Source organism: Spirosoma profusum (assembly GCF_014699005.1).
Taxonomy (GTDB): domain Bacteria; phylum Bacteroidota; class Bacteroidia; order Cytophagales; family Spirosomataceae; genus Spirosoma; species Spirosoma profusum.
Map to the genome: position 1 here is coordinate 115,343 of NZ_JACWZY010000009.1, position 57,671 is coordinate 173,013.

The window sequence follows — 57,671 nt, forward strand, 5'->3', positions numbered from 1 at the left end:
ACGATGCTGGGACACAAGCAAAGTATACTGTTCAGGGGTCAGAAGCGGTTTATAACCCCGAAGCTTTTCGGTTTCAATCTCAATCGCCAGCGTTCGTAATTTATTCTGGTTCATACCGCTTTTCTTTAACGCTTTAACCCCATCGTTATAACTGACAACTGCTTTCCTGATAACGTCTCTTGCTTTGGGTACTTGTGGGTCGGTCAGCTTGAGCCGTTTGGTATCTGCTTTCAATACCGATTTAATAATCATCCCAACAGTAGCACCATTGTTGAGAAAAACGAATTTCTCCTGCTCAACTTTATCCGTAGTGGTTGTCGCGGGTACCTGTGCCTGCGCTGAAAAGAATAAGGATGTCAGGAGAACGAAAGCTAATTGTCGAATGCTCATACGGTAGAAGGTTTCGAGTTCAAATTAGTTAATTCGGCAATGGTGTAATTACTTCCCGTAATCAGAATTAAATCATGGGTCGATGCCTCTGCCAGGGCAGCATCCAGGGCTACGTTCACATCTGGATAAGATTCTCCGAATCGGCCCATCTCGGCCGCTTCGGTCTGAAGGGTTTCAGAAGCTAAGGCCCGCGGTGTTTGTGCCTGACAAAAATAATAGACAGCCGTTGGTGGCAATACCGACAGCACCTTGCCCCGATCCTTATCAGCTACCAGCCCCAGGATAATCCGCAATGTAGCATATGGCAACGTAGCAATCGTTTCAAACAGGGCTAACAGTCCCGGTTGGTTATGGGCGGTATCGGCAATGACTTTCGGTTGGTCACCCAGAATCTGAAACCGTCCTTTCAATCCGGTCAGCAACGTAACGGCCGACAACGCCCTGGCTTCGTCCTCTTCACGTACCGGCAACTGTGAACGTAAGTTGTCCACCGTTGCTAATACTGTAGCGAGATTAGGAAGTTGATACGTTCCCAGCAAATCCAGCGACAAGTTTTGGACTCGGACGTGATTATCCTCTCCCCCATACGTAACACTCAGTTGCCGAACGCCCTCTACGATTCCCCGATCCTCTATCTGATACGTCTGGTCGGCAAACGTAATGGGTGATTTTAGCAAATGGGCAGTTTTACTAAAAATGGGTTCAGTTTCGGGATGGGTTTCTCCTATAATACCAGGTATACCGGGTTTGATGATACCCGCTTTTTCGCCCGCGATCTGTGGCAACGTATCACCCAGAATATCGGTGTGATCATAACCGATGTTGGTGATAACCGAAATCAATGGAGTTAGTACGTTCGTCGAATCCAGTCGTCCACCTAATCCTACTTCGATAATGGCTACATCGACTTGCTGGCTAGCGAAATAGTCGAATGCCATCGCCACCGTCACTTCAAAAAACGACGGTTCAATACGTTCAATGAGTGATTGGTGTTCGACAACGAACCGTGCTACGTCCTGCTCATCAATGGCCGTTCCATTAATACGGATACGTTCGGTGAAAGATTGCAGGTGGGGTGAGGTGTAAAGACCAGTCCGGTAACCAGCTGTCTGGTAAATGGCCGACAGCATATGGGAGGTACTTCCCTTTCCGTTGGTCCCTCCTACATGGATGCTGCGAAATTTCTCCTGCGGATTGCCGAGGGCTTCGCACAAGGCCAGGGTATTGCCTAAACCGGGCTTGAGCGCTTTGGATCCAATCCGGTGAAAAACTGGGAGCCGACTGTATAAATAGTCGAGGGCTTCCGAATACTGCATTAATCTTTTGCCTTAATGATAAACGTAATGGTTCCGGTAGCCGTCGGCGGAGTAGCTCCTCCCTTGGGTCTCAACCGGAGTCGTTGAACGGCCTTCCGATAGACTTCGCTCACCGATGGACTCACCGTACTCTGCAACTGACGTACCGTCATGATTTCGCCACTGCCATCCACTTTAATCTGGAAGACGATCTTACCGGTTTCGTCTGATTCATCACTGACATTCGGCTTACTCGCCAGCGACCAGCCCGATACGTCGAAGGCGACACCGGATGCCGCTCCTCCCGGCGTTCCGTAAAATTCTTTGGCGTCAATTTTCCCTTTGGGATTTCCTTTATCCCCTACACCATCGGCATCGTCGCCATTGTTGTTACCGCCCGTACCCGAAGCCTTCCCAACTGTTCCATTGGAGCCACCCCCACCCGACGATTTTTTAAAGAGCGCATCCGTATTTACCGTCTCCACTTTTTTGGGGGGAGCGGGTGGAGCCTTCTGTTCGACGGGCGCGGTATTTTTGGGCGCTTCCACCCGTTTCGGTTCAGGGCGTTCGGGCGTGGTTACCGGACTTTCGGCTTTACTGGCAATGATGGGTTTTTCGGTGGCAACCTTAGCTGGTTTTGCTTCCTCTACTTTAGGACTGGGCGTAGGACGTACCTTCTCCAGACGCGGGGTCGTATTAATCTTCGGATTCGGTTTCTTATCGGCGGCTTTTACGTCTTCCCGATTCGGCGAATCCGATGCTTTATTATAGGTCTGAATCCGTCCGCTGCCGCGATTATCCAAACCAAAATTCACTTCAACAAACTGAATCGGTGGCGGATTTGGGATCGTCTGCGACCAGTGAACCAGAAACAACAGGGCAATCATGAGCCCATAGATGACCAGGGCGCCAGTTAAGGATTTAACCCGAATTTCCTCTTCGTTTTCAAATGTAATCCGGTTCATACAGACTATGGTTTTCAGACACTATAACGTATCAATCGTCAACTTCGTTTATGCCCAGGCGTTTACAAAGCGTTGTCGCGAAAACAAAGTAACGCAAAAATCTAAAATAGACCTGAATTGACGGGTCATACACTGGATATTTACGTGTCGATTGCCGTTTGGAAAGAAAGTTAGCAAAATCATTCATAATCAGGGTTTTAAGGATATATTTCGGCCACATTCCGCCAACATTTACTATGACTACCTCACCAGTTATTTCGCCAGAAACGGGTACTACCTCTGTGGGCCAACCGTGGTCCCATCCCGTTTCCCAAATTGAGCGCATCAAGACCATCGATATCGTGCGGGGCGTAGCCCTACTGGGCATTCTGTTGATGAATATTCCGTTGTTCGGTCTTGCCCTTCAACTCGAACACGAGCCTTTATTACGCCCGGGCAGCACCGATTATAGCGTTTTTGCGGTGATGACCATCCTTTTTGAAGGCAAAATGCGGGCGTTGTTTTCCATGCTTTTCGGAGCCGGTATGCTGATTTTCACCAGTCGTAAAGAAGAAGTGAATGGGGGAAGTGCTGCCGATTTCCTCTATCGTCGATTGCTGTGGATGGTTTTGTTTGGTGTCATTCACGAATACGTTTTTTTATGGGTAGGTGACATTCTGTTCGATTACGCAATCTGTGGGCTGTTCCTATTTCCCTTCCGCAACCTGAAACCCCGGCAGTTGCTACTTTGTGCGCTGATCTGTTTGTCAATAAATGTAATCAAGCGGGAACGGCAGCAACTCGATTTCCGAAGTAAATATGAGAATTATCAGCAGGCTGTGACGTTGGAAAAAGCGCACAAAAAGCTGACCGACGAGCAGAAAAAAGATAAGGAAGCCTGGGATAAAATTGTCAAGGCCTCAAAGCCCAATAGGAAAGAAGTGGCGGAGTTCAATCAGAAAATGCGCGCTGGCTATGGTACTATTTACAAAACACTTGAGTCAGAAAACATTCGATTTCATTCCACCTACTTATATCTCGGCCTCTGGGACATGCTGTCGATGATGTTTCTGGGCATGGCATTATTCAAATGGGGCTTCTTTTCCAATAAACTCCCCAGCCGAACGTATTGGCTGACGTTGCTGGGGGGCTACGGAATTGGCCTTCCGTTAAGTGCGCTGGGTATGTATCTGATGCAGCAGCGGATGATTGACCCAGTCCAGTATACCGGCCAGTGGGTTACCCCTACGTTGGGGTATGATTTACAACGGGCACTTGTCGGGATTGGTCATACCAGTCTGCTGATTCTGATTTACCGCTCAGGTGTGGTGCCGCGGCTGATGAAAGCGTTGGAAAATGTGGGACAGATGGCATTCAGTAATTACGTCCTCCAAACGATTTGCTGCACGCTGTTTTTCAACGGGTACGGGCTGGGGTATTTCGGCAAACTGGAATTTTATCAACTCTACTACGTAGTGGCTGTAGTCTGGACTATTAACCTGGTTTTCAGTACTATATGGCTACAGATTTACCGTTTTGGTCCGCTTGAGTGGGTGTGGCGGAGTCTGACATACTGGCAACGCCAGCCCATACGCCGAACCGCAACGACGGCTTAATTGTGACACAGCGATGCTCGGAGCGAAACGGAGATGCACAGCGTTTTTTATTTTTCGCTGCGGATCTCCTTTAATCTCCGTACATCGCTGTGTCACAACGTCTGGGTGTATCGGTTATTCATTAATTTTGCCCGATGCCTGTTCTACAGCCTATTATCGATATCGCCGAATTGCTTCACCAGAAAGGTGTTTCCGAGGTCATTGTTTCTCCGGGTTCCCGCTCGGCTCCGCTGACGTTGGCTGTCGCCCGACACCCACACCTGCGTGTTCACGTAGTGGCCGACGAACGCTCCGCTGGTTTTATTGGATTGGGAATTGCCCAGCAAAGCCAGACACCGGTTGCACTTATCTGTACGTCCGGTAGTGCGGTCTATAATTTGGCTCCGGCTGTCGCCGAAGCTTTTTTTCAACAGGTTCCGCTTCTGGTATTTACCGCCGACCGGCCCCACGAATGGCTGCACCAGCAGGATGGCCAAACCATCGACCAGCCTTATATATATAGGACACACGTTAAACGGAGTTACGACCTGCCCGCCGACTATAGCCACGCCGATACCCGCTGGTTCATCGAACGGTCAATCAACGAAGCGGTTTCATTCAGTCAGCTTTCTCCGGCGGGCCCCGTTCATATTAACGTACCGCTAAGAGAGCCTTTTTACCCGGCGGATACCGATACGTTTCAGTATGGGCCAGTACGTACCATTGACGTCTGCCCCACCCAGCCGACGTTGCCTAATGATGTCTGGCATAAACTATTAACTGAGTGGGAACGTAGCGAACGAATTCTGATCGCCGTTGGTCAGGTTCCGTATACGCCGGCACTACGTACTATATTGGGTAAACTGAGCGAGGAATTTGGCATACCGGTTCTGGGCGAGATTACCAGCAACCTCCCCGGCACCAACCAATTTATCACGCACACCGATACGTTCCTGGCGGGGATTGACCCGGACGTAGCGAACACGTTACGTCCTGAACTGGTAATTACCCTTGGCAATTCATTTCTGACGCGTAATCTAAAAACGTTTTTCCGGCAGTACCCGGCTCATCGACACTGGCACATTCAGCCATCCGCCGAACGTATCGTCGATTCGTTCCAGAGCCTTACCACCCTGATTCCTGCACAGCCCGTTGCTTTTCTGGAAAAATTGTTTGCGGATTTAGACTACCAGCGCTTTCTCCAGGGCGATGATGAAGACAACGAGTCTGAAGCGGGCGAATTTCTGAACCGCTGGCAAACCGCCGATCACCAGGCCGCCCGGCACGTAGCACAAACCCTCACCGAACCAGACCAACCCCTGACCGACTTTTCGGCGACTCAGTGTGTACTCGATCAGTTACCCCAACGTAGCATTCTCCATCTGGCCAACAGTATGCCGGTACGTTACGCGAATCTGGTGGGGCTGCGGGGCGACCTTGACGTAGCGGTGTTCGCCAATCGGGGTGTTAGTGGCATTGATGGCTGTCTGAGTACGGCGGTAGGCGCTGCCCTCGCCACTGATCAGCCCGTTACGTTGCTGATTGGCGATGTGGCTTTCTTTTATGACCGGAATGCACTTTGGTCGAATCCTGTTCCGGCGAATCTACGGATTGTACTGCTTAACAACGACGGCGGGCATATTTTCCGGATGATCGACGGTCCCAGCCGACAACCGGAACTGGAAACCTATTTTGAAACCCCCCACGGATACACCGCCCAACGTACCGCCCAGGACGCCCAAATAGCCTATGCTGTTTGTGCTACGTTAGAACAACTGGCACCCCTCCTCCCCGATTTTTTTCAACCCGGACCTTCTGCCAAACTGATTGAGATCACGACCGATAAACATGCTAACCAGAAACAGTTCCAAAAGTACAAATCTAAAATGGCAGGCAACTAAAACGATAGTTATAGTTGCCTGCCTGACTATATCTTACGACTGGCAATACTATGAATACATTGGCTATTGACAACCTGAAAGAAACGTACACCAACGGGGTAAAAACCATTACATTTCGCTGGAAATGGCAATAACCCGATTCCGGAGGTATCCGGCTATTGCCTGATTGCCTGTCGACATGCAGGAATATATTGACCAATAACTGCCACCATTTGAAAAAAATGCATCATTACCAACATGAATGGTGTAACGGAGAATTTTTGGGAGATAACGTATAAGCAGAATATAGCTAAACTGATTGGTGTTTGCTATCGATATACGTACAATAGGCAAATCGCCGAAGATTTGGCCCATGATGCTTTTCTGGTAGCTATCGATAAAGCATCAAGTTTTGAAAACATAGGCCCTTTTGAAGCCTGGCTTCGGCGAATCGTCGTAAATGTAGCCTTACAGTACCTCCGTGATCAAAAAAAACAGAAGCAGCATGAAGATGCGCTTACTTACTGCATGCTTTCGAATGACTATCAGGAGGATTTTAGTAATCACGAAGAAAATACGTTCTCAGAAGTTGAGCTTTTAGAAGCCATTAACGGTTTGCCTGAACACCATAAACTTGTTTTTAATCTCTATGTATTTGATAATTACACGCACCTACAAATTGGAAACGAATTAGGTATCAGTGAAGGAACATCAAAATCACATTTGGCAAGAGCCCGAAAAAAAATAAAGGAAATTCTCAATAGTAAATTAAAAGATAAATACAAAAAAAATCGTCTATTTTTTCTGTATTTATTGCCTGATAAACTTTGGAACGTAGATACTATTTTCACAAAACGACTGGCGTTTTTCGAAATACAACCGCAAAAAATAGCGCCAATTCATACTCGTCATTTCAGTAACGCATCAGCCCTTACATATAACCAATCTTCATTTTTATCTTTGAATACTATTTTACCATTCGGTATACTAACGTGTACGTCTATTTTGCTTTTACAAGTTAATTCTCATCAAGAAATCAAAGCGCTTTCACCAGTAAAAAGACCTGATTTAAAAACGATTAACGGTCCAATTGTTCAGGCTAACAATAGCACTATAAAAAATAATTCAACGACTACGCCAACAACTGCCACCTTTTCAACTAATGCCATCATATCTATAGAAAAAACTAAACATATCGAAGAAATGAAACCTTTAAACACGTTAGGAGCGCTGCTCGTGGCCGGTTCGGCTTTCGCTTTGGATTCTGTACATCTACCGAAGTTCCCTCAACTAGCTACTACAGTTAATAATCAGAAACTAATTGAGCAGGATGAAAAGATAACATCGGAATTGACAGAAAGAAACAAACCAACGGTTAACAAAGCGTCTGCTGAAGTTTATGGCACTTTTTATGCATCAAGGTTATACTGGTCTGCAGCGGATAATAATATATATTTTAAGGGAGAACAAGTTAAGGTCAGTCTTAATTCGCAAAAATTTACGGGGAGCGGCACCTTCTCTTTTTTAAATAAAGTAAATTATTTGTTGGTCAATGGCCTCCCGGTGAAATTAGATGATACAGTAGAATTATCCGAAAAGAAATATAAGCTGGTTAAATTAAGCGAAAGCGATGCCATTAAAAAATATGGAGAAAAAGGCCGGCTCGGAGTTGTAGAAATAACCTTAGCCGAGTAAGTGAAAAGTATTATGACGTACCAAAAAACATCGGCCGGCCACATAGCCAGCCGATGTAATACAGAACACAAGAACAAAACAAAAACACTACATTTTATTACGTTTACTTTACTCCATTACCATTTCGGTATGGGCTGGCGTTGCAATTTTCTTCCCGATAAACAGGAGTAATAGCGGCACACACACCAGGAAGAAGGCGCCAATAATCAGGAATGTATCAGCATAGGTCATGACCAGGGCCTGTCTCATTACCGCTCCCTGCATCATCCCGTACGCTTTACCGGTAGCCGTCATCAGCGCATCCCCTTTTGACAGGAACAAGCCAGTAAACTGTTTGATACGTTCGACAGACTGTGGATTATAAATCGATACGTTATCGGACAGCCGGGAGGCATGAAATACGGTACGTGTTGAAATGTAGGTCGTCATGATCGCCGTTCCGAACGTACCGCCCAATTGACGGATCATACCCGTTAACGCCGAGCCCTGCGGAATCTCAATGTTTTTCAAGTCGGCCAACGTAATGGTCGTTAACGGAATGAATATCATCCCCATACCAATACCCCTGATAATCAGCGGCCAGAAGAAATAATCTGGTCCAGCGGCAAGGCTGATGGTCGACAGATCGAAACAGAAGCCGAAAAACAGCAGGAAACCAATCGCTGCGTACCAGATGGGCGAGATGTAATTTTTGCTCAATAGCCCTCCCACCACCGGCATCATCAGACCCGTCATGATGGAACCAGGCATCAGCAGTAAACCCGTCTGGCTCGCGGTGAAGCCCAGAATCGTCTGACAGAAAACCGGGATAATAAACACCGACGCAAACAGCCCGAATCCCAGAATAAAATTGAACAACGTACCGACCGCAAATCGTCGTTCACGTAACAGACTCAGATCCAGAATCGGCTGTTTTACAACCAATTGCCTCCAGATAAACCCGACAATTCCTACCCCTGCCAGTACGGACATCACCACAATGAACTCAGAGGTAAACCAGTCCTCTTCGTGGCCTTTTTCGAGCACAATCTGTAAGCCACCGATGCCCATCGTCAGGAGTATCAGCGCGAGCCAGTCCATCCTTCCGGCAACAACTTTTTCGGCAGGCTCTTTAATATATAGGTACGTTAGTATGGTGGCGGCAATTCCAAACGGGATGTTGATGTAAAACACCCAGTTCCACGACAGATTATCGGTAATGTAACCACCAAGGGTTGGTCCGATAGACGGGCCAATGATAACGCCCATCCCAAAAATGGCGTTGGCAATACCCAACTGCTCTTTGGGAAAGGTCTGAATCAGAATAGATTGTGCCGTCGTCAGGAGCCCTCCCCCACCAATTCCCTGCACAACCCGAAAGAAAACCAGTTCCCAGACGTTGGTCGACGTACCACAAAAAACAGACGCGATGGTAAACAGGACGATGGACGCAGCAAAGTAGTTTCGCCGGCCCAGTTTAGACGTCAGCCAGCCGGACATCGTGATCATGATAGCGCTGGCAGCCGCGTAACCCGTTACTACCCAGCTGATATCACCCAATGATGCGCCCAGATTACCCATCATCTGGTTGAGTGTTACGTTCACAATCGACGAGTCGATGGTTTGCAGCAGGGCGGCCGTTGTTACAGTCAACACAACCACCCATTTATCAAAACCTAAATTCATAACTCGAAATGGTTAGAATGAATACTGTAAAATGAATAATGATAAATAGCGATTAGGAAATTGGTAGTATTTACCTAGATCCCATTACTCATTCTACATTGTTAATTACTTTCCCTGTAAATCAACCGCTACGGTGGCACTCATGCCGGGACGCAGTTTTGCGTAAAGGGGGCTGTTCTTGTCCAGTTCGATACGTACTGGGATCCGTTGAACCACTTTTACATAGTTACCCGTCGCATTATCAGGAGGCAAGAGCGAGAACTTGGCACCAGTAGCGCCGGCAAACGAACCTACGTGTCCGACCAGTTTTTCGTTACCAAAGGCATCGACATCAATATCGACCGTCTGGCCCTGTTGCATCTGCTTCAACTGAGTTTCTTTGAAATTAGCTGTAACCCAGAGGTTTGAATTACCAACGACCGAACATACTGCCTGTCCAGCCTGCACCAACTGCCCAATCTGTACCGAGCGTTTCGACACGACACCCGAAATTGGGGCACGTACTATTGTATACGACAGTTGCAACTGCGCCATGTCCAGTTCAGCCTGACGCTGTTTTATAGACGCTTGTGCCACCGAAATCTGGCCTTCCGTAGCCCGGCGCTGTGAACTCGTCACACCGGTCTGTGTACCAGCTGCACTTACCTGAGATTGAGCCGTTTGCAACTGAGCCTGTGCCGCCTGTAATTGTGCCTGTGCCGCATCACGCTCGGCCTCAACGGCGTCAAATTGCTGTTGGGGAATGGTTTTTTCGGCCAATAAGCGACCGTACCGTTCAAAATCCTGATTCGTCTTACGAGCGCGCGCTTGAGCAGCCGCTACGTTGGCCTGCGCCGTAATCACCTGATTACGCGCTGTTTGCACACTCGCCTGTGAACTTTGTATGGTAGCCGATGCTACGTTCACCTGCGAACGTGATACGCCTGCTGCTGCCTGAGCACTTTGTAAAGCGGCTTCAGCCTGCATGAGCCGGATGCGGTAATCGGCATCGTCCAATACCAATAACGTATCGCCTTCTTTTACCAGCTGATTGTCTTTGAAACGAATTTCTTTTACGTATCCACCCGCTTTCGGAATTACCGGGTTCACATCGCCGTCAATCTGGGCGTCGTCGGTGGTTTCGTGTCGTTGCAGGTAGTTGAACTCGCTGTACCCAAAAAACAGGGCAACAACCAGCACGATGACGCCCGCTATTCGAAATATTGTTTTCTTTTCCATGATTGTGTCGTTTTGCTAAACCAGAATTAATTAAGATTATGCCCCGTAGCCTTCAACAGGCGCTGGTAGGCCAGTTGTGCGTCTACGGTTGCGTTGATTACATTGAGTTGAGCCTGAATCAGAAAGCTGTTTGCTTCGAGCAGATCGGTCGAGCCAACCAGCCCGTTCCGGAAGCGCGATTCGGTCAAACGGTAGTTTTCCTGTGCCTGACCAACTGCCGTCCGGATTACGTTCTGCTGTTCCAGCGCCAGTTGGTAATTATTGTAGGACGTAACGACCTCCGAACGTATCTGATCATTTTGTTGCTGACCCTGTAGCGTGGCCTGATCGATGGCCGTCTGCGCGCTGTGGAGTTTACCTTTTAGATTATACAGCGAACCGATGTTATACGTAACACCTGCCCCTACGTTCCAGGCACTGACAAACGAGTTGGCTTCCGGGATAACACGGGCCGTTGGGTTGATGTAGTTGTAACCCGTCGATACGCCCAGATGCGGGTACATCACACTTTTTGTATTACGCAGCTGCTCCTGTGCTGATTGCACACGTAGCGCATTTGCCTGTACTTCCGGGCGACTTTGTACGGCCTGATCCAGAAAATTGGCCAGTGGTTCGGCCACAGTTGCCGGATTTGTAAGGGACGTATCGAGGGTAATTGTCTCCTTATCCGGCAATCCGATGAGCAGATTGAAATTATATAAGGAAGTCTGAAGGGCTTTCTCGACCTGCAATCGACTCAGATTCAGGTTGTTTTTCTGCAACTGAATTTTCAGCACTTCATTGGCCGTTACAACACCTTCTTTCTGAAGGTTATTGGCTTCGCGCTCTTTTTCATCGAACTGCCTGATATTCTGCTCAATGACGTTGACGGAACGTATCAGTTTGACCATGTTATAATAGGCGTCCGTAACGGTGTAAGCCAGTTCCGAACGATTCCGGCGAGCATCCAGTTGACTGGCTTTAGCCAATAATTCCGCTGATTTCTCGGCTGATTTTTCGGCAAATCCGCCAAATACTTCCTTGCTGAACGTAACGCCCCCCATGGTAGCACTGAAAGCCCCGGCGGGGATGCCAAATAATGGTTTTCCATCCTCCCCTTTTCCTAACGAAAATGGGCCGGTCAGGCTATAACGGGAAAAACTCAGCGACGCATTGGCCGACGGCAAACTCCGGTCTTGGGTTTCCTGTAAGCGAGCTTCAGCAGCCTGCGTGCGTGTATCGGCCAGTTTTATTCCGGTGTTATTTTGCAGAGCCAGTTGGATGGCCTTTTCCAGTGGCATTGGGGTTGGTGTGGGCTGCGCGGTTGCCAGCATAATGCCTGACAACCAAAGTCCTATGCCTGTTAGGTACGTTTTCATAGTGAGCGATTTCTGATTTTTTCGAGAAGCGTATTCATAACTCGGGCTTCCTCGTCAGTCAGGTGACTGACGATGGATTCAAAATTTTTGAACTCCTGGGCAACTTTTTCGACAAACTGATTCGACGTTTCGGTCAAACGAAGGTTCACCCGACGACGATTCTGGGCATCCACTTCGCGTACGACCAGGTTTTTCGCCACCAGCCGATCAATCAGCCGGGTCATGTCGGAATTCATGTCGGTCATTTTCTCCTTCAGCTCACCAGCGGTGAGGCTATCTGGAAATACGTCTGAAAGCAGACGTAGCGCCTTGTACTGCTGGACCGACAAATCGAACGGGGCCATTTTCTGCTGGAAGTGATTGAAGATATACCCGTCCGTTTTATGCAGATTAATGATGAGCCGATGGTATTCGTTGCGGAATTGCATTTCTATGTTCTTGTAAGAGCGTGTCAAAGGTATGATCAATATTTGTTTAAACAAATTTCGTTCAAACAACATATTTTTGTTATAAATGTCACTTCAAAATCATCGCCCCGATTGATCCTATATCAATCCAATAAAATATTGCTATTAGAATATTACAATACTAATTTAACCTTAAAATCTTATTATAATGACTTTTACTGATCTTTTAGCGTTCAAATTTTTAAGCACATTTTAATTAAATACGTACTGATGAGCTGCACCTGTATCAGGTGAACTCTTGCCGACGAACTCAACTTTTGCCGGTGAGGCTCTGTACAGCAACGTACTGAGAACACACTGCTAACGATAGCCGAAAAGGGCTAATAAAAAAATCTTTGGGATCGATTGTTTATTGACGTTGTACCGATGCAGTTATTTACCATTGGACATTTCACCGACTCTATACGGTGTCATACAACGAATCATCGGGAAGAAAGCGGCTAACCAGAGAGCTTGTGCCTTGAGCAGAAGCGTGGTGAGCATGAAGTATTGAGTGGAATTCCGATCTGTGTACTTGGCCTCCGGGTAATCAATCATGAGCAGGGCATTTGACTGCCAGTAAGCACACACGCAACAATGTGATACTCCTTTAACGCGGTTTCCGCCAAAAAGATTATAAGTAAAGATAGTATTTATCAATCCTCAATTTTATTACGTCTATTTATTAGCCTTCTCCGCACTGAATCAGGCTTCGAGAAGTGTTTATTTTAAAATACTTTAAAAATCAATAGGATAGCCCATTTAATAAACGTATTTTTACTAAAATTTTATTAAAAGCAAGAATGCAAACAGGAACTGTTAAATTTTTCAATGAGCTCAAAGGATTTGGGTTTATTTCGCCTGAGGACTCACAAGCTGATATCTTCGTTCATGTTTCCGGTCTGATCGATCAAATCCGGGAAAATGACAAGGTAAAATTCAATGTGGTTGACGGAAAGAAGGGAGTAAATGCTGTCGATGTACAAATTATCTAATTATCCCTTTGTTATAGATAAGAAAAGAAAAAACATGCCATTGGGCATGTTTTTTCTTTTCTGGAAGATCTATTTTATCTCCCCGACCATGTCTTCCGGTTTCACCCACTCGTTAAACTCTTCGTCGGTCAGGTAACCGAGTTTAAGGGCGGTTTCGCGTAGCGTCGAGCCGTTTTTGTGGGCGGTCTGCGCAATTTCGGCGGCTTTGTAATAACCGATTTTCGTGTTGAGGGCCGTTACCAGCATCAGCGACGAATCGACGTGCTTCTTGATATTGGCTTCGATCGGTTCGATACCTTCAGCGCATTTGTCGTTGAACGATACGCAGACATCGCCAATGAGCCGGGCCGAGTGCAGGAAATTGTAAATCATGACGGGCTTGAATACGTTCAGTTCGAAGTGGCCCATCGCCCCGCCAAAATTAATTGCTACATCATTGCCCATCACCTGAGCGGCTACCATCGTCATGGCTTCGCACTGAGTGGGGTTCACTTTGCCCGGCATAATCGACGAACCTGGCTCATTATCAGGTATATGCAATTCACCAATCCCTGCCCGTGGACCTGATGACAGCATCCGAATGTCATTCCCGATTTTCATCAGGCTGGCGGCTACCGTTTTAAGGGCACCGTGCGCTTCTACAATGGCGTCGTGGGCGGCCAGTGCTTCGAACTTGTTTTCGGCTGTCACAAAAGGCAGGCTCGTCAACGTAGCGATGTGCTTTGCTACGTTCTCCGAATAATTCGGGGGGGTATTGATACCCGTTCCTACGGCTGTACCTCCCAATGCCAATTCGCTCAGGTGCGCCAATGTATTGTTGATAGCGCGCAGACCGTGGTCGAGTTGGGATACGTATCCCGAAAACTCCTGCCCTACCGTCAGGGGCGTAGCATCCATAAAGTGCGTCCGGCCGATTTTAACGATGTGCATAAACTGCTTCGCTTTAGCCGCCAACGTATCACGCAATTTCGTAATGCCCGGAATCGTTACGTCGATCAGAATTTTGTAGGCGGCAATGTGCATAGCCGTCGGGAACGTATCATTCGACGACTGCGACTTATTCACATCATCGTTCGGATGCAGAAATTTTTTCTCATCGATTAGTTGACCGCCGTGCAATACGTGTCCGCGATAGGCTACTACCTCATTAACGTTCATGTTCGACTGCGTACCCGAGCCGGTTTGCCACACCACCAGCGGAAATTGATCGTCGAGTTTTCCGTCGAGGATTTCGTCACACACCTGCCCGATCAGATCACTTTTTTCCTGCGGCAGTACACCCGCATCCAGATTCGTGAGGGCTGCGGCTTTTTTCAGATAGGCAAAGGCGCGGATGATTTCGCGCGGCATCTTGTTGATATCCTGCGCAATTTTAAAGTTTTCAATCGAGCGCTGAGTTTGTGCGCCCCAATACACATTGGCCGGTACCTGCACCTGGCCCATGGTGTCTTTTTCAATACGATATTCCATGAAGAATGAGCGGAAGAGTGAATGAGTGAACGAGCGAATGTGCAGAGTAAATGGCTAACGGGAGTTTCTTGCTCCGCTCTTTCATTCTTTCGCTCTTTCGCTCTTTTACTCTTTATTTTTCCCTACAAAGGTATACCTCGTTACCGATGGGGTAAAATGAATTCTGTGTAAATCTGAAAAAATGGTTGAATATGGGCGTCGATCCAAGCAAAGGAGCGTAGCATGTAAGACAAGCTTTTGTCCGCCCTTGTACAATTACTGTCCGCTTACGGACAGACAAAAATAACAAAAACACTCTCCATTATACCGAAATACCCATTCTGTAAGTTGGCAGACCATTTGCTATACAAATGAGGAGGATAAAACGATTAACAATGAAAGGTTCTCAGTTGGGCGAATTTGAAGAGATCGTTATGCTGACTATCGCACTGCTCTTCGATGATGCGTATAGCGTGGCCGTTATGGAAGAACTCAGTCAACGAATGGAACGCCCGATGAGTCTGGGTGCTGTTCATCGAACCATGCAGCGGCTCGAAGAAAAGGGGTTGGTACGTTCCCGCTTTGGCGAGTCGACTGCCGAACGAGGTGGCCGCCGGAAACGGCTGTTTACTGTTACACCTTTAGGTGAGCAGGAATTGCAGGAAGCGCGTCGAGTTCGCAACGAATTATGGGCCGGTATCCCAAAAGCGGCTTTTGGAGGAAGCGTAGCATGAGTTCGAAACAATCAATTCAGAATGATGCCGAGTCCGTCAGACCGCCCCGTTGGGCGCAACGCCTGATGGAACGTATCACCGCCCCGCACCTACGCGAAGAACTTCAGGGCGATCTGGATGAATTATTTCACAAACGAGCCCAGCAATACGGTTATGCCAAAGCCCGACGGCTTTATGTGTGGGATTTAGTCCGACTGATGCATCCGAGGCTCTGGCGACGAGAGCCCGCTCCTGCGTATAAACCGAAACCACGTTACAGTCCTTTCAATGATGATTCTGACCTCTCAATTTTTCACCCGAACATGCTACGTAATTATTTAACACTCGCATTCCGCAACCTGGCCAGGTACAAGGGCTATTCAGCGATCAACATTGCCGGGCTGGCCGTGGGTATGGCCGTCGCGATGCTCATTGGTATTTGGATACAGGACGAAGTATCGGCCAATAAACACCATAAAAATTATGAAACCCTTTATGAGGTAAAATTGAACCAAACCTTCGACGGCAAACGGGGTACACAGAGTGCATTACCGTTTCCAACAGGCGACGAACTACGTTCCAAATTCCCCGATTTTAAGGCTGTAGCGACGTATCAGCGGTCGGACGGTAGCCGTTCGTTGATGGTTGGTGATCAGAAATTTATTAAAAATGGCATTTTTATCGGCGAAGATGCGATTGATATGTTTGCGCTGGACATCCTGAATGGCGATAAAAATCCATTTAAAGAACCTTACTCGATTGTACTAACGGACGAAACCGCTCAGGCTATTTTCGGTAATCAGGACCCGATTGGTAAGATCGTTAGACTGGACGATAAGGCCGATTTAAAGGTAACGGCCGTGGTTGCCAAACAACCGAAGAATGCCACGCTTCAATTTGAGTATCTGCTTCCCTGGCACTTAATGGAAAGTATGTATGACTGGGTTAAAAACGCCAAAACGGATTGGCGGAATAACGACTTTGGGCTTTTTGTCCAGCTCAAAGACGGCATCGACCCTGCGCAAACCAACGCCAAAATTAAGGACGTAGTGTTAGGCCATCAGGCGAATGATGCCAATATAAGAAATCTCGTTAAACCCGAATTATTCCTGCATCCCATGTCAAAATGGCGGCTCTTTTCGGAGTTTACCGAAGGACAAAACTCGGGTGGTTTTATTAAATACGTTCGCTTATTTGGCATTTTCGGGCTATTTATTCTGGTGATTGCCTGCATCAATTTCATGAACCTCTCCACGGCTCGATCTGAAAAACGGGCAAAAGAAGTGGGCGTTCGCAAAGTGGTAGGTTCGGGACGGGAGCAACTCATCGGGCAGTTTTTAAGTGAATCAACGCTGATTGCAGGCATATCATTGATATTGGCATTAATCATTGTCCTGATCTCGCTGCCTTATTTCAATAGACTGACCGAGAAGGAGATGGCCATCGAATTCGGCAATCCCATTTACTGGGTTGTTACACTTCTTTTTACCGTATTCACGGGACTACTGGCTGGCAGTTATCCGGCGCTTTATTTGTCGTCGTTCAATCCCATAAAAATTCTTAAAGGAGGTATTCATGTTGGTCAGCGTGCTTCGTTACCTCGTAAAATTCTGGTCGTGGTTCAATTCACGTTTTCCGTGGCGCTGATGATTGGTACCATCATCATTTATCAGCAGATACAGCATGGCAAAAACCGTCCACTCGGTTTTACCAAACAAGGGCTCATTTCCGTCAATTCGTCGAAAGATTTAAAGGACCATTATGAAGCGCTTCGGGCCGAATTATTGGCTACAGGCGTAGTAGTGTCGGTTTGTAAGACCAATGCACCGCCTACACAATGGTGGAGCAGCAATAGCGGCTGGAAATGGAGGGGGGCGAGTCCCGAAGAAGAATCCGTCATTTTCACAACCATTGCAACCGGGTACGACTACACCAAAACGATGGGCATCAAGATGAAAGAAGGGCGTGATTTTTCGAAAGATTTTACGACCGACCACACGGGTGTACTTTTAAATGAAGCCGCAGTCAAACGCATGGGATTAAAACATCCCGTCGGTGAAATCCTGCGCTGGGCAAACCGGGACTGGACCGTAGTTGGCGTAATTCACGACATTGTGATTGAATGGTCAGCTTACCGTGACGTGGCCCCGATGACGATTCTTTTTGACGAGAATTGGGTCAATTTGATTAATGTTCGTATCAATCCGGCCGTGTCGCCTTCGGTCGCTATCGAAAAAATGGCCCCTATTTTTACTAAATACAATCCGACGTATCCGTTCGATTATAAGTTTGCCGATACGGAGTATGCCAAGAAATTCTACTACGAAGAACTCATTGGTAATCTTTCGGCGGTTGTTTGTCTGCTGGCCATCTTTATTTCCTGCCTGGGGTTATTTGGCCTGGCCTCGTTCCTGGCAGAACAACGTATCAAGGAAATTGGTGTTCGTAAAGTACTGGGTGCCAGCGTCGCGAGTGTGTGGGGATTATTATCGATAGACTTTGTCCAGCTCGTCATCATTGCCTGTTTAATCGCGTCGCCGATTGCCTGGTATGGCATGAATAAATGGCTGGACACCTATACGTACAAAATACGTATTGGTGTCGGCGTCTTTCTGGTCGTGATTCTTATCGCCCTGATCATCACCTTATTGACGGTTAGTTACCAGGCAATCAAAGCCGCTTTGGTAAACCCGGTGAAGAGTTTGAGGAGTGAATAATTAAAACGCTACGTGCCAGAGGATTAAACTGGGTGAATATCTTTTCCATCAGTAACCTTTCCCGTTTACCCAAGTTTCCAGGTCCAAACGTATCATTCACTACGTCCTAAAACCATGCCCCTTAAATCACTCACCTCAAAAATACAACCATCTGTAAATAACAGACTTACCTCCATTTTCTACTTACAATTTCTGGCAATCCTTTTAACTACCCTCTCAGCTAATGGCCAGAGGGAACTCGCCTTAAGTAGTGAACGTATCGAAAATAAGCTGATACATATTACCAGGTCAGGAGCCGACAGTGGAACGTATCAGACGATTTATGATCGGATGAGAGCGCTGAACGTACCGGGCGTGAGCATTGCCGTATTTGATAATGGAAAGATTAGCTGGGCCAAAGCATATGGTGTAAGCGACAAATCACAAGCGAAACCTGTTGCTACGTCAACGCTTTTTCAGGCAGCCTCTATTTCCAAGCCTGTCACCTCAGTTGCTACGTTCAGATTGATTGAGAAACAAGCTCTTACGCTAGACGAGGATGTAAATCTGAAACTCAAGCGTTGGAAAATCCCTGAGAGCCCATTTTCAGAGAAGGAGAAAGTGACCATCCGACGTATCGTCAGCCACACAGCCGGACTTTCAGTACATGGTTTTGCCGGTTATAATCACACGGTTAAACTCCCGACGGTAACTCAAATTCTGGATGGAACCCCGCCCGCCAACTCATCTCCAGTTCGTGTAAAGGAGACGCCAGGTGAAAAAGAATCGTATTCTGGAGGAGGATTTACGGTTCTTCAATTACTTCTGGAAGACGTAACGGGTAAACCGTTTGGGCCATTATTGGAAGATCTGGTACTCAAACCGGTTGGCATGAAGCAGAGTACGTTTAGCCTACCCTTACCCAGCGATCAGGTGTCAATTGCGGCAAAAGGTTACGACGAAAGGGGCAATATGGTCGATGGTGGCTATCATCTTTATCCCGAACTGGCAGCGGCTGGCCTCTGGACAACACCTGGCGATTTAGCCAAATTTATGCTGAATGTCAGCGATTCGTACCGGGCCGATAAAGGCATTCTTAAACAGGAAACAGCTCGTCAGATGCTGACAAAGATTCCGGGTGCTGGTGGTTTAGGCTTTGGCGTGGATGGCACTGGCGAAACGCTACGTTTCCGGCACAGCGGAGGTAACGCCGGTTTTTCCTGTTATGCAGTTGCCTTCGCGCAAACTGGTCGCGGTGTGGTGATTATGACCAATTCGGATAATGGTACGTCCTTAATTCATGAGCTGGTGCGGGCAATGGCTCGTGAATACCAATGGGGACCGATGTGGCCCAGAGACAACTAATAGATGCTACGTTCCAACGGACTGAATAAATGCGTTCACTACGTTGGATTTAGCAACGTAGCGCCCACTGTTACGTTCGTATTTGATACGTAACACAAAAAAGCCAGCCCATTTCTGAGCTGGCTTTCGCTTAATTTATTTTCAGGACGGCCATGAACGCTTCCTGAGGTATCTCTACGTTCCCAACCTGACGCATCCGTTTTTTCCCTTTCTTTTGTTTTTCAAGCAGTTTGCGCTTCCGCGAAATATCACCACCGTAACACTTGGCCAATACGTCCTTACGTAACGCTTTTACCGTTTCACGCGCGATGATTTTCTGTCCGATAGCCGCCTGAATGGCAATTTCAAATTGCTGGCGAGGTAATAATTCGCGAAGTTTTTCGCAGAGTTTTTTCCCCCATTCATAGGCTTTATCGCGGTGGACAATTGCCGACAGCGCATCGACCCGGTCGCCGTTGAGCATGATATCCAGCTTCACCATCGTCGATTCACGGTTGCCGATGAACTCATAATCGAGTGAAGCGTATCCTCTTGAAATCGTCTTAAGTTTATCGAAAAAGTCGAAGACAACTTCAGCCAGGGGCATTTCAAACTGGAGTTCAACCCGGTCCGTCGTGAGATAGACCTGATTCTTGAGCAGACTGCGTTTATCCATACAGAGTCCGATAATGGCACCAACGTATTCGGATTTACTGATAATCTGCGCTTTAATGAATGGTTCTTCAATCCAGCTGATAGTACTGGGATCAGGCATTTCGGCCGGTGCCGACACAACCAGGGTTTCGTCGCGGGTGGTTATCACTTCGAAGCGTACCGAAGGCACCGTTGTAATCACGGTCATATCGAATTCACGCTCCAGCCGTTCCTGCACGATTTCCATGTGCAACATCCCCAGGAAGCCACAGCGGAAACCAAATCCCAGCGCGGCCGAGGTTTCAGGCTCCCAAACCAGCGCAGCATCATTGAGTTGAAGTTTCTCCATGGCTTCCCGTAAGTCTTCAAACTCACTGGTTTCTACCGGATAGATACCAGCAAATACCATCGGTTTCACCTCCGAAAAGCCTTGAATCGCTTCTCTGGCAGGGTTATCCATCGAGGTAATGGTATCCCCTACTTTCACTTCTTTGGCCACTTTAATACCCGAAATCAGGTAGCCTACATCACCACACTCGATGACACTTTTAGGCACTTGTTCCAGCCCTAACGTACCAACCTCATCGGCAATATATTCCCGGCCGGTATTCATAAATTTAACCTTATCGCCTTTGCGGATACGGCCATTCTTGACCCGGAAAATAACCTCAATACCCCGGTAGGAGTTAAAGTGCGAATCGAAAATCAACGCCTGTAGCGCCCCATCCGGATCGCCTTTGGGAGCCGGAATACGTTCGACAATGGCCGCCAGTATTTCTGGAACGCCAATGCCTTCTTTGCCACTGGCCGGAATAATGTCGTCACGATTACAACCGAGCAGGTCTACCATTTCATCCTTCACTTCTTCGGGCATAGCACCTGGCAGGTCGATCTTATTCAGCACCGGAATAATGACCAGGTCATTGTTCATCGCCAGATAAAGATTCGAAATGGTCTGTGCCTCAGTACCCTGCGAGGCATCGACTAACAGCAATGCGCCTTCACAGGCAGCAATGGAACGTGACACTTCATAGGAAAAATCGACGTGTCCCGGCGTATCGATGAGGTTGAGCGTATATGTTTCGCCTTTGTACGTATAATTCATCTGGATGGCGTGGCTCTTGATGGTAATGCCCCGCTCGCGTTCCAGATCCATATCGTCGAGCAGTTGGGCCTGCATATCACGGGCGCCAACGGTTTTGGTAAATTCTAATAATCGGTCGGCCAGGGTACTTTTGCCGTGGTCAATATGAGCAATGATGCAAAAATTACGAATATGTTTCACGAAGGAGACAAATGGTTTACAGTCGTCAGTCAACAGTTAGTGCGTGCAACTTGTCAGTAAGGCGTCAGTTAACTGTAGACTGACGACTAGTGACTGTTGATTACCTCATTAATCTGCAAAAATACGCATAAAAAACAAACGCCGGACTCATCAGGGGAGCCGGCGTGTTTGATTACACTTCATCAACAAACTAAAATCTTCGGCCAAATAAGCTGGCCAGGCTGTAGGAGGGGGACTCGAACCGCCCACGGTGCAGTTAGCTACAGTACAACAGCTGGTGGTCAACCCCAGTCGCCACGAGGGCGGCATTATGCTGCGTTTATCCTTTATCACCACCCCCGAGACAGGAGGGCACGTCTGCCAATTTCGACATCCTACAGTGTGAGAACGCTCCGCTGTTGCGGAAAAGATCAAGAAGACCGCCGTGTGACCCCGGACGATCAACTTGACAATGCAAAGATACAGTAGACAGTCAATTCATTGCAAATTTCACATAGAAATTTCTTAAAAATTACAATCTATTTAAAATAGATGTATTTTTGTTGACACTCATCAAAAACTAAACACCAATGACCGAGAAAAATTTAGAAATTGACAATACTGATCTAAAAATATTGAATTTGCTGATGCAGGACGCCAATATGGCCTATACGGAAATAGGGAAACGCATTTTTGTATCGGGTGGTACGGTGCACGTCCGTATGAATAAATTGAAGCAAATGGGTATTGTCCGGGGGTCGCAACTGGTCATTGACCACACCAAACTCGGCTGGGATATTAGTGCTTTTCTAGGTATCTATCTGGATAAAAGCTCATTGTATGAAGAGGTCTCCAAACAACTCGAAAAAATACCAGAAGTCGTCAATATCCATTATACAACCGGAATTTACAGCATTTTTGCCAAGATCGTCTGCCGCGACACGCAGCACCTTCGCGAAGTATTACACGATAAAATCCAGAAAGTATCCGGCATCCAACGTACCGAAACCTTTATTTCGCTCGAGGAAAGCGTCAATCGGCCCATCCCATTTGCGGAGGAGCAATTTTAAAGAGGGAAAGCATGAAAGAGCGAAAACATCCGGCAGGTCTTCACTCTTTCGCTCAATAAACCCTATTGAACCCAAACCGGCTGCTGCTACGTTATATCCACCAACATTGTTAATTTCATGCAAAAGATTCATGCTACCACGGTGGTAGGCATTCGGCACGAAGGGCAGGTAGCCCTCGGTGCTGATGGGCAGGCCACTATGGGCAACACGGTTGCCAAAAGTAATGTACGTAAAGTACGCGTCCTGATGGGCGGCAAGGTATTGGCGGGATTTGCCGGTTCAACAGCCGATGCTTTTACCCTGATTGAACGTTTTGAAGAAAAACTGAATGCATATGGTGGCAATCTCAAACGGGCTGCCATCGAGCTGGCCAAAGACTGGCGTACCGACCGCTACCTGCGCAAACTCGAAGCCATGTTAATTGTGGCTTCCAAAGAAGACCTTCTCCTGGTTTCTGGCACCGGCGATGTCATTGAGCCAGACCACGACATTGCAGCCATTGGCTCAGGTGGAATGTATGCGCAATCGGCAGCGATTGCCCTGAAAAAGCACGCCAGCAACCTCTCTGCCGAAGAAATGGTACGTGAAAGTCTGCACATTGCGGCCGATGTTTGTATTTATACGAACCATAATTTAGTCGTAGAAACGTTATAACTCTAGATCGACGTAACGACTGACTAAACCGGTAACCAGCATAAAAAGAAACGTATCGGTTTACCCTTTACCCAGGACGTAGTACCCGTAATTAATGCACGACTTGGTTGAGGTTCTTTTTCTATATTTGTCACGTTCCGAAACCGACGCTATGAAAAAATTACCCCAGATTGGCTCCAGACTCATGAACCGACGTATCGCGTTGGGGTTCATTGTGGCCATGGTGCTCATTGCGTCGGGGTTTGCCTTATCGTTTTACAGCTATAATCAATACGGTGAGGATACGAAACGGGTTCGGCACACCTATGATGTAATGAGCGCTCTTGAGAACGTTCTTTCACTTGTTAAAGATATTGAAGGAGGGTCCCGAGGTTATGTGATTACTCACGATGTCGCTTTTCTGGAGCCTTATCTGATGGCAAAGCGACTATTGCCAGATAAACTAAAGCAGTTACGGGAGTTAACAACCGACAACAAAATACAGATTCACCGTCGTCAGCTGCTCGAAAAGCTTGTTCAGGAAAAGCTTACCGTCACAAAAACCCGACTTAACTTACCAATAGATAGCAAGAACGGCCTGGAAACCAGCCGGATTGGTAAGCGGCAGATGGATGCTATCCGCCGACACGTAGCGTTGATGATCGATACGGAGAAAACACTGATGGGCTCCCGGAATCGGCAAGCTGAACGCTCCTTTCGGAATACCCTCATCATCATTTTTGTCCTGTCGCTGCTTACGTTTCTGGCACTCGCCCTCTCCTACTGGCTGCTCGAACAGGAACTAGCGCGTCGGCAGGCCAACGAAGATCAGCTTCGCAGTTATGAAAATCAGTTAAAAAGTCAGATTCGGCAGTTGGAAACCTCCAATGAAGAGTTAGAGCGCTTTGCGTTTGTGGCCAGTCACGATTTACAGGAGCCACTCCGTAAAATACAATCGTTTGCCAACCTGATTACTGAGCGCTACGCCAATCTGTTCGATGCAGACAGTGCCATGTTTATGGGTAAAATCTCGCACTCGGCCGAACGTATGTCCAAGCTCATCAAGGACTTACTGAATTTTTCGAGGATATCCAGTCATCAGGAAGACTTTAAAGCGGTTGATCTGAACACCATTGTTCAACGGATTCTGGACGATCAGGAACTTCGCATCAAGGGGCTGGATGTAGAGGTTGAGGTGAGTAATTTACCCACCATTCAGGCGGTGGCCAGCCAAATGGACCATCTCTTTAACAACCTGATTTCGAACGCACTTAAGTTTACCCGAGAAGGTGTCCGACCAAAACTACGTATTTACGCGCGCCCCGTCGATGGTGATGTTTACACGGGTCTGGTTGCGGGAGGGACGTATATTGAAATCACCGTCGAAGACAATGGTATTGGCTTCGATGAAAAATACCTGGAGCACATTTTTAAAGTTTTTCAGCGATTACATGGTAAAAGTGCCTTTGAAGGTACAGGTATTGGCCTGGCTATCTGCAAACGGGTAGTAATGTATCATCAAGGGTATATCACGGCTAACAGTCAGCCCGACCATGGCGCGTCCTTTATTATTGTACTCCCGGAAAGCCAATCATTACACTATTATGACAGACCAGCAGCAGCCGAAACCCATTCATATCCTCTTGGTTGACGACGACGAAGATGATCGCTATTTGACCAAAGAAGCCTTTCAGCAGCATTATCCGGCAAGTCGGATCTCGTTTGCGGAAGACGGTGAGGATCTGATGGATTTCCTTACGTATCAGGGACGTTACGTGGACGCCAAGCATACCTTGCCGGAACTGATTCTGCTCGACCTGAATATGCCCCGTAAGGATGGCCGTGAGGCTCTGCGTGAAATTAAATCTGACAGCCAGTTTCGGCACATTCCGATTGTGGTACTAACAACCTCAGACGCCCGCGACGATGTCGAAACGTCGTACCTGAACGGGGCCAACAGCTTCATTACCAAACCCCCTACGTTCCAGCGACTTAGCGAAGTAACCAGAGCCATTGTGCAATATTGGTTTAACGTAGTGACCGTATGCGAACATCCGGAAGAGTAAATAGTGGTTAGTCAATAGTCGTCTGAAATGCCTATGTTTTTTGAAACGATTTCTGGCGACTATCGACTAATGACTATCATTCCCATTTATTCCAACCAAACTGACAAAGATTTTACTTAACGCGCCGGTTACGTCGCGGCTCTGACCGGGAGTGAACTTATTGACCAGTACACAGAAACTCATCAATTCGCCATCCCTCGCCGTAAAATACCCGGCATAGGCCCGAACACCATCGATGGAACCACTTTTGGCCCGAACGTTACCAGCCGCTAACGTACCACGTGCCAGTGTTCGCACAGTGCCTGTCTGTCCCACCACCGGAATACTTTCATAAAATACTGGAAATGTCTTCTCCCGGCCTGTAACGCTAAGTATCGACGTCATGTTATCAGCCGTTAACGCCCCAAATGCCGATAATCCACTGCCATCCCGAATCCGAAATCCGTTTATATCGACGCCTTTATTTTTCCAAAACGTAGTCAATGTCTCCAAACTGGCTTCCGTCGAACGTACCGTTTTGTTCAGCGTCAGTGCCGTAGTACGTAGCAGAGCCTCCGCATAAAGATTGATACTCTGGAAATTAGTTTGTTGAATTAACTCAGGAAGGAGGGGCGATTTGTGCTGATGGAGTACCGTCCGTTTGCCATTCTGAACTAACGTAGTAATGAGCCCCCCTCCTATTGAGACGGGCGGTCCGCTCACTGTTACGTTGTCCTGAATCAATTGATTCTGAAGGGCATAGGCCGCAAAATAAGCCGGATCGGGTAAGGCACCCTTCACACTGAATTCATTAGCGGGTTCTCCCATTGGCACTTTACCGGTCAGCCACTGCTGATTCGTGAAGGGAGTACCGTAAATATTTACCTGATCGCCCGTATTGGCCGCGTCGGTGGTTACCGTATTGCGAAAACTGATATACGGCACGGGCGGGTCGGTACGTATCACGCTGGCCGGTGCGCCGATGGTTTTACCTGGTCGGAAAAATACCCGGTACAGATTTTCATTGATGTTAAGCGCGCTCAGGCTGGCACCATAGTAGTTCCCTAAATCGCCGTAAGGCCAGCCATCGGGAGTAGTCAGATCGTCGTACAGACTCCCATCTCCCACAACCACGCCCTGAATCCGGCGGATACCCGCAGCCTGTACCGCATCTGACCACGTATCAAGCAGAGCGGCCAAATCGAAGTAGCCCGTAAATCGCCAACTCCCCAGCGAGGGATCACCCGTTCCCCGTATGTAAAGATTACCGATCAACGTACTGTCTTTGATCGTTCCATCATATTCGAGCGTTGTCGTGTAGGTATAGTTCGGTCCAAGCACCTGAAGGGCCGTAGCGGTTGTAATCAGTTTTAGAGTCGACGCCGACGGCAGGCTCTGGTAGGCGTTATACGCAAATCGTTCCTGTCCATCACGTACTCGCCTGACAGACAGGGCCACTGTACCGAAACGTACCGCCGACCCCGTCTGCAAGGCGTCTACCAATTGCCGCAGTTGCCGGGTAGCCAACGTATCGACGGATCGAACCGGCTGTGCGAGGGCCTCAGGTGAGGATTCAAAAATACCAATAACAAGCAGTAAAATAAACTGTATATAGCGCGTGAAAGCGGCAAAAAAGCGCATTGGAGAAGGGTTAGGCGATTCGGGTCGTATTTCGTACTTTTGCAAACTTACGCAATAAACACCACCCGACCTGCACCAAAACTGGTTACCAGCCATCGAACAAACGACACTGATTAGTTAACGCAGTACGCATGAAATTATCATTTCTGGGGGCGGCACGGCAGGTTACAGGAAGTATGTACCTGCTGGAACTGGAGGAAGATTACCGCATTCTGATCGACTGCGGGTCTGACCTCGAACGTTCCAACGGGCAAACAGCCCCCACCGTTACTCATCCGGGATTTTTTCCGTTTGAGGCTTCGAGTATCAATCTGGTTTTGCTTACCCATGCGCATATCGACCATTCGGGTAACCTGCCCAACCTGTACCGTGAAGGCTACGAAGGGCAGATTCTTTGCACTGAACCCACCTTTGCCCTCACCAACGTATTACTGAAAGATGCGGCCTCGCTCAATCAGAAACGTATCAACGACCTGAACGCCAGCAAAAAACAGCGCGTAAAAGACCGTCAGATTCAGATGCAGAAAGATCTGTTTCTGGATCGGCAGGTACGTGAATCGATGGAGAACGTAGTACCGATTGCGTTCAACCGGAAGTTTCGCGTGGCCGACGGCGTCGACGTAACGTTTATTCCCGCCGGTCATTTATTGGGGGCTGCGCATATACTGATTAATGTCGTCGAAAACGGGGAGCGTAAAAGCATCTGTTTCTCAGGCGATATTGGCCGCAAAAACTATCCGTTACTGGTTGATCCGGCATCGATACCGCCAGTTGATTACCTGATCTGCGAGAGCACTTACGGCAACCGACTCCACGATAGCCAGTCCACGCCGGAGGACGTACTGGCCGACGTTATTCAGCGTACCTGCATCGACACACCCGGGCGGCTCATCATTCCCTCGTTCAGTGTCGGGCGCACGCAATCCTTACTGTATACACTCAATCGATTGTATACCGAACGGAATTTTCCGCCTATCCGGGTTTTTTCCGACAGCCCCATGGCATTCGAAAGCTCGAAAATTTATACGCAGTACGTTCGGATGCTGAACCAGGAGGCTAAAGTATTTTTTGAAGATAATGAAGCGCTGTTCGATTTCGAGAATTTCCAGTTTCTGGAATCCTCACAAGCCAGTAAGGCTGTATCGAATTACAACGAGCCTTGTATTATCATTTCCTCGTCGGGTATGGTGCAGGGCGGGCGTGTCGAATACCACGTAGCAGAGAACATCAGCAATCCTTACGCCACGATTCTGATTATTGGCTACTGTGCCGAAGGAACGCTGGGCTGGCGATTGCTCAACGGGCAACAAACCCTCAGTATCAAAGGAAAAGATCATCAGGTCCGAGCCAACATTGAAAAAATAGACGTATTCAGCGGCCACGGTGATCGAAACGATCTAGTGAGCTTTGTGAGTATGCAATCGCCAGAAACCCTTAAATCAGTTTTTCTAGTACACGGCGAATATGAAAGTATGGAATCATTCCGCGATACGTTGGCTGAAGCCGGTTATCCACAGGTAGTGATTCCCAAAAAAGGCGAAAGCTTTGAACTTTAAGTGATAAGTGATGAGTGTTGAGTGATGAGCAAAATTGCCCAGCCACTTATCACTCATCACTTATCACTCATCACTTATAAAGATGAGAACGTATCTCGATTTTGAACGACCCATTGCCGATTTGGAAGCACGGCTGGAAGAAACTAAAAAACTGGCGCAGACCAGCAATGTCGACGTAAAAGAAGCGGTCGATATTCTGGAACTGAGTATCGATAAACTGCGCCGGGAGATTTTTCAGAACCTGACTCGCTGGCAGCGCGTCCAACTCTCCCGCCACCCCGACCGGCCTTATACCCTCGATTACATCTCGCTGATGTGCGACCAGTTCATCGAACTGCACGGCGACCGTACGGTACGTGACGACCCGGCGATGGTAGGTGGCTTCTGCGAACTGGGCGGTCAGACAGTCATGATCATCGGTCAACAAAAAGGACGTAACACCAAGCAGCGGCAGTACCGGAATTTTGGTATGCCCAATCCCGAAGGCTATCGAAAAGCGCTACGTCTGATGAAATTGGCCGAAAAATTCAACAAGCCAATCATCACCATGATCGATACGCCTGGTGCCTATCCGGGTCTGGAAGCCGAAGAGCGCGGTCAGGGTGAAGCCATTGCGCGGAATCTGAAAGAGATGTTTATGCTCACGGTACCGGTCATCTGCATCGTCATTGGTGAGGGAGCTTCGGGTGGAGCACTAGGCATTGCCATCGGCGACCGGGTGCTGATGCTCGAAAACACTTGGTATTCAGTTATTTCGCCTGAAAACTGCTCAACCATTCTCTGGCGGAGCTGGGATTTCAAGGAACAGGCAGCCGAAGCCATGAAGCTGACCGCCCGCGACATGCAACGTAACAAACTGGTCGATGAAATTGTGGAAGAACCCACCGGTGGCGCCCACAACGATCACCAGGCCATGGCCAATCACCTGAAAGAAGTCATTTTGAAAGCCCTCGCCGAACTCAATGCCCTCTCGCCCGAAGAACGTATCAATCAACGTATCGAAAAGTTCTGCGACATGGGGGTAGTGGTCGAGTAAAACTATTCCAGTCGAGCTGACTGGATCACTAAACTTACAACCTGAAATCCATACCTATGAAAAACCTTATTTTCGACCTTGGCGACGTTATTATTCCGATTGATTTAACGGCGCCTGTACGGAATTTCGCCATGCTGGCCAATCTGCCTGAAGATGATGTTCGGGCACTTTGGAAGCAGTACGACATCTGGAACCAATACGAAACCGGCTTAATTGACGATGAATCATTTCGGACGCACGTTCGTCAGTTGCTCAAGAATGATGCCTGGGCTGATGAAGTCATCGATACGGCCTGGAACAGCGTATTACTCGACCTGCCCGTTGAACGTATCGAACGAATAAAATCCCTCCAATCGAAATATCGGCTCTTTTTGTTGAGCAATACCAGCCCCATTCATATCCGGCGGGTCAACCACGTACTGACCAGTTTAAACCAGCCAACCCTGGAGGAACTCTTCGAGCGTGTATTTTATTCATACGATGTACGTATGGCTAAACCATCGCCGGATATCTATCAGCATGTATTGACCGAAGCTAACTTGGTAGCATCCGAAACCGCCTTTTTCGACGACAATTCGGCAAATATCAAGGCAGCTGAGGAGTTAGGTATTCAGGCCATACACGTACAACCACCGAAGACAATACTGGACTACTTAAAAGATGTATGATATATGATGTAGGATGTATGCAATTTCTCTACTTACATTCATCCTACATCATATATCATACATCTTTTCCTTCTTTATGAACAAACGCCTTAAAACGTACCTCCTCCATGGAGGTCTTTTTATAATTACGCTGATTACCACTACGTTGGCCGGTGCCGAATGGATGTATGGGCGGCTGTTTATCCCGGTAGTAGAAGGTATGAAAACGCTGGGTTGGACTGAGTTTTTAAACGGTTTTCAGTTTTCAATTCCATTTCTGGCCATCTTAACCGTCCACGAATTCGGCCATTATTTCACGGCGAAAGCCAATCGAGTTCGGGTGTCACTTCCTTACTACATTCCGCTGTGGCTGGCAATTGGACAGAGTATAGGTACGTTGGGGGCTTTCATCCGCATTCGCGATTACATCGACAGCCGTCGGAAGTATTTCGATATTGGTATTGCAGGACCGTTAGCTGGTTTTGTCTTGGCCCTGGTAGTTCTCTGGTACGGTTTTTCACATTTGCCACCCCCTGAATTTATCTTCACCATTCACCCCGAATACCAGAAATGGGGGTTGGATTATGGGAAATATGCCTTCCAGAATTTGCCGGAAGGTGGCGCTGTTGGACTGGGAGATAACTTACTGTTTACGTTTTTCAAAACGTACGTAGCAGATCCCGCTCGCGTCCCGCATCCTTACGAGATGATTCATTATCCCTACGTACTGGCGGGTTATCTGGCACTATTTTTCACCTCACTTAACCTGATTCCGATTGGTCAGTTAGATGGGGGGCACATACTTTATGCGCTGATTGGTCGACGACGTTTCCGGTGGGTAGCTCCTGCGCTTTTCATTGGTTTTGCGTTCTATGCGGGGCTGGGTTTATTTACTCCTGCTGATTTTGCCATACCGAATAACGATGCTTTTCTGGACCAACTCGGCTACTTTTTGCTTTACGTTGGTTTTCTATTTCTGGCCTTTGCACGTATCAGCGAGAATCGTATCACGGTGTTGCTCATTACGTTAAGCGTAGTAGTTGGGCAGTTCATCCTGTCCTGGCTACGTCCCGACTGGGTTGGTTATTCAGGTTTTCTGGTGTTTGTTTTTGTACTCGGTCGCTTTCTGGGTGTGTATCACCCCGAAACACCTCTTGAAGAACCACTCGACTTCAAACGCCAGGTGCTGGGATGGATAGCGTTGCTGGTATTCATTCTCTGTTTCAGCCCAAAGCCGTTTTTAGTTCCCTGAGACGTAGTGCACGTATCGAAATGGTCTAAGCTGAAGTGGGTTATATACGTACTTGAGGGAATTCTGTTAGTTCACACTATCTCTAATTCGATAAACGAACGCGACCACCAGCAAGAGCAAGGCCACACTTGCCAGCGCGATAGATAGTGAAAACTGCTGGGCGATAAAACCCAGCAGGGCCGGACCAGCAAGCAGACCTGTATAACCCATCGTCGTAATGGTCGATAAACTAACTGTCGGAGGGATAGTGGGCAAACTGCCCGCTTCGCTGAAAAGGACAGGTACAATATTGGCAACCCCCGCTCCTATTAGCACAAAGCCAATCAAGGTCAAAAACGTCCAGGGGCTTAAAAGAATAACAATCAGTCCAACGGCAGCTATCAAACTGCCACTTATGACGACTGTCTTTGCGTTTAGTCGCGCCACTAGGTTATCGCCAACTAACCGTATGACAGCCATGGCAACGGAAAAAGCTGCGTAACCCGCTCCAGCAAACTCGGGTGAAATTCCTTTTATATCCCGTAGAAAAATAGCGCCCCAGTCCAGTACGGCTCCCTCTGCCAGAAAAATAGCAAAACACATAGCACCCAGGAATAGTAAACGACCATCCAGCCATTGAAACCGTTGATTTCCCGATACGGTCTGAACAGTATCAGTAAAATGAGCCATAGTTCCACGCTCAAAATCGGCAGAAAACAGGTTTCTATACTGGGTCAGGGTAATAACGATCATCAGGGCGGCAATACTGATAATGGCCGGAACAGGATTAAGTCCCAGTTTAATCAAAAAGCCAAGACCCAGGGAACCAAACAGACCACCCACACTGAACAGGCCATGTAAGGACGACATAATTGGTCTTCCATACAGGTTTTGAACGTGTACACCGTGCGAATTCATGGCCACATCAATAGCCCCAATACCTGAACCGAATATAAATAAGGTTACTGCCATGGCGGTTGTGGACGTAAGGATCAGGAGCAGCGGTAGTGATAGAGCTATGATCAATCCCGCACACGCCATCACAATGCGGCTTCCGAAGCGACTCACGAGCATTCCCGAAATCGGCATCATCAGCAGGGCACCAGCGCCCAACAGGAGCAACAATAATCCCAGATTGCCATCGTTCAACCCCAAACGATCTTTCGCATAAGGAACCATCGGTGCCCAACTGGCCATTCCCAGACCGCAAACCAGAAAAATTAACTGGGTAGCCTGACGGGCCTTTATGACGTGCGCTGGAAGTGTCACTGTCGCTACATTCATAGTTATTGAACTCATTACAATTCAGCAAATTAACCAGAGTCAACGCTTGACTATTGACTGCTGACTATCGATTAACTTCACCCCAATCGCATTCCGTCACTCAGTTTAAAAACTTCCCGTAAACACTGGGCGGTCAGCACGGCGTCTTCCAGAGCGTTGTGAAAACCGTCTTCGCGGGCGAAACCGAAATACTGGGCAATGGCGGTCAGACTGAGTCGGTCGGGAGTTTTGCGTCCGTTGGCACGTAGCACCCGGAACGTAAAGTACACCAGCGTATGCAGGTCGAGCAGCACCCGCGAATAGGGCCATTTCTGTTTCTCGTACCGATACGCTTCTTTCAGAAAATTGATGTCGTTAATAACGCTTTGCCCGCAAATCACTACGTCGCGCAGGTAAGGCGTGCGGTCCAGTTGTCCCTTCGGCACCCGAATACCCAGTTGCTGGCAAATCCATTCTTCCATTTCGGGCAGTACGTCGTAGATCATCGGCGCGTCGTCCAGATCAGCCAGCGACAGGTTATGAATTTTTTCGGATGAGGACGAAAACGCTTCGTGATTTTCGGGATACACGTTGGTCAGGTAGCGACCTTTCTCCGTCCATTGGTCATCGAAAAGCACCGCCCCAATTTGTATAATCTCGTTGTAGTCCGGTTCGGGGCCGGTCATTTCCAGATCAAGAACTAAATAGGACATGTCGGTAAATTAGTTACTGAACTATTTTTTGATGGTAACAAAATCCCGCTTTTTGCGGTAATTTTTGAAAAATTATACGGCCAATTTTCACGCCTAATTCTAACCTGCTTCACAGTACCTTTTCCGGCAATGTATCGCGACTGCTACGTTTAGTATTTTTTCCAGATTTGATACGTTCTACCAGTTTTCCAATGTCGCTGCTGACCTGTTGAATAAACTGCAATTGCTCGTTCAGGAACGTATCGTCGGGAAGTTGATTAAGCGGTAGGACAGCTTCAGCCGGTAACACCATTGCCTCCGCTATGTTGTACATTCCTAAGCGAGTCAGGCTTTCGGTTAAGGCAAACAACGCTCGTTTTACAGGACGTAGCATCAAAACAGGCAAGGACGTAACATTGTCCGTGAGCCGGGCCGACATGATGGTGGCGATATTCGCCGACAGAATGTAATTCAGCACCACAAATTCATAAATCAGTTTTTCGTTACGTTGCTTGTGCTTCGGCTCAGAAACCATTCGCTCGAAAGCAGCACTCAGGTTGGCCGAGGTAATGTATACTTCTTTTCGCACCAGCCTGTACTCAATTACATCGATTCGGCGGCCCGACAAACTATCGAGCAGCAGTTGAACGTATCGCAGGTTGGCTTTCAGCAAGTCCTGCATGGGTTTATTCAGTTGCTCCGACTCCCATTGCGGAAAAAACAGATACCCGGCCAGCAGCGCAATGCCTCCGCCCATGAGCGTATCGAGCAATCGCTCCTGTGCCACACCCAGATAACCGACGCCCAGAAAGCTAAAGAGAATCAGCACAAACGGCGTTACGCAAATGACCATGGCAATGTAATTGATTCGTTGCGAGCTGTACGTACCGAGCATAAAGAGCACCAGAAACACAAAATGCACGGTCTTATTCGGGATAAAAGTCAGAATAAGCAGGCCCATTATCCCCCCGGCAAAGGTCCCGATGATACGTTCTACATTTCGCTGACGAGTCAGGCTAAACGCGGGTTTCAGGATAACCGAAATCGTTAACAATACCCAATAACTATAGTGCCCATACGGCAGCAACTTGGTCAGAATGAAGCCGATCAGCATGGCCAGGGCCACACGTACTGAATGCCGAAATACGGAAGAATCGGTGGTGAGGTTATTCCGAAACGATTTGAAGTCGATAATTACGTGTGACACAAACCGACCGTATTCGCGGTTTGTCCTATTCAATGGCTCGTCATCCGGTTTCAGGATATTTTTCTGAATCGTATTGAGTCGTTGGCTTACCGTTCGCAGACTCACCAGCACTTTTCGAAGCACCAGCGTACTACCTTTTTCTTCTCCGATTCCGTCGATACATCGTTTCAGGGATTCCAGATTTCCGCTGATGTCTACCGATTTGTGAAATGGCACCGGCGACTGAATGGCCAGCCCAATATGATCCAACTCAGCCGACAGTTGTCGAATCAACTGGGCAATATTTTCGAGAACTCCCGACTTTCCGAAACGCTCCCGAATATTCCGATAATCGTAATACATGGCAATAATCTGTTCGTATAGATCAACCATGTCGATAAACGTCAATAGTAATACACGCCCTGTACGGGTCGATTCCGTCACAATACGTCGACTTTTGAACAGGACTTCCCGGACAGCATCCTGTTTTTCACTCACGACGACCTGCTGGGCAATCAATCGTCGGTAGGCGTCATCGATGGGTGAAGAAATCTGATAAAAATCAGCTTTGATAGCCATCAATTTGGCCGTTTCGTGAATACATTGTCCCAGTGCCTGTTCGGCCAGTCGATACGGTTGAAGCTGAGAAGCCAGCAGACTGATACTGGTGTACCAAACCCCTCCCGCCATCACCAAACCCGCTTCCACCAGCACCTGCTGGCTATTGAGCGGCCGGTCGAGCATTAAAATCATGATGAGCAAAGCCGCCGTTCCTACCGACGTAGCGCGGTTGCCGTACATGGCAAACATCGAAAAGAAAAAGCTAAACAGCAGAATTTCAAATCCCATGACGTAGGGATTCAATCGGGCGAAACCCGTTGCCAATGTCACTAGAAACCCACACAAAACGGCTGTCAGCATCCCGTTACGTCGGTGCATCACGGGGCCGGGTGCATCGGCAATGCTCACATTGAGCGCTCCCAGCGATAAGGCCATGCCCGTTTCAAGCTGCCCTAATTCCCTGAATAACAGCGACGGCAGGAGAATTGACAACGTAATACGCACCCCATCCGAGAAATACTGGCTGGACAAGAAATAACCAACTTGTCGGGTACGTCTGTTCATGTACGAATGGCTTAGATCATGGCAGGGACACCCGTTTTTCGTTCACCAATTTGCTGCCGCCACATGGCGTAATATAAACCTTTCTGAGCAAGCAGGGCGTCATGGGCGCCCATTTCCACAATTTTCCCTTTTTCAAGCACAAAAATTGTCGTCGCGTGCATGATTGTCGAAAGACGATGCGCAATTAGTATGGTAATCTGGGATTTCAGGGCTGAAACGCTACGTACCGTATCGGTAATTTCTTCTTCGGTGAGTGAATCCAGCGCCGACGTAGCCTCATCGAAAATCAATAATCGGGGCTCCCGAACCAGTGCCCTGGCAATGGATAACCGTTGTTTTTCGCCACCCGACATTTTCAATCCGCCTTCGCCTATTGGGGTATCGAGACCTTTTTCGGAGCGGGCCAGTAGATGATCACAGGCAGCCTTGTCGAGCGCGTTGAGCATTTCCGCTTCCGTAGCATCGGGTTTCACAAAAAGCAGGTTTTCGCGGATGGTACCCGAGAATAGATGCGTATCCTGCGTTACGAAGCCGATTTGCCGACGCATTGGATTGAAACGCAGGTCTTTGGTCGAGATATCGTTGTAATAAATTTCACCGGCAACCGGCCGGTACAATCCGACCAGCAATTTCACCATCGTTGATTTTCCCGAGCCCGATGGCCCAACAAACGCAATGGTATCACCCAGCGACGCTTCGAACGTAACACCATCAATGGCGTTCTGGTTGGCCCCTTTGTGGCGAAAAACAACGTTTTCAAATCGTAAATTTTCGATGGGGCCAACTTCAATCGGCGATTCGGGGTTCCGTTCGATGGGTTTCGCCATCAACGTACCAAAACTGTTCAAACCGGCCTCGGCTTCGCGATACGCCAGAATAATATTTCCTAAATCCTGCAATGGGTTGAAGATGGAAACCGAAATAAACTGCATCGAAATGAGTTCGCCGGGACGTAGTACGTTCCGAAAAATCAGCCAGAGTAACGTAAAGAGTACCGATTGTTTCAGTACGTTCAACGTAGTACTTTGCCAGAATGTGAGCAGTCGTACCCTCTTGACTTTGGTCATTTCCAGCTCGAAAATCTTGGCGGTAAGCCCTTTCATCCGCCGAATTTCAGGAAATGTAAGTCCCAGACTTTTAATCAGTTCGATGTTACGTAGCGATTCGGTTATTACGCCTGACAGCATCGCTGTTTCGCGATTAATGTTACGTTGGGTCGTTTTGATTTCCCGGCTCAGCAAACCCGTCAGGCCGCCAAGAATTAACACCCCAATCAGAAATACCGGAATCAGGGCCCAGTGTTTGGTGATGGCGTACCAGATCAAAAACCCCATTCCGACCAGCGATGAGAACAGGACGTTGACGAACGAATTGATGAATTTTTCGGTGTCGGTACGTACCTTTTGCAGGATCGACAACGTAGCACCGCTACTTTGATCGCCAAATTCCTGATACGACAGACGTAGCGTCTGCTTCAACCCATCGTTAAATATATCGGTGCCAAATCGCTGCACCACCTGCCGTGTTACGTATTCCTGAAACGCTTTGATCAGGTTCGACAGAATGGCAACGCCAACGGCAATAGCCAGCAGTTTGAGAACCCCCGAAACTCGTTCAGGCTCGGGTTTCGGAACTGGATTCGTGGCGTATTCATCGATGATCTTACCGAATATAATCGGGTCGATCAGCGCCAGTACCTGCGCCATGCCCGCCAGTACCAGTGCCAGTAAAGCCAGTCCGCGATAAGGCTTCAGGTATTGCCACAGAATCTGCATCGACAGGGGTGATAGTGATGAACGATGAGTGATGAACGATGAGAAATGAACAGTGCGCCAGCCTACCGCAACGACAGCCCGGTTATCGTTCATCGCTCATCACTTTTAATACGTATCCAATTGCTGGATTCGGGACAGGTGGCGGCCTCCTTCAAAAGGCGTATCCAGCCAAATCTGAACCAGTTTCAGGGCCGTTTGTTCCGACATCATGCGTTCGCCGAGCGAGATGACATTAGCATCATTATGTTCGCGGCACAAACGAGCCGATTCCTCATTCCAGCAAAGTCCGCAACGTACCCCCCGAACGCGGTTAGCGGCAATTGCCTCGCCATTGCCCGAGCCACCCAGCACAACCCCCCGCTCAACTTCACCGGCCGCAACCGCTTCGGCAACCGGGCGAATATAGACAGGGTAATCAACAGAAGGAGTAGCCGCATACGTTCCTTTATCGATCACCTCGTGACCCAGGTCGATGAGCATTTTTTTGATGGCTTCCTTGTACTGGAAACCGGCGTGATCGGAGCCAATGGCAATTTTCATGATAGCAGAAATCGGGTAAAATTCGGCCCAAAAGTAGTAGAATCGGGACGTAAGACGAAACCTGGACGCTGTTTAGGGTAACGATTTAAGCCAGAAAGGTATAGTTTTTGGCCAAAGCGATTCACCAAAACAACTTCTAGCGGTGTAAACTTGTTCCGAAAGCAGGGTGGCGGTAATTTGCGCCCCTCAATACGTCAACTCATGATTCCAGCTACTAATCAGCGTCCATCAGCCACTATACTGTTTATTTTCGGTGGCAGTGGCGATCTGAATCTTCGCAAACTTACCCCTGCGCTATACAATTTATTCATCGACAATTACCTGCCCGAGCGGTTTTCAGTGGTCGGATTGGGACGTAGTGATTATTCCGACGAGTCGTTTCGGGAGCGCTTATTCGAAGGCATTGAGTCGTTTTCCCGGCGAAAAAATGGCCCGACAAATACTTGGAAGTCGTTTTCGCCCATGATTACGTACCTGCAGATGGACGCCAGCGATGCGGGCGCTTATGCAAAACTTTCCGATTTTGTCGCTAAAAAGCACAAAGAATGGGGTGAGCAGCCTGAGGTTATTTTCTACCTTGCCGTTGCTCCTCAGTTAGTTCCGGACATTGCCACCAACCTTGGCAAAATGGAACTGTGTGGCGATAAATCGCACGTGCGGATTGTGGTTGAAAAGCCGTTCGGGCATGACCTGAAAACGGCGCAGGAGTTGAATGCGTTGCTGGGCGGCCTCTTTGCTGAAGAGCAGATTTATCGCATTGACCACTACCTGGGCAAGGAAACGGTGCAGAATATTCTGGCGCTACGTTTCGCCAATTCCCTTTTTGAGCCCATCTGGAACCGCAGCTACGTAGAATATGTCCAAATCACAGCCGCTGAAACTGTGGGGCTTGAAGGGCGGGGCGGTTATTACGAAGGGTCAGGCGCGCTACGTGACATGATCCAGAATCACCTGCTTCAGGTGCTGTGCATGGTAGCGACGGAAGCGCCTATTTCGTTCGAAGCCAATGAAGTACGTAACAAAAAAGTAGACGTATTGAACGCCATTCGCCGGATTAAACCCAGCCAGGTAAAAAATATTGCCGTTCGTGGTCAGTACGGACCTGGCAAAACCAAAGGAAAAGAAGTTGGTGGGGACGATATTCCCGGCTATCGGCAGGAAGAAGGCGTTAAACCCGATTCGGCGACGGAGACATTTGCCGCTATCAAGCTGTATGTCGATAACTGGCGCTGGGAGAACGTACCATTTTACCTCCGAACAGGGAAATCACTGCCGGAAAAAGCAACAGTTATTACCATTCAATTCAAGCCCGCGCCCGATTATGCGTTCCCCGACGAAGCTACGCACAACTGGCAATCGAACCGGCTGACCATCGGCATTCAGCCCGCTATGGACATTCGGTTGCGATTTCAGGCGAAACGGCCGGGGCAAACGCTCGCTATCGACCCCGTTGAAATGGTGTTCAGCTACAAAGATGCGTACGCTGGTCAGGAGCCGGAAGCCTACGAAACCCTCCTTCTCGACGTAATGACGGGTGATGCTACGTTGTTCATGCGGGCAGATCAGGTCGAAGCTGCCTGGAAAGTAGTAACACCAATTCTGGAGGCCTGGGAATCAGAAACACCTGATTTCCCGAACTATACGCCCGGCACCTGGGGACCCGAAGCTGCCGACAAGCTCGTTCAGAAAGACGGGTTTCAGTGGATGATGAAGTAAATTTAGTCGATAGCCATCAGTCAGTAGTCGAATTAAGTGATGATAGTGGCCCTGACAGGCTCCGGCTGTCAGAGTCGCGCCAGCGACCAATAGGATAATTACTACCTAGACGACAGCCAGAGCCTGTCGGAGCCTGCTAACAACTATTGACTGACCGCAACGACGGACCGTGACTAACCAGTATAACTTCCTATGCCTATCCAATTTGAAACTTTGTTTGTCGATGATCCAAGCCTGCCGTGGGAAACGGTAGCGGAAGGGGTGAAACGTAAAATAATGACGTACGATGCTAACCTGATGATGGTAAAAGTTGCCTTCGAAGCAGGTGGCATTGGTACGCCACACAGCCATTATCATACCCAGATGAGCTACGTAGCAAGTGGTGCTTTCGATATTACTATTGGCGACGAAACCCGGACGGTACGTGCTGGTGATGCGTATTACATTCCGCCCAACGTATGGCACGGGGCCGTTTGCCGGGAAGCAGGCATATTAGTTGATTTGTTTACGCCTATGCGGGAGGATTTTGTTCAGTAAACTACTACCAACGTAACGTAAATGTAAAACACAGAACGTATCGTGCAACTCATCGTTACCAAAAATCCGACCGAGCTGGCTAAAACGGCGGCCAAATTCATTACCAAACGTATCAACGACGTACTGAAAACGCAGGACCGGTTTACAATCGCCCTGTCGGGGGGAAGTACCCCGAAAGCGCTCCACGAATTACTGGCGAAATCGCCGTATGTTGAACAGGTTCCGTGGGCACAGCTACATATCTTCTGGGGTGATGAACGCTACGTTCCCATCGATGACTCACAGAATAACGCGGGTATGGCGTATGATACGTTGCTGGGACACGTGTACACGCCCGAAGAGCAGATCCACGTCTGGCGAACGGACCTCTCCCCAGATGAAGCCGCTGCTGATTACGACCGGATTTTACATGATTACTTTGGCGAAACGGGTGCCGGCGTGGATTCGCCTACGTTCGATTTAATCCTGCTGGGTATGGGCGACGACGGCCACACGCTTTCGTTATTCCCCGGCACCGACGTCGTACACGAAACAACAGCCTGGACAAAAGCTTACTTTCTAACGAAACAGGACATGTATCGCCTGACGCTTACGGCTCCTGTCGCAAATCGGGCCAGGTGTGTCCTGTTTTTAGTGGCGGGACCGCAGAAAGCGGCCCCGTTAAAAGAAGTTCTCGAAGGTGAATCCAATCCTGATCTATATCCTTCGCAGGTCATCAAGCCTGTTGATGGAGAATTGGTGTGGATGGTCGATGAAAAAGCGGCCAGCGATTTAACAAAGCGATAGCGCTACGTTCCCTACCAGTCAGTAACGCGAAAGACCCGCCAATTGACGGGTCTTTCGCGTTACTACGCATGAAAGGTGATTATTTAATCGAATCTTTCTTAGTGGTATCAGTCGACATGGTTGCGGTTGAATCTCCAGCCGTAGACGTAGAATCCGTAGTCGTGGTCGCCGTCGCCGTCGAATCCGTTACCGTAGTAGAGGTTTCGGTACTTTCGGTTTTGGTGCTGGAGCAGGCAGTTGCCAATGCCATCATTGCGAGCATAAAGAAGGCTGATTTCGCCATGGTTGTCAGTAAATTTTAGTTAGATGAATATTTTTAGAGCCACTTATTAATTCTATTAACTCAAAAAAGTAACCCATGTTCGTATATACTTTTTAGTTTTTTTAACTTTCTCAACTGGAACGCAGCACATTAGCCGTTATAACGGTCAGGCGTGGTCAGTTGTAGTCAGGTTCTGTGATACGTTCCCTGACTACAACTGACCACGCCTGGCCATTAATACGACATAAAAAAAGGGGTTAACGCCCCTTTTCAATATTCCAACATTCGTGGTAAGCCTTTCGCTTGTTCGATGAAGTCGCCGATCTGTTCGACGGAGGGGGGGCGTTGGGTAAACTGACGGACGCTGTTTATTTCGATCAATTTAGCGTGTAGGTTGGCGGCCACCCGCTGCGCCAGTTCCTTCACCGTGTCAACCCCCGCTTCTTCCATTAAATCACTATAAACCCGCCCAATACCTTTAATTCGCGCCAGGTCGGCCCGGTTGGCTAATTCCAGAATCACTTTCCCATCGATACCACTCATGTTGGACAGCGATTTACGATCAGATGGCGTTTTGGTGGCTTCGAGCAGCATATCTGCATCGCTGATTCCCTGGGCTTTCAGCGCATTCAGCACCGAATCAGACATACCCCGTAGTTCTCCTAATGTTAGAGCCATTTGAGAAAAAACTTTTGATTAAAAAGTGAGGTCGGCCTGACCTTCAGACCGAATGATACATTTTCAACGGACAAGATACTTTCTTCGGGTATCATTCAAAAGAAATTTCTTCTGAACGGTGAAGCTTTCGGGGTGCATCTGCTCAAATTCACGCTGCCATTCGACGTAACGGTCGGGCTCTTCCTGCCGAAATCGCTCGGCATCAATTTTCTTCTGTATTAAATATGCCTCAAAGCTCATACAATCTTTTCTGCCATTTTAACCGAAATAATTCACTTCATTACGGCCAAAGACGTAGCGCAAAAGTAAGGAAAGGGCTTAAAAATGACAAAATGACGTAAATGCGCGCACTTTTTGTGCTACGTTTTAGCTGGAACGAATCGTGTTGACGTAACTCAACCATTTAACTAGTTCGTTACCATGTATACGCAATTCATCACATTTTCGGATGGGCCATCGCATGCGGGCGGTTTTCTTCAGCCCGATGCTACGTTGCTGGATGCCTACTCGAACACAGTTGTTAACGTAGCGAAGAAGGTAAGTCCCTCTGTTGTTCAGATTAAAGTGAGCGGGCGATCCACCGACACTACGCAGCAAAACCCTCCGAATCAGCCCCGTAGGTCGCCAGGCCGTGGCGAATCGGACGGCGGAACAGGCTCTGGATTCATCATCTCTACCGACGGGTATATTATTACGAACAATCACGTAGTGGCCGGGGCTACGCACATCAGCGTCAGCCTGCCCGACTCGCGCGAAGTAGATGCTATGTTGATTGGGCGAGATCCGGCTACCGATATTGCCGTCCTGAAAATTTACGCCGACGGCCTGAAAGCCATTCGGTTCGCTAATTCTGGAGACTTACAGGTTGGTCAGATCGCCATTGCAATTGGGAACCCGTACGGATTTCAGTATTCACTAACGGCAGGGGTCGTTAGTGCGCTGGGTCGAACGCTACGTTCGGAATCGGGTCGACTTATCGATGATGTGATTCAAACCGATGCGGCCTTAAATCCGGGCAATTCCGGCGGTCCGCTGGTCAACTCACAGGGCGACGTCATTGGCGTTAATACGGCCGTAATTTTACCCGCTCAGGGCATTTGTTTTGCGGTATCCTCAAATCTGGCTGCGCTGGTTGCGGGTAAACTCATCATGCACGGTAAAGTTAGAAGGGGGTACCTCGGTATTGCTGGTCAGTTAATTAACCTGACGGAACGTATCAAACAATACAATCAACTCAGTACCCGAACCGGAGTTATGGTCGCCAGTGTAGAACCCGACGGTGTTGCAGGCAACAGCGAACTTCGACAAGGCGACATCATTGTTGGTTTCAACGGGCACCCCATCGCGACTGTCGATGATCTGCACCGACTCCTCACCGACGATACCATTGGCCGTCCGGCGCAACTCACCATTCTCCGCGAAAATCGGCAGAAAGGAGTTATGGTTACGCCGGGGGAAATACGATAAAGAGTGAATGAGTGAAAGAGCGTCTGCCGGATGGCTTCGCTCTTTCACTCATTCACTCTTTAGGAAGAATCAGCGGATGAAAACGTAGTCCGTTTACGGAATTCAGTTCCAGAGAAGGGGCTGGTAGTTTGAAAAACTGCACTGTACCGATGAAACGCTGCAAGGATGGTGAGAACGTACCAATACGTGATAAATCAGCGTCGGGTGAGATGAAAAACTGGCGATACCGTCTGAATGTCACATCGTTTCCGGATGCATCCAACACACGAGGATTTTCGTGCCCGCCAATCATGCCGCTGCCACTGTACCCTACGTCCAGATTCAGCCAGCGCGGAAACGACGGGCCAACCGGTAGCACCGATGCCAGGTTGACCGACAGCCAGTATTGTTGACCGTTATAATCTTTCAGCATTTGCTGGCCTGTTGTTTTTCCCAGCAAATTCGGGCGGTATGGCGGAAAAATCGTTTTACGGAAGCCATATTTCAGGTTCACCACCTGCTGACCAGCGCCGTACTGTTGTCCCATGAACAATGCCGTTCCCGCTACATTGGCCACCATATCACCCTTCGAAAATCCCCAACCTTCCGCGTGGCCGTCGTACACTTCGAGCGTGGTCTGAAACAGCAGGGCCAGCAGTCCGCCTGTCAGGATGCTCGCTCGCTCGTTTACGCCACTCCAGCGCATTAGTTCATACCCTCCGCGACTCATGCAGTAGGCCGTAGCGGCATGTCCAACCTTGTCCATCTGGAGCCACTCGCCGTTATCGTTGAAGCTGTGAAACGGCACTTTTTTCTTATACCACTGCTTCTTGAGCAGCAGCAACGTAACAATATAAAAAGCCGCTGTGCCAGCCACAACCCCAATGAAACGCCCCTCCCGAATACCAGTCGGTTCGGGCGGGCCAGTCGATATCGGCAACGGCTGAGCCCGAATCCCCTGACCGAGTAACAGGCAACAAAAAATCATCAGTACAACGCGCCGAATCAGGTATTTCATCCGCCAAAAGTACCCAGAAAAACTGTTTCAAGTTTCACAAACCACATTGGCGGCTTACAAACTTAACACTACCATTTGCGCAACACCCCTTGCCCCTTGCCCCTTGCCCCATGCCCCCTGCTCCTTACCTTTGCGCCAACTTACCACTTACCTATGCATCTCGATCCATCTCCTCCCCTTACCCGCGCTCAGGAGTCGCGCGTGGCCATTGAGCGACTATATATTACCATGCGACATCTGTTCAATCGGGGATTTTATAAACCCTCAGGCGTGTCGGGCGAAGAAATTCGCCGGGCTTTGCTGACGCTGCAACCTGAAATTTACGGTCTCGTCGGTGACCCGCAACGCGTTGAGTTAGATGGACTTGTCTACGTAATGGACCGATTGCCCAAAGGAATTGAAGCGTGTCGGGTTATTACGTTAGCGTCGCGCGAAGGGTTCGAGCACTCTCATTTTCCAGTGCTGGTGCCCGCCAAACGACGGCGAAATTGCTATCGAATTGACGCCGAACAAATGGTGATCGAGGTAACGAATGGACGTAGCGAAATCTATGACATTCTGACGCACCTGACATTTATGTTCATGGAAGCCGATAAAATCCGACGTAACGCGTTTCAGGAACGGGGCAGCCGCACCCGCGAATGGGAAAAACTGGAAGCTATCGTGCAATCGGGCGGCACCGTCAACGATGATGATCGCGAATTAGCGCTCATGTACCTCAGTTCTATACTGGGACGCACGTTCGAAGAAACGCAGCAGGCGTATCACCGATTTGAAGAAACGGCAGGAACCAATAGTGGTTTATTTCAAATTGTGTATAGCCTCGGCAACGTATCGATTCAGGAGCTTCGTGAGCAAAAATCGGATCGTGAAATCAATTTCACCCCAATGCTTCGCGAACGTATCGGCCAGCACCTCTACGGCGAACGTTGGGCCACGCGCCTGAAGCAATACATCCGGGAGCATAATCTACAGAAACGCCCGATACATATTATCAGCGCCAATCCACACAGCGTCATGAATTGCCTCTACGCTCCGGCTGCGCTGGCCGACGCTACGAGTTGGGATAGCCTGTATGATCTGGCCTTGAAATTAAGTCAACCCGGTGGTCGCGACCTTCGCAAACAGGTCATCGACTATGCAAATGAGCATGGTATGCACGTACTGGAAGACATCGCCGGTACGAGTTTGCTGGTACAGCTCATCGACACGGCCAAGCTGGACGCTACGTTGCTCTCGCCGGAAATCAAGCATGATCCGGACGTAGTACAGACGACCAAACCTTTGCTGCTGGTTATGGATTATGCCTTTGGCGAGCAGGCATTTGAAACGATGGACGAACTGCTTAAACCCTACGAAACGGCGACGGAATCCTATTCGCTGAACGTAGCGTCCATCTCCATTGTCGGAAAAGCGGGGATTCTGACCGGCGGGAAAGGCGATCTTATGATTCCGACCGCGCATATTTTTGAGGGCACGGCTGATAATTATCCGCTGGACAATGATTTCAGTAAGGAAGATTTTGACGGAAATGGTCTGGGGGTCTATGAAGGGGCTATGATAACGGTACTGGGCACCTCGCTTCAAAATAAAGACGTATTGAGTTATTTCCGTAGCTCTTCCTGGAATGCCATTGGCCTGGAGATGGAAGGCGCTCATTATCAGAAAGCGATACAGGCACAATCGAAAATTCGGGGCAGCGTATCGGCCGAACTGAAAGTACGGTATGCTTATTACGCATCTGATAATCCACTCCTGACCGGTGCTACGTTGGCGTCGGGAAGTTTGGGTGCGCTTGGCGTTAAACCAACGTATCTGATTACGGTGAAATGCCTGGAAAAAATACTTGGCCAACGAAAGAAGTCAAATAAGCAGTAATGTAGCCGTCAATACGGTGATTTTTTTAACCGCAACGGCGGCCCGGCGCAGCGATTACGTACCTATCGCAAAAGTTCGCTACGTTCTTCACTACGGCTCTTTGCATATACCTTTTCAATCTCTGCGCCGGGCCGCCGTTGCGGTTAAAAAGTAACACTACGTTCGTCACCTTCCAGATACCGTTCCGGAACAATCGACTATTTTTGCAGCTTTAACCGAATACATACCTGTTGCAGTAAATCATGGCAAAACATAAAAAGCCAACCCAGAAAGGTCCCGACGTTATATTGATCGGGGCGGGGATTATGAGTGCTACGTTGGGCGTGTTGCTGAAAGAACTGCAACCCGACCTGACCATCGATATTTATGAACGACTGGACAGTGCCGCTGCCGAAAGTTCGGATGCCTGGAATAACGCCGGTACCGGTCACTCCGCTTTCTGCGAATTGAACTATACGCCTGAGAAAGAAGATGGTAGCATTGACGTATCGAAAGCCATTAAAATTGCTGAGTCGTTCGAGCAATCGAAGCAATTCTGGGCGTATCTGATTGAGAAAGACTTTCTGCATGATGCGCCTAACTTCATCCGATCGATTCCGCACATGAGTTTTGTTTGGGGTGAGGAGAACGTGAATTACCTTCAGAAACGTTTTGATACGCTCCAGCAGAATTACCTTTTTCATGGGATGCAATATTCGGAAGATCCGGCACAACTGGCCGAGTGGATGCCGCTCGTGATGGAACACCGTGACCCAAAACAGCCCGTAGCTGCCACTCGCATGGACATTGGCACCGATGTAAACTTCGGTGCCCTGACGCGGGCCATGTTTCGTCGACTGAGTGATATGCCCGGTGTTCGCTTATATTTTGCCCACGAAGTCCGCGATTTGTGGCGCTCGAAATCCCTGGGCGGCTGGAAGTTGCGGCTGGAGAACGTAACGACGCATCAGGAAAAGGAAGTTCAGACCAATTTTCTGTTTATTGGTGCGGGCGGTGGTTCATTACGTTTACTCGAAAAATCCGACATTCCCGAAAGCCGGGGTTTTGGAGGGTTTCCGGTGAGTGGTCAGTGGCTCAAATGCGTGAACCGCGATATTATTGAACAGCACCACGCGAAGGTTTATGGTAAAGCGTCGGTTGGCGCTCCGCCTATGTCGGTACCGCACCTCGATACGCGCATGATTGAAGGTAAACAGGAACTTCTTTTTGGGCCGTACGCTGGCTTTTCGACAAAATTTCTCAAAAGCGGTTCCTACCTCGACTTGCCGAAATCGATTCAGTTGAGTAACATGGCGCCAATGTTGATGGCCGGTCTGCATAACATTCCGCTGACCCGTTACCTCATTCAGCAGGTCATGCAATCGCCCGAAGACCGGCTCGCTGCCCTCCGGGAATATTACCCGGATGCCAAAATGGAAGACTGGGAACTTGAAATTGCCGGACAGCGCGTGCAGGTTATCAAAAAAGATGAAGATGAAGGGGGCGTGCTGGAATTTGGCACCGAAGTGGTCAGTGCCGCCGATGGAAGTATTGCCGCCCTATTGGGAGCTTCGCCGGGAGCATCGACAGCCGTTTCCATTATGCTCGATCTGCTAAAACGGTGTTTTCCAGAGCAATCGAAAACTGAAGCCTGGCAGCAGAAACTGAAAGAGATGATTCCATCGTACGGTCAGGTATTGGCGGAAAATCCAGAACTGGGGCAAGAACTTCGGAAACATACGAGCGATGTACTAGGGCTTGGTACATTTGAATATACACCCAACGAATCGCGCTAATTTTGGTGCTTTGAAGCTAGTTGACCTTTAGAGAATACCGTCTTTTTGTCCCGCTGAGGCACGTAGCATTTTAACGTATCATCCATCGCAAGTTAGGAAGCGGGAAGGTGCTACGTGCCTCAGTGAGACAAAACTGTTACTCAGCAAAAGCTGAAATAGCCTTACTCCCCAGTCAGTTGCTCGGCAACGTAACGCTTGTAAACTTTACCGATTTTCAATTCTTTTACGCCAATCCAGACCGCGTCAGGTTCACGTTTATCGACCCACTTAACATTGACAATATACGACCGGCTTATTCGAATAAACTGACGTTTCGGCAATCGATCTTCCGCTTCTTTCATGGTCAGCCGTGTTACGTATGTTCTCGCCTTTGTAATGATTTTCAGGTAGTTTTCAAGACTTTCTATGTATTGAATAGCTTCATACGGTATGTTTTCGCGTACCCCATCTACCATACAAAAAAAATAGCCTTCTACTGAAATTACGGGCTTTGCTGGTGGAACGATTTCCACTGACACCGATCGAGTGCTGATGTATCGATAGAGACTATACACGCCTAAACCAGTAACGGTATACACCCAGAAATTGACCAGATAAGGCAGTGAACGGGTGATATTAAACTCAGTGTGCAGCACAAAATTCATGTTAAACGACCCGAGTGCCATCAGCAACAATAGCCAGCCAAAATACTGAGCTTTTTTGCTACGCAGAAACAATCGCTCGAATAAAATCCGGTTGTGAAAAACGATCCAGCCGTACAACAGCAGCAGGTAGAAATAAGGCGAAACTTTCCCCAAACCTGTCCGGTGGTCGATGGCGTACCAGTCGGACAGGTAATGAACAGCCAGCAGAGCGCCCAGCCCCAATAGATTACGAACGAGAAAATTATCAAGAAGTCGGGGACGTAGCATAAAGCAATTTACGGCCTGAAATCCATTCGTCCATCACTTCCGTGACAAACGGTTTTCGTCACAGATGAAGGCAGCTGGTCACAATTGGCTTTTACGGTCGATTTTCTCCAGTCAATTTTGAGCTGTCTTCGACCGTACAAAACACGAAGACGTTTTTTAATGCAAACGCTTCATACGCTCAATATTTTTACGCATATCCTGTTCGGTACCCTTGCCTTAGTCATCGGGTTGATTGCTATTTTTTTTCAGAATAACGTCAGGCGACATATTCGCTTCGGTCGCTATTTTCTGTACTGCTTACGTATCGTCGTCGGAACCGCTTTTATTGGCATTATTTTCTTTCGTTCCAACCCGTTTTTATTAATGCTAACACTGTTAGGCGGATACGTTGGCTATTCGGGCTACCGCGCTATTCGGCTGAAGGAACGCAAAAGTCCATTTACAGATGTGCTGATTACGATTGGTGTATTAGTGGCAGGGGGGCTTTATCTACGTTCCATGCAACTCGCTGGTGGCAACTGGTCGCCGACGGTCGTTTATTCGACTTTATCGGCTCTGGCTCTGGTATGCGGTTATGATCTATTGAAGTATTTCTGGCTCCACAAACAACTGAAAACATGGTGGTTATACGAACACATTTACAAAATGCTGTCCGCCTACAGCGCCATTTTTTCGGCATTTGCCGGAACGGTATTACCTCATTACAAACCATATAGTCAGGTTCTACCTTCCATACTCTGCATCTGGGCTATCATTTATTTCATCTGGAAACGAGCACGTACCCGCCGACGGCAGTACAGTCAGGTTGCTCTTCCCCAGGAATTATAATGAAAAATCCTGCTCTGTTCAGGCCAAAAAAAATTGCTACATTTTGTTATCTTGTGCCACAGTTTAACTGACTGTGGCACAATTGTTTTCCGTAGCTTCGTAGAACCCCATGAAACAATTCTTCCTCTTCTGCTTTCTATTCAGCGTACTTTCTCCGGCTTTCTCTCAGGATCGTCTAGTGGGCAAAGCCTTTGCGACACGTACCGTCGTAATGGCGCAGCATGGCATGGCCTGTACGTCACATCCCCTATCGACACAGGCCGCTATCGACATACTACGTTCGGGGGGTAATGCCATTGACGCAGCCATTGCCGCCAACGCGATGGAAGGATTGGTTGAGCCACACGTAAACGGTATCGGGGGCGATTTATTCGCCATTGTATGGGACGCCAAAACCAAAAAATTGTATGGGCTGAATGCTTCAGGAAGGTCGCCCTATTCACTGACACTTGACGAATTTAAAAAGCGCGGTTTAACGCATATTCCGTCTGACGGACCGTTGCCCGTATCGACGCCGGGTTGCGTGGATGGCTGGTTTGAACTGCACAAACGGTTTGGCAAAACACCGATGCCCAAAATTCTGTCGCACGCCATCCACTACGCTCGCGAAGGCTATCCCGTCCACGATGAAGCGTCGCTTTCGTGGGCGTCAATGGTGAGTCGTTTCGGCAAATACCCGAACGTGAAGGAAACCTACGCACCCAACGGAGCCGCGCCGAAACGGGGCGAAATCTTCAAAAATCCGAATCTGGCCAATACGTTGGAAAAGATAGCCAAAGGCGGTCGCGATGCCTTTTATAAAGGGGAAATCGCACAAACCATTGATGCCTTCATGAAGCGAGTTGGCGGCTTTTTGAGTGCCAAAGACTTAGCCGATCATACCTCCGAATGGGTCGAACCCGTTTCGACAAACTACCGAGGTTACGATGTGTGGGAATTGCCCCCCAACAGTCAGGGAATCTGTACGTTGCAAATGCTGAATATTCTGGAGGGATACGATTTTTCAAAAATTCCCTGGGGTAGTCCTGAACACGTTCATTTGTTTGTCGAAGCGAAAAAACTGGCCTTTGAAGACCGCGCTAAATATTATGCCGATCCAGCTTTCGCCCAGATTCCGGTTAAAGAACTCATCAGTAAGGAGTATGCCGCGGAACGACGTAAACTCATTGATCCCCAACGGGCTGCCAGCCGGGTTGATGCAGGAAATCCGGCGTTGCGTCAGGGAGATACGATCTACCTGACCGTGGCCGATGAAGAAGGCAATATGGTATCGCTGATTCAAAGCAATTATCGGGGATTCGGCTCAGGGATGGTGCCTGATGGACTGGGATTTCAGTTTCAGGACCGGGGTGAATTATACAGTCTATATGAAGGTCAAAACAATACGTATGCGCCCCACAAACGCCCGTTTCAGACCATCATTCCGGCCTTCGTCACCAAAGATGGGCAGCCATTTATGAGTTTTGGGGTGATGGGAGGCAGTTTTCAGCCGCTGGGTCATACCGAAATTCTGATGAACATGATCGATTATGGCATGAATCCGCAGGAAGCCGGTGACGCACCAAGGATTGATCACCTGGGATCATCAGAACCAACCGGCGAAAAAATGATCGATTCCGGGCAGATTACGCTGGAATCGGGCTACCCCTACGAAACCATCCGCGACCTGATGCGTAAAGGACATAAAATTGGGTATGGACTCGGCGGTTATGGCGGCTATCAGGCTATTATGTACGACGCTAAAAACAAAGTCTATCACGGCGCAACCGAATCGCGGAAAGATGGGCAGGCGGCAGGGTTTTAATACGCATAGACCAAAGCAGGGGGCATAGGGTAAGGATTCTGCGGTAGAAACTTGACGCACTGCTCTTACCCCTATGCCTCCTGCCCTTTCCCCTATGCATTACCCCCTGATTACCAACGATGCCATTATTCTGGGCATTTTCCTTGTCCTGCTAACCTTTATTTTCCAAACCTCGCAATCCAGTCATCCGTTCTGGCAGCGGGCTTATTCCTACGTTCCATCCCTCCTGCTTTGCTACGTTGTTCCGGCCAGCCTGAATAGTCTGAATGTTATTTCGGGCGACGAATCAGGCTTGTATAAAATAGCGACGAACTACCTGCTGCCAGCCGCGTTGGTATTGCTGACATCCACCGCCGATTTACGGGCCATTCTACGATTGGGCAAGAAAGCACTCGTTACGTTTCTGGCGGGAACGCTGGGCATTATCATCGGAGCCCCCATCGCTTTCTGGCTGGTGATGTGGCTCATACCCGGCTTCCGCGAACAGGCCATTACCCAGGAATACTGGAAAGGACTGGTCACTATTTCGGGAAGTTGGATCGGTGGTAGCAGCAGCCAGCTAGCCCTGAAAGAAATCTACGGTTGCAGCGAAGAACTGTTTGCCATCATTCTGGTTGTCGATGCCGTCGTATCAACCAGTTGGACCGCCTGTCTGATTTATGGCGCGGCTTACCGGGGGAAAATCGATAGTTGGCTCAAGGCCGATACGCGTTCAATTGAAGAAGTTAAAGAACGTATTCTGGCGTACAAAGAAGAACCGGACCGTCCAGCTAATCTGCTGGATATAAGCACCATACTAGCCTTAGGATTCGGTGGAGCAGCAATTGCCCACGCCCTCGCGTACGTACTGTCGACTAACTTACAGCCCTACAAAGCATCGCTTGCTACGTATGGCTTGGATCCGTTTACGTCAAATTTCTTATGGGTCGTTATCCTGTCCACTACGTTAGGTATCATCCTGTCGTTCACCCGTTTGCGTAAGCTCGAAAAGCTCGGCACCACTGATTTCGCTACGTTATTCGTGTACTTTCTCATTATGACCATTGGCATGCGGCTCAACCTGTCGAATCTGGGCGGCAATCTGGGGTTATTTCTGGTAGCCGTTATCTGGATGCTCATTCACATCGTTGTGATGCTCGCCACGGCCTGGATCATCCGCGCCCCTTACTTTTTTGTCGCCGTTGGTAGTCAGGCTAACATTGGTGGCGTGTCGACGGCTCCGGCAGTGGCGTCTATTTTTCATCCGGCCCTAGCGCCGGTTGGCGTACTATTAGCCGTACTGAGTCACGTATTAGGAACATACGGAGGATTGATAACCGCCTGGCTTATGCAGTTGGTAACGTACTGACTCCTTTTTAAACTGACCTCTCCTGCTGAATTACCGCTATCGTCTCCTTCAGCTGTTTATTGAATTCTTTCGGGTTCTCAATCATTGGAAAATGGCTCGTACCGGCCATGTGGTGGAGTTCATAACCATTGGTAGCAAGTTCCTGCAAGGGTTTCTCATTAGTGGGCATGTAGTCCACGTTGATGAGGTGTATTTTGCAGGATAGTTTCGGCAACCGATTACGCTCAATCAGGTAGGCATCGGTAAACACTTCTTCAAGCATTTCGACCGCCATTGGCTGATACGCCTGTCGATAATCATTGACAACCCGATTCGCTACGTCAACAGGAGTTTGTGGTGTTAGCAGCACCATCCGGGCGTAATCCTCGTTGGTTTTACCGAAATCTGTTTGCAGGTTTTTGATAATCTCTTCGCTTTGTTGTTGATATTGTTCTGGCAGAGGCTGTCCGGCATTTTTGAAATTATCGATGATGATAAACCCAATGATTGGATCGGGATACGTAGTGGCTGCAACCAGATTGACGTCACTGCCCAGTGAATGACCAATCAGAATCACCTGCTCCAGTTTCAGGCTTTTGATGAGTGCCGCTACGTCCTCGCCCATTCCAGTCGTCGACCAGTGCTCCCTGTCCCTCCCCGACTTACCATGACCGGGCAGGTCAATCGCAATAACCTGAAACCGATCCTGAAAATGAGCAACTTGGGCGTTCCAATACGTCAGGTCGATATTGGAGCCATGTACAAATAACAACGTAGGCTGGCCTGTGCCTGACCGAACGTAGTGGATTGCTGTTTCGTCGTGAATGTGCTCCGTCATGATCACTGTTCGTTTTACAGTAAAGAACTCTTCGTTTATGAATAACGCTACGTATCGCTGGCTGTTTGGATTATTCTTCTTTTGCGGCTAAACAGGCCCCCAATACCAGCATCAGCGCAATGACTGACGCTATTGTTCGGATGGAATGCCACCGATTCCAGGGTAACTCGAACGCACTACGTTGTTCGCTTAATTGGGCAACTGAAGCGTTCTCAATGGAGAAGGCATCCAGTGCATTGTTCAGTGGTACGTTACAGAACATAGTTACCCCAAACACGCCAACGACATACACAGACGTAGCAGCCAACAGTAACCAGAAACGTAGTGTTACCGGTTGACCGTATTGATGCCAGGTACTAAGCGGCAACGACGCCGGTGCGCCCAGAAAGCAGATAAAGAAAACGGGATTTAGAATAGCTCGATTAATTGATTGCATAGCGCTCAGGTACGCTACGTCCGGAAGTCGATGAAGCCCCGGATTTACGGAGCAAGAATACGCATAAAAAAGCCCCGCCATGAGTGCGGTGGTTGTAGCGGCACTATAGAGCGCGAATGTCTGAAAATTAGGCATGATGATGCGTCTTTTAGTAGGATAAACCGGGTGTTTTGCGGTGATACGTATCGTCAGTTAGTTGCTTCAGCATAAAATCGGCTACGTCGGCGCGGGAAATTTTGAGCGTCAATCCATCCGCGGAATCCGGGAAACCATGTCGATACTGGCCGGTACGTGGCCCATCGGTAAAAGCTGCCGGACGAACCATAATCCAGTCGAGCGGGCTTTTTTGGACGTAACGCTCCTGCTGTTCGTGGTCGGCGAAGGCTTTGCGCAGTAGCAGACCGAACATGATGTATTTCCAGAAGAAATTCAGATTGCCCTTGCTGTCGCCCGCGCCAAGAGTCGTCTGGCAGATTAGCCGTTTTACCCCTGTAGCTTCCATCGCCTGGAGAATGTTTCTCGTACCTTCTGCCCGTGTGAAGCCTTTCCGTCCGGCTCCCAGCGCACACAGTACTACGTCCTGCCCTCGTACGGCTTTTTCGACCGACGGCAGATTTAGTACGTCTCCCTGACTGATCCGTAAATTTGGATGATTTTGCGATTCAAGTTTCGCGGGGTCCCGCACGAAAGCGGTTACGATGTGTCCCTGTTCGAGGGCTTGTTCCACCAGCAGACGGCCTATGCTGCCTGTTGCGCCAAAAATAAGTAGTTTCATGTGCTTTGTTTTTTGGCAAAACTAGGCGCGTGACTACCGGCAAAATAGAACAAAACCGACAAGGGAGTGATAAATTGGCTGACGCGCCTAACTGTTAATTGCGTCAGCCAACTTATCACTCATCACTTATCACTCCTTTCAAAACCACTCGGCCAGATTCTCGGCGACTTCGTTCGAGGTCTTCTGATACCGGAATGGCGAAAACCCGGCAAATTCTTTGAAGGTGCGGATAAAATGCGACTGGTCGGCGTACCCATTGTCGAACGCGATATCGGAAAGTTTATCGAAGCGGCTGGTTTTCAGTTGATGCAGCGACGCCTGAAACCGGCAGATACGGGCAAACAGATTGGGTGAAATACCAACGCTCTGCTTAAATCGTCGTTCAAGTAGCCGTTCCGATACGTTTAATTCGGCCTGAAGATCTTTCAATGATACGTTTCCTTTCGATCTGATGAGCTGACGTAGCGCATAATCGGTCAGATTGTCTGTCTGAATGGCGTTGATACGTAGCTGTTCCTCTAAATAGTTCGATAGCAGATTGATACGTTGTTCCAGCGACGTAGCCGTCCAGAATTGTTCCTGAAGAAAACGGTCATGATTACCCAGTAGCTCGTTCAGATCGAGGCAGGTATCGGTCAGTTCATGAGCGTCGAGACCGAAAATCGTTTTCAGGGCGAGGGGCGTAAAACAAATACCCATCGCCTTAAACGGCTCGCTCGCATGGATTTCCCGGTGACGGATGGTTTGTCCATACAAACAAAACGAAGGCAATTCTTTTTGGTATTGGTCGATTACGCTGGTAGTGGCTTCCAATTGAAGCATCAGTCCTGGGCACCCGTCGGTTATGGGCCTGAAAATTCGGGGACCATTTGCCGTTGGATTGTCCACGACCCAGAAATACCGAACGTAGCGTTCCAGAGAAGCGGGCGGTGGTATTTTGATGTACTGCATGGGTTAAAGTTAATGATTGCCCATTACGCCGACAAATACTTCTTAGTTATCGTGAATACTGGCTAAGACAACGTATTGCTGCCGCGTGGGGCTTCGACAAGCTCAGCCTGATAATCCAACTTGAGTTAACAAATTCAAATAGACTGTCAGGCTGAGCCTGTCGAAACCCCACGCGGCAGCAATACGTTGATTCATCTATTAGTGATGTTAGTTAAGTGTATTCGCACAATGATGACAAATTGTTAATAATTCGGTAACGCCCATGACGAGTAGTTGTCGTCTTTTTGCAGTTGAAAAAAAACAGTCCTTCTCTGTATGAAAAACAGACTACAATTACTTGTTTACCTCTTTTTAGTTAGTTACCTCATCAACCATTCGGCAATGGCCCAAACGACGCAGGCATCGATTGCGGGGGTGATTACCGACAATCAGAAACAGGCGCTTCCGGGCGCTTCCGTTCAGGTACGTAACGAATCGACCGGCTTTAATACGGGTACAGTCACCAACGCTCAGGGCGAATATTCGTTTAAAGAATTGCCGCTGGGCGGGCCATACACCGTTCGTATTACGTTCATCGGCTACGGCGAGCAGAAACGTACCGGATACCTGCTCAATCAGGGGGATGCCATTCGCGTCAATCTAACCATGCAGGAAACCGACCAAACGCTCGAAGTAGTGCAGGTGGTGGCATCAGGATTGAAAAACAAGATCGAAAACCTGGGTGCGGCTACGGCCATTTCGGCCAAATCGATTCAAACGCTGCCGGTAAATGGCCGGAATTTTACATCACTGATGGATCTTTCGCCCCTGAGCCGGGGTGGAAATATTTCGGGCCAACTGGGCTCATCGACCAATTACACCATCGACGGCATGAACGCCAAAAACCCAACGTCGGCCGGTTCGACTACGAGCCGAAGCGGAGCCCCCTACTCTATTTCGATCGAGGCCGTTCGCGAGTTCAAGGTCATTACCAATCAATACGACGTGATTTACGGACGTAGTGGCGGGGGTATCGTGAGCGCCGTTACCAAAGCCGGTACGAATAAATTTACCGGTAGCGTTTTCAACTACACCCGCGCCAACTGGTTAGCCAGCCCCTATGATATTCGGGGTAATACACGCAATAACAAGTTCGCTACCAACCAGTTCGGCTTGTCGCTGGGTGGGCCGATCATCAAAGACAAACTGCACTTTTTCCTCGTCTGGGATCACCAGCAGGATTCGCGTCCGTTGATCATTGCCGATATTCAGTCGCCCGTCGATGAAAACCGGTTTAACGTAACGCGTGCTACGTTGGATCGATTTGTGGACATCGCCCGGAGCAAATACGGCGTGTCTAATACGCCCCAGTTCGGTACGTTTGACAAGAATCGTGGTTCTGATGCAGCCTTCGCCCGACTCGACTGGCAAATCAACAGCAAAAACCTGCTGACGATACGTAACAATTTTACCAGCGACCGCAATAAGCTTGGTTTAGCGGATAATACGACCATTAACGCCTACGAATCGTACGGCAACGATTATAACTGGGACAACAGTTTTCTGGCGACGCTACGCACCTCGGTAACGCCACGTATCACGAACGAGCTGAAACTTCAGCACCTGTTTACGTACCAGAAAAGTGCTCCCGGCGACCAACTTCCGGCCGCTAACATTCCGCGCGC

General features: G+C 48.6%; 50 protein-coding genes (2 of these 50 running past the window's edge). 25 read left to right on the forward strand and 25 right to left on the reverse strand.

Translation table 11 applies throughout. The features are described 5' to 3' along the window. The 3 genes in view from IC229_RS13120 to IC229_RS13130 are tightly spaced (each overlapping or abutting the next) and all read right to left on the reverse strand, a layout consistent with a single transcriptional unit that may run on beyond the window. On the reverse strand, positions 1-390 hold the 5' portion of the coding sequence (locus IC229_RS13120; RefSeq protein ID WP_190887436.1) for a hypothetical protein. 30 nt of this gene lie to the left of the window's left edge; 390 of the gene's 420 nt are visible here — the first part of the coding sequence; its start codon is at positions 388-390; the stop codon falls past the left edge of the window. After that, positions 387-1,706 carry a bifunctional folylpolyglutamate synthase/dihydrofolate synthase gene (locus IC229_RS13125; RefSeq protein ID WP_190887437.1) on the reverse strand — a complete coding sequence of 440 codons (1,320 nt, stop codon included), beginning with the start codon at positions 1,704-1,706 and terminating at the stop codon, positions 387-389. The genes IC229_RS13120 and IC229_RS13125 overlap by 4 nt, the downstream gene beginning before the upstream one ends. Further along, positions 1,706-2,650 carry a hypothetical protein gene (locus tag IC229_RS13130; protein ID WP_190887438.1) on the reverse strand — a complete coding sequence of 315 codons (945 nt, stop codon included), beginning with the start codon at positions 2,648-2,650 and terminating at the stop codon, positions 1,706-1,708. The genes IC229_RS13125 and IC229_RS13130 overlap by 1 nt, the downstream gene beginning before the upstream one ends. 236 nt (positions 2,651-2,886) lie before the next feature. Here IC229_RS13130 and IC229_RS13135 point away from each other — a divergent pair, with 236 nt between their 5' ends. The 3 genes from IC229_RS13135 (at position 2,887) to IC229_RS13145 (ending at position 7,799) form a co-directional block, all read left to right on the forward strand. Further along, the gene (locus tag IC229_RS13135; protein ID WP_190887439.1) at positions 2,887-4,245 is read left to right on the forward strand and encodes a DUF418 domain-containing protein; all 1,359 of its coding nucleotides are present in this window, start codon (positions 2,887-2,889) and stop codon (positions 4,243-4,245) included. Positions 4,246-4,379: 134 nt separating this feature from the next. Beyond that, the gene (gene menD, locus IC229_RS13140) at positions 4,380-6,125 is read left to right on the forward strand and encodes a 2-succinyl-5-enolpyruvyl-6-hydroxy-3-cyclohexene-1-carboxylic-acid synthase (protein ID WP_190887440.1); all 1,746 of its coding nucleotides are present in this window, start codon (positions 4,380-4,382) and stop codon (positions 6,123-6,125) included. Positions 6,126-6,362: 237 nt separating this feature from the next. Next, complete coding sequence (locus IC229_RS13145; RefSeq protein ID WP_190887441.1) at positions 6,363-7,799, forward strand: RNA polymerase sigma factor; 1,437 nt, start codon at positions 6,363-6,365, stop codon at positions 7,797-7,799. Between the two features lie 108 nt (positions 7,800-7,907). Here IC229_RS13145 and IC229_RS13150 read toward each other — a convergent pair whose 3' ends face one another. The 5 genes from IC229_RS13150 to IC229_RS13170 form a co-directional block, all read right to left on the reverse strand. Further along, on the reverse strand, positions 7,908-9,464 hold the full coding sequence (locus tag IC229_RS13150) for a DHA2 family efflux MFS transporter permease subunit (protein WP_190887442.1): 1,557 nt from the start codon (positions 9,462-9,464) through the stop codon (positions 7,908-7,910). Between the two features lie 105 nt (positions 9,465-9,569). After that, positions 9,570-10,682 (reverse strand): HlyD family secretion protein, encoded by a 1,113-nt coding sequence (locus tag IC229_RS13155; protein ID WP_190887443.1) that lies wholly within the window; start codon positions 10,680-10,682, stop codon positions 9,570-9,572. 26 nt (positions 10,683-10,708) lie between these two features. Beyond that, a complete protein-coding gene (locus tag IC229_RS13160; RefSeq protein ID WP_190887444.1) occupies positions 10,709-12,040 on the reverse strand; it encodes a TolC family protein in 1,332 nt (443 codons plus the stop codon). Continuing rightward, positions 12,037-12,468 carry a MarR family winged helix-turn-helix transcriptional regulator gene (locus IC229_RS13165; RefSeq protein ID WP_190887445.1) on the reverse strand — a complete coding sequence of 144 codons (432 nt, stop codon included), beginning with the start codon at positions 12,466-12,468 and terminating at the stop codon, positions 12,037-12,039. The genes IC229_RS13160 and IC229_RS13165 overlap by 4 nt, the downstream gene beginning before the upstream one ends. 411 nt (positions 12,469-12,879) lie before the next feature. Next, a complete protein-coding gene (locus tag IC229_RS13170) occupies positions 12,880-13,077 on the reverse strand; it encodes a hypothetical protein (protein WP_190887446.1) in 198 nt (65 codons plus the stop codon). A 212-nt stretch (positions 13,078-13,289) separates the two neighbouring features. Here IC229_RS13170 and IC229_RS13175 point away from each other — a divergent pair, with 212 nt between their 5' ends. After that, on the forward strand, positions 13,290-13,481 hold the full coding sequence (locus IC229_RS13175; RefSeq protein WP_190887447.1) for a cold-shock protein: 192 nt from the start codon (positions 13,290-13,292) through the stop codon (positions 13,479-13,481). Between the two features lie 69 nt (positions 13,482-13,550). Here IC229_RS13175 and fumC read toward each other — a convergent pair whose 3' ends face one another. Continuing rightward, on the reverse strand, positions 13,551-14,951 hold the full coding sequence (fumC, locus tag IC229_RS13180) for a class II fumarate hydratase (protein ID WP_190887448.1): 1,401 nt from the start codon (positions 14,949-14,951) through the stop codon (positions 13,551-13,553). Positions 14,952-15,325: 374 nt separating this feature from the next. Between fumC and IC229_RS13185 the strand changes: the two genes are divergently transcribed. The 3 genes from IC229_RS13185 to IC229_RS13195 all read left to right on the forward strand — a co-directional run bounded on the left by IC229_RS13185 (position 15,326) and on the right by IC229_RS13195 (position 19,704). Then, on the forward strand, positions 15,326-15,664 hold the full coding sequence (locus IC229_RS13185; protein WP_190887449.1) for a PadR family transcriptional regulator: 339 nt from the start codon (positions 15,326-15,328) through the stop codon (positions 15,662-15,664). Next, positions 15,661-18,360: an ABC transporter permease gene (locus IC229_RS13190; protein ID WP_223833976.1), complete on the forward strand. Its 2,700-nt coding sequence runs from the start codon at positions 15,661-15,663 to the stop codon at positions 18,358-18,360. The genes IC229_RS13185 and IC229_RS13190 overlap by 4 nt, the downstream gene beginning before the upstream one ends. 114 nt (positions 18,361-18,474) lie before the next feature. Continuing rightward, on the forward strand, positions 18,475-19,704 hold the full coding sequence (locus IC229_RS13195) for a serine hydrolase domain-containing protein (RefSeq protein WP_190887450.1): 1,230 nt from the start codon (positions 18,475-18,477) through the stop codon (positions 19,702-19,704). A 130-nt stretch (positions 19,705-19,834) separates the two neighbouring features. On the opposite strand, the gene lepA is transcribed toward IC229_RS13195, so the two are convergent. Beyond that, positions 19,835-21,622, reverse strand: coding sequence for a translation elongation factor 4 (gene lepA, locus IC229_RS13200; RefSeq protein WP_190887451.1), 1,788 nt, complete (start codon positions 21,620-21,622; stop codon positions 19,835-19,837). Positions 21,623-22,191: 569 nt separating this feature from the next. Between lepA and IC229_RS13205 the strand changes: the two genes are divergently transcribed. From IC229_RS13205 to IC229_RS13220, 4 genes are all read left to right on the forward strand, one after another. Then, positions 22,192-22,671 carry an Lrp/AsnC ligand binding domain-containing protein gene (locus IC229_RS13205; protein ID WP_190887452.1) on the forward strand — a complete coding sequence of 160 codons (480 nt, stop codon included), beginning with the start codon at positions 22,192-22,194 and terminating at the stop codon, positions 22,669-22,671. A 117-nt stretch (positions 22,672-22,788) separates the two neighbouring features. Then, positions 22,789-23,325, forward strand: coding sequence for an ATP-dependent protease subunit HslV (hslV, locus tag IC229_RS13210; protein WP_190887453.1), 537 nt, complete (start codon positions 22,789-22,791; stop codon positions 23,323-23,325). Positions 23,326-23,476: 151 nt separating this feature from the next. Continuing rightward, complete coding sequence (locus tag IC229_RS13215) at positions 23,477-24,955, forward strand: sensor histidine kinase (RefSeq protein ID WP_223833978.1); 1,479 nt, start codon at positions 23,477-23,479, stop codon at positions 24,953-24,955. After that, positions 24,909-25,370 (forward strand): response regulator, encoded by a 462-nt coding sequence (locus IC229_RS13220; RefSeq protein WP_190887454.1) that lies wholly within the window; start codon positions 24,909-24,911, stop codon positions 25,368-25,370. The genes IC229_RS13215 and IC229_RS13220 overlap by 47 nt, the downstream gene beginning before the upstream one ends. Positions 25,371-25,436: 66 nt before the next feature. On the opposite strand, the gene dacB is transcribed toward IC229_RS13220, so the two are convergent. After that, entirely contained in the window at positions 25,437-26,990 is a 1,554-nt protein-coding gene (dacB, locus tag IC229_RS13225; RefSeq protein ID WP_190887455.1) for a D-alanyl-D-alanine carboxypeptidase/D-alanyl-D-alanine endopeptidase, read from the reverse strand. Between the two features lie 131 nt (positions 26,991-27,121). Here dacB and IC229_RS13230 point away from each other — a divergent pair, with 131 nt between their 5' ends. The 4 genes from IC229_RS13230 (at position 27,122) to IC229_RS13245 (ending at position 31,481) form a co-directional block, all read left to right on the forward strand. After that, positions 27,122-28,546, forward strand: a complete 1,425-nt coding sequence (locus tag IC229_RS13230; RefSeq protein ID WP_190887456.1) for an MBL fold metallo-hydrolase RNA specificity domain-containing protein — start codon at positions 27,122-27,124, stop codon at positions 28,544-28,546. 82 nt (positions 28,547-28,628) lie between these two features. Continuing rightward, a complete protein-coding gene (locus IC229_RS13235) occupies positions 28,629-29,582 on the forward strand; it encodes an acetyl-CoA carboxylase carboxyltransferase subunit alpha (protein ID WP_190887457.1) in 954 nt (317 codons plus the stop codon). Between the two features lie 56 nt (positions 29,583-29,638). Next, positions 29,639-30,250, forward strand: coding sequence for an HAD family hydrolase (locus IC229_RS13240; RefSeq protein WP_190887458.1), 612 nt, complete (start codon positions 29,639-29,641; stop codon positions 30,248-30,250). 76 nt (positions 30,251-30,326) lie between these two features. Further along, positions 30,327-31,481, forward strand: a complete 1,155-nt coding sequence (locus IC229_RS13245; RefSeq protein WP_190887459.1) for a site-2 protease family protein — start codon at positions 30,327-30,329, stop codon at positions 31,479-31,481. Positions 31,482-31,547: 66 nt separating this feature from the next. On the opposite strand, the gene IC229_RS13250 is transcribed toward IC229_RS13245, so the two are convergent. From IC229_RS13250 to rpiB, 5 genes are all read right to left on the reverse strand, one after another. Further along, positions 31,548-32,744: an MFS transporter gene (locus tag IC229_RS13250; protein WP_190887460.1), complete on the reverse strand. Its 1,197-nt coding sequence runs from the start codon at positions 32,742-32,744 to the stop codon at positions 31,548-31,550. A gap of 77 nt (positions 32,745-32,821) precedes the next feature. Next, entirely contained in the window at positions 32,822-33,436 is a 615-nt protein-coding gene (locus IC229_RS13255) for a 3'-5' exonuclease (protein ID WP_190887461.1), read from the reverse strand. A 109-nt stretch (positions 33,437-33,545) separates the two neighbouring features. Next, positions 33,546-35,726: an FUSC family protein gene (locus IC229_RS13260; RefSeq protein ID WP_190887462.1), complete on the reverse strand. Its 2,181-nt coding sequence runs from the start codon at positions 35,724-35,726 to the stop codon at positions 33,546-33,548. A gap of 11 nt (positions 35,727-35,737) precedes the next feature. Further along, the gene (locus IC229_RS13265) at positions 35,738-37,501 is read right to left on the reverse strand and encodes an ABC transporter ATP-binding protein (protein WP_190887528.1); all 1,764 of its coding nucleotides are present in this window, start codon (positions 37,499-37,501) and stop codon (positions 35,738-35,740) included. Between the two features lie 105 nt (positions 37,502-37,606). Further along, positions 37,607-38,041, reverse strand: a complete 435-nt coding sequence (gene rpiB, locus IC229_RS13270) for a ribose 5-phosphate isomerase B (protein WP_190887463.1) — start codon at positions 38,039-38,041, stop codon at positions 37,607-37,609. Between the two features lie 201 nt (positions 38,042-38,242). On the opposite strand from rpiB, the gene zwf reads away from it, so the two are divergent. The 3 genes from zwf to pgl all read left to right on the forward strand — a co-directional run bounded on the left by zwf (position 38,243) and on the right by pgl (position 41,080). Further along, the gene (gene zwf / locus IC229_RS13275; RefSeq protein ID WP_190887464.1) at positions 38,243-39,757 is read left to right on the forward strand and encodes a glucose-6-phosphate dehydrogenase; all 1,515 of its coding nucleotides are present in this window, start codon (positions 38,243-38,245) and stop codon (positions 39,755-39,757) included. 192 nt (positions 39,758-39,949) lie between these two features. Beyond that, complete coding sequence (locus IC229_RS13280) at positions 39,950-40,294, forward strand: cupin domain-containing protein (protein ID WP_190887465.1); 345 nt, start codon at positions 39,950-39,952, stop codon at positions 40,292-40,294. Between the two features lie 42 nt (positions 40,295-40,336). Further along, the gene (gene pgl, locus IC229_RS13285; RefSeq protein WP_190887466.1) at positions 40,337-41,080 is read left to right on the forward strand and encodes a 6-phosphogluconolactonase; all 744 of its coding nucleotides are present in this window, start codon (positions 40,337-40,339) and stop codon (positions 41,078-41,080) included. Between the two features lie 79 nt (positions 41,081-41,159). On the opposite strand, the gene IC229_RS13290 is transcribed toward pgl, so the two are convergent. The 3 genes from IC229_RS13290 to IC229_RS13300 all read right to left on the reverse strand — a co-directional run bounded on the left by IC229_RS13290 (position 41,160) and on the right by IC229_RS13300 (position 42,260). Further along, positions 41,160-41,363 carry a hypothetical protein gene (locus IC229_RS13290; RefSeq protein WP_190887467.1) on the reverse strand — a complete coding sequence of 68 codons (204 nt, stop codon included), beginning with the start codon at positions 41,361-41,363 and terminating at the stop codon, positions 41,160-41,162. A gap of 249 nt (positions 41,364-41,612) precedes the next feature. Then, positions 41,613-42,020 carry a DUF4332 domain-containing protein gene (locus tag IC229_RS13295; protein ID WP_190887468.1) on the reverse strand — a complete coding sequence of 136 codons (408 nt, stop codon included), beginning with the start codon at positions 42,018-42,020 and terminating at the stop codon, positions 41,613-41,615. Positions 42,021-42,083: 63 nt separating this feature from the next. Further along, complete coding sequence (locus IC229_RS13300; RefSeq protein ID WP_190887469.1) at positions 42,084-42,260, reverse strand: hypothetical protein; 177 nt, start codon at positions 42,258-42,260, stop codon at positions 42,084-42,086. Between the two features lie 180 nt (positions 42,261-42,440). On the opposite strand from IC229_RS13300, the gene IC229_RS13305 reads away from it, so the two are divergent. Next, positions 42,441-43,487: a S1C family serine protease gene (locus tag IC229_RS13305; RefSeq protein WP_190887470.1), complete on the forward strand. Its 1,047-nt coding sequence runs from the start codon at positions 42,441-42,443 to the stop codon at positions 43,485-43,487. A gap of 52 nt (positions 43,488-43,539) precedes the next feature. On the opposite strand, the gene IC229_RS13310 is transcribed toward IC229_RS13305, so the two are convergent. Next, the gene (locus tag IC229_RS13310; RefSeq protein WP_190887471.1) at positions 43,540-44,484 is read right to left on the reverse strand and encodes a DUF2279 domain-containing protein; all 945 of its coding nucleotides are present in this window, start codon (positions 44,482-44,484) and stop codon (positions 43,540-43,542) included. 153 nt (positions 44,485-44,637) lie between these two features. Between IC229_RS13310 and IC229_RS13315 the strand changes: the two genes are divergently transcribed. Both IC229_RS13315 and IC229_RS13320 read left to right on the forward strand, forming a co-directional pair. Further along, positions 44,638-46,362: a DUF6909 family protein gene (locus IC229_RS13315; protein ID WP_190887472.1), complete on the forward strand. Its 1,725-nt coding sequence runs from the start codon at positions 44,638-44,640 to the stop codon at positions 46,360-46,362. 242 nt (positions 46,363-46,604) lie between these two features. Further along, positions 46,605-48,137 carry a malate:quinone oxidoreductase gene (locus tag IC229_RS13320; RefSeq protein ID WP_190887473.1) on the forward strand — a complete coding sequence of 511 codons (1,533 nt, stop codon included), beginning with the start codon at positions 46,605-46,607 and terminating at the stop codon, positions 48,135-48,137. 161 nt (positions 48,138-48,298) lie between these two features. On the opposite strand, the gene IC229_RS13325 is transcribed toward IC229_RS13320, so the two are convergent. After that, on the reverse strand, positions 48,299-49,048 hold the full coding sequence (locus IC229_RS13325) for a LytR/AlgR family response regulator transcription factor (protein ID WP_190887474.1): 750 nt from the start codon (positions 49,046-49,048) through the stop codon (positions 48,299-48,301). A 159-nt stretch (positions 49,049-49,207) separates the two neighbouring features. On the opposite strand from IC229_RS13325, the gene IC229_RS13330 reads away from it, so the two are divergent. From IC229_RS13330 to IC229_RS13340, 3 genes are all read left to right on the forward strand, one after another. Next, positions 49,208-49,876: a hypothetical protein gene (locus IC229_RS13330; protein ID WP_190887475.1), complete on the forward strand. Its 669-nt coding sequence runs from the start codon at positions 49,208-49,210 to the stop codon at positions 49,874-49,876. 109 nt (positions 49,877-49,985) lie between these two features. After that, complete coding sequence (gene ggt, locus IC229_RS13335; RefSeq protein WP_190887476.1) at positions 49,986-51,680, forward strand: gamma-glutamyltransferase; 1,695 nt, start codon at positions 49,986-49,988, stop codon at positions 51,678-51,680. 94 nt (positions 51,681-51,774) lie between these two features. After that, positions 51,775-53,028, forward strand: coding sequence for a DUF819 family protein (locus IC229_RS13340; protein ID WP_190887477.1), 1,254 nt, complete (start codon positions 51,775-51,777; stop codon positions 53,026-53,028). Positions 53,029-53,035: 7 nt separating this feature from the next. Here the strand turns inward: IC229_RS13340 and IC229_RS13345 are convergent, their stop codons facing one another. From IC229_RS13345 to IC229_RS13360, 4 genes are all read right to left on the reverse strand, one after another. Beyond that, complete coding sequence (locus IC229_RS13345; RefSeq protein ID WP_190887478.1) at positions 53,036-53,845, reverse strand: alpha/beta fold hydrolase; 810 nt, start codon at positions 53,843-53,845, stop codon at positions 53,036-53,038. Positions 53,846-53,915: 70 nt separating this feature from the next. Further along, on the reverse strand, positions 53,916-54,416 hold the full coding sequence (locus IC229_RS13350; protein ID WP_190887479.1) for an anthrone oxygenase family protein: 501 nt from the start codon (positions 54,414-54,416) through the stop codon (positions 53,916-53,918). Between the two features lie 13 nt (positions 54,417-54,429). Continuing rightward, positions 54,430-55,056, reverse strand: a complete 627-nt coding sequence (locus tag IC229_RS13355) for an NAD(P)-dependent oxidoreductase (protein WP_190887480.1) — start codon at positions 55,054-55,056, stop codon at positions 54,430-54,432. 138 nt (positions 55,057-55,194) lie between these two features. Beyond that, the gene (locus IC229_RS13360; protein WP_190887481.1) at positions 55,195-56,007 is read right to left on the reverse strand and encodes a helix-turn-helix domain-containing protein; all 813 of its coding nucleotides are present in this window, start codon (positions 56,005-56,007) and stop codon (positions 55,195-55,197) included. 381 nt (positions 56,008-56,388) lie between these two features. Here IC229_RS13360 and IC229_RS13365 point away from each other — a divergent pair, with 381 nt between their 5' ends. Then, a protein-coding gene (locus IC229_RS13365) for a TonB-dependent receptor (protein ID WP_223833986.1) crosses the window boundary here: on the forward strand, positions 56,389-57,671 show its start. The gene runs 1,855 nt beyond the window's last position; the window shows 1,283 of its 3,138 coding nt (coding positions 1-1,283); it begins with the start codon at positions 56,389-56,391; the stop codon falls past the right edge of the window.

Coding starts and splice junctions, on each gene's coding strand:
- dacB (WP_190887455.1), bottom strand. CDS start 26,990: ATGCGCTTTTTTGCCGCTTTCACGCGCTATATACAGTTTATTTTACTG.
- IC229_RS13195 (WP_190887450.1), top strand. CDS start 18,475: ATGCCCCTTAAATCACTCACCTCAAAAATACAACCATCTGTAAATAAC.
- IC229_RS13155 (WP_190887443.1), bottom strand. CDS start 10,682: ATGGAAAAGAAAACAATATTTCGAATAGCGGGCGTCATCGTGCTGGTT.
- IC229_RS13325 (WP_190887474.1), bottom strand. CDS start 49,048: ATGCTACGTCCCCGACTTCTTGATAATTTTCTCGTTCGTAATCTATTG.
- IC229_RS13130 (WP_190887438.1), bottom strand. CDS start 2,650: ATGAACCGGATTACATTTGAAAACGAAGAGGAAATTCGGGTTAAATCC.
- IC229_RS13235 (WP_190887457.1), top strand. CDS start 28,629: ATGAGAACGTATCTCGATTTTGAACGACCCATTGCCGATTTGGAAGCA.
- IC229_RS13295 (WP_190887468.1), bottom strand. CDS start 42,020: ATGGCTCTAACATTAGGAGAACTACGGGGTATGTCTGATTCGGTGCTG.
- IC229_RS13150 (WP_190887442.1), bottom strand. CDS start 9,464: ATGAATTTAGGTTTTGATAAATGGGTGGTTGTGTTGACTGTAACAACG.
- IC229_RS13360 (WP_190887481.1), bottom strand. CDS start 56,007: ATGCAGTACATCAAAATACCACCGCCCGCTTCTCTGGAACGCTACGTT.
- menD (WP_190887440.1), top strand. CDS start 4,380: ATGCCTGTTCTACAGCCTATTATCGATATCGCCGAATTGCTTCACCAG.
- IC229_RS13125 (WP_190887437.1), bottom strand. CDS start 1,706: ATGCAGTATTCGGAAGCCCTCGACTATTTATACAGTCGGCTCCCAGTT.
- hslV (WP_190887453.1), top strand. CDS start 22,789: ATGCAAAAGATTCATGCTACCACGGTGGTAGGCATTCGGCACGAAGGG.
- fumC (WP_190887448.1), bottom strand. CDS start 14,951: ATGGAATATCGTATTGAAAAAGACACCATGGGCCAGGTGCAGGTACCG.
- IC229_RS13265 (WP_190887528.1), bottom strand. CDS start 37,501: ATGCAGATTCTGTGGCAATACCTGAAGCCTTATCGCGGACTGGCTTTA.
- IC229_RS13345 (WP_190887478.1), bottom strand. CDS start 53,845: ATGACGGAGCACATTCACGACGAAACAGCAATCCACTACGTTCGGTCA.
- IC229_RS13160 (WP_190887444.1), bottom strand. CDS start 12,040: ATGAAAACGTACCTAACAGGCATAGGACTTTGGTTGTCAGGCATTATG.
- zwf (WP_190887464.1), top strand. CDS start 38,243: ATGATTCCAGCTACTAATCAGCGTCCATCAGCCACTATACTGTTTATT.
- IC229_RS13185 (WP_190887449.1), top strand. CDS start 15,326: ATGAAAGGTTCTCAGTTGGGCGAATTTGAAGAGATCGTTATGCTGACT.
- IC229_RS13240 (WP_190887458.1), top strand. CDS start 29,639: ATGAAAAACCTTATTTTCGACCTTGGCGACGTTATTATTCCGATTGAT.
- IC229_RS13205 (WP_190887452.1), top strand. CDS start 22,192: ATGACCGAGAAAAATTTAGAAATTGACAATACTGATCTAAAAATATTG.
- IC229_RS13305 (WP_190887470.1), top strand. CDS start 42,441: ATGTATACGCAATTCATCACATTTTCGGATGGGCCATCGCATGCGGGC.
- IC229_RS13310 (WP_190887471.1), bottom strand. CDS start 44,484: ATGAAATACCTGATTCGGCGCGTTGTACTGATGATTTTTTGTTGCCTG.
- ggt (WP_190887476.1), top strand. CDS start 49,986: ATGAAACAATTCTTCCTCTTCTGCTTTCTATTCAGCGTACTTTCTCCG.
- IC229_RS13135 (WP_190887439.1), top strand. CDS start 2,887: ATGACTACCTCACCAGTTATTTCGCCAGAAACGGGTACTACCTCTGTG.
- IC229_RS13315 (WP_190887472.1), top strand. CDS start 44,638: ATGCATCTCGATCCATCTCCTCCCCTTACCCGCGCTCAGGAGTCGCGC.
- IC229_RS13320 (WP_190887473.1), top strand. CDS start 46,605: ATGGCAAAACATAAAAAGCCAACCCAGAAAGGTCCCGACGTTATATTG.
- IC229_RS13190 (WP_223833976.1), top strand. CDS start 15,661: ATGAGTTCGAAACAATCAATTCAGAATGATGCCGAGTCCGTCAGACCG.
- IC229_RS13165 (WP_190887445.1), bottom strand. CDS start 12,468: ATGCAATTCCGCAACGAATACCATCGGCTCATCATTAATCTGCATAAA.
- rpiB (WP_190887463.1), bottom strand. CDS start 38,041: ATGAAAATTGCCATTGGCTCCGATCACGCCGGTTTCCAGTACAAGGAA.
- IC229_RS13220 (WP_190887454.1), top strand. CDS start 24,909: ATGACAGACCAGCAGCAGCCGAAACCCATTCATATCCTCTTGGTTGAC.
- IC229_RS13245 (WP_190887459.1), top strand. CDS start 30,327: ATGAACAAACGCCTTAAAACGTACCTCCTCCATGGAGGTCTTTTTATA.
- IC229_RS13350 (WP_190887479.1), bottom strand. CDS start 54,416: ATGCCTAATTTTCAGACATTCGCGCTCTATAGTGCCGCTACAACCACC.
- IC229_RS13215 (WP_223833978.1), top strand. CDS start 23,477: ATGAAAAAATTACCCCAGATTGGCTCCAGACTCATGAACCGACGTATC.
- IC229_RS13355 (WP_190887480.1), bottom strand. CDS start 55,056: ATGAAACTACTTATTTTTGGCGCAACAGGCAGCATAGGCCGTCTGCTG.
- IC229_RS13175 (WP_190887447.1), top strand. CDS start 13,290: ATGCAAACAGGAACTGTTAAATTTTTCAATGAGCTCAAAGGATTTGGG.
- IC229_RS13290 (WP_190887467.1), bottom strand. CDS start 41,363: ATGGCGAAATCAGCCTTCTTTATGCTCGCAATGATGGCATTGGCAACT.
- IC229_RS13145 (WP_190887441.1), top strand. CDS start 6,363: ATGAATGGTGTAACGGAGAATTTTTGGGAGATAACGTATAAGCAGAAT.
- IC229_RS13260 (WP_190887462.1), bottom strand. CDS start 35,726: ATGAACAGACGTACCCGACAAGTTGGTTATTTCTTGTCCAGCCAGTAT.
- IC229_RS13300 (WP_190887469.1), bottom strand. CDS start 42,260: ATGAGCTTTGAGGCATATTTAATACAGAAGAAAATTGATGCCGAGCGA.
- IC229_RS13255 (WP_190887461.1), bottom strand. CDS start 33,436: ATGTCCTATTTAGTTCTTGATCTGGAAATGACCGGCCCCGAACCGGAC.
- IC229_RS13280 (WP_190887465.1), top strand. CDS start 39,950: ATGCCTATCCAATTTGAAACTTTGTTTGTCGATGATCCAAGCCTGCCG.
- IC229_RS13250 (WP_190887460.1), bottom strand. CDS start 32,744: ATGAATGTAGCGACAGTGACACTTCCAGCGCACGTCATAAAGGCCCGT.
- IC229_RS13230 (WP_190887456.1), top strand. CDS start 27,122: ATGAAATTATCATTTCTGGGGGCGGCACGGCAGGTTACAGGAAGTATG.
- IC229_RS13330 (WP_190887475.1), top strand. CDS start 49,208: ATGCAAACGCTTCATACGCTCAATATTTTTACGCATATCCTGTTCGGT.
- IC229_RS13340 (WP_190887477.1), top strand. CDS start 51,775: ATGCATTACCCCCTGATTACCAACGATGCCATTATTCTGGGCATTTTC.